The 57,671-nt window shown below is 38.8% G+C and carries 49 protein-coding genes and 2 pseudogenes (2 of these 51 cut by a window edge); 33 read left to right on the plus strand and 18 right to left on the minus strand.

The window, feature by feature from the left end:
• Window positions 1-1,238: the 3' portion of a spermidine synthase gene (locus Q4489_RS06620; RefSeq protein WP_303478305.1), read on the plus strand. Its footprint begins 835 nt before the window's first position; the window shows 1,238 of its 2,073 coding nt (coding positions 836-2,073); its start codon lies off the left edge, out of view; it ends in the stop codon at window positions 1,236-1,238.
• Window positions 1,239-1,284: 46 nt separating this feature from the next.
• Here the strand turns inward: Q4489_RS06620 and Q4489_RS06625 are convergent, their stop codons facing one another.
• Window positions 1,285-1,704: a VOC family protein gene (locus tag Q4489_RS06625; RefSeq protein ID WP_303478307.1), complete on the minus strand. Its 420-nt coding sequence runs from the start codon at window positions 1,702-1,704 to the stop codon at window positions 1,285-1,287.
• 112 nt (window positions 1,705-1,816) lie between these two features.
• Window positions 1,817-2,140: a multidrug efflux SMR transporter gene (locus tag Q4489_RS18290; RefSeq protein WP_368389588.1), complete on the minus strand. Its 324-nt coding sequence runs from the start codon at window positions 2,138-2,140 to the stop codon at window positions 1,817-1,819.
• Between the two features lie 191 nt (window positions 2,141-2,331).
• On the opposite strand from Q4489_RS18290, the gene Q4489_RS06630 reads away from it, so the two are divergent.
• The 11 genes and pseudogenes from Q4489_RS06630 (at window position 2,332) to Q4489_RS06680 (ending at window position 16,590) form a co-directional block, all read left to right on the plus strand.
• A complete protein-coding gene (locus Q4489_RS06630) occupies window positions 2,332-3,093 on the plus strand; it encodes a metalloregulator ArsR/SmtB family transcription factor (protein ID WP_303478309.1) in 762 nt (253 codons plus the stop codon).
• Between the two features lie 10 nt (window positions 3,094-3,103).
• Window positions 3,104-4,126, plus strand: a pseudogene (gene arsB, locus Q4489_RS06635) (ACR3 family arsenite efflux transporter).
• 112 nt (window positions 4,127-4,238) lie between these two features.
• Complete coding sequence (locus tag Q4489_RS06640; protein WP_303478312.1) at window positions 4,239-5,246, plus strand: ArsJ-associated glyceraldehyde-3-phosphate dehydrogenase; 1,008 nt, start codon at window positions 4,239-4,241, stop codon at window positions 5,244-5,246.
• A 14-nt stretch (window positions 5,247-5,260) separates the two neighbouring features.
• Entirely contained in the window at window positions 5,261-6,475 is a 1,215-nt protein-coding gene (gene arsJ / locus Q4489_RS06645) for an organoarsenical effux MFS transporter ArsJ (RefSeq protein WP_303478313.1), read from the plus strand.
• A 198-nt stretch (window positions 6,476-6,673) separates the two neighbouring features.
• Entirely contained in the window at window positions 6,674-8,911 is a 2,238-nt protein-coding gene (locus Q4489_RS06650; protein WP_303478315.1) for a TonB-dependent hemoglobin/transferrin/lactoferrin family receptor, read from the plus strand.
• A 59-nt stretch (window positions 8,912-8,970) separates the two neighbouring features.
• Window positions 8,971-13,677 (plus strand): cobaltochelatase subunit CobN, encoded by a 4,707-nt coding sequence (locus Q4489_RS06655; protein ID WP_303478317.1) that lies wholly within the window; start codon window positions 8,971-8,973, stop codon window positions 13,675-13,677.
• Window positions 13,670-14,266 carry a hypothetical protein gene (locus Q4489_RS06660; protein WP_303478319.1) on the plus strand — a complete coding sequence of 199 codons (597 nt, stop codon included), beginning with the start codon at window positions 13,670-13,672 and terminating at the stop codon, window positions 14,264-14,266. Before Q4489_RS06655 ends, Q4489_RS06660 begins: the two co-directional genes overlap by 8 nt.
• 2 nt (window positions 14,267-14,268) lie before the next feature.
• Window positions 14,269-14,853 (plus strand): MotA/TolQ/ExbB proton channel family protein, encoded by a 585-nt coding sequence (locus tag Q4489_RS06665; protein ID WP_303478320.1) that lies wholly within the window; start codon window positions 14,269-14,271, stop codon window positions 14,851-14,853.
• A complete protein-coding gene (locus Q4489_RS06670; protein ID WP_303478321.1) occupies window positions 14,843-15,190 on the plus strand; it encodes a DUF2149 domain-containing protein in 348 nt (115 codons plus the stop codon). Before Q4489_RS06665 ends, Q4489_RS06670 begins: the two co-directional genes overlap by 11 nt.
• A gap of 15 nt (window positions 15,191-15,205) precedes the next feature.
• Window positions 15,206-15,601 carry a MerC domain-containing protein gene (locus Q4489_RS06675; protein WP_303478323.1) on the plus strand — a complete coding sequence of 132 codons (396 nt, stop codon included), beginning with the start codon at window positions 15,206-15,208 and terminating at the stop codon, window positions 15,599-15,601.
• Window positions 15,602-15,891: 290 nt separating this feature from the next.
• Complete coding sequence (locus Q4489_RS06680) at window positions 15,892-16,590, plus strand: PEP-CTERM sorting domain-containing protein (RefSeq protein ID WP_303478324.1); 699 nt, start codon at window positions 15,892-15,894, stop codon at window positions 16,588-16,590.
• A gap of 262 nt (window positions 16,591-16,852) precedes the next feature.
• Here the strand turns inward: Q4489_RS06680 and Q4489_RS06685 are convergent, their stop codons facing one another.
• Window positions 16,853-20,086, minus strand: a complete 3,234-nt coding sequence (locus Q4489_RS06685; RefSeq protein WP_303478326.1) for a S41 family peptidase — start codon at window positions 20,084-20,086, stop codon at window positions 16,853-16,855.
• 423 nt (window positions 20,087-20,509) lie between these two features.
• Window positions 20,510-21,910, minus strand: coding sequence for a M20/M25/M40 family metallo-hydrolase (locus Q4489_RS06690; RefSeq protein ID WP_303478328.1), 1,401 nt, complete (start codon window positions 21,908-21,910; stop codon window positions 20,510-20,512).
• A gap of 580 nt (window positions 21,911-22,490) precedes the next feature.
• On the opposite strand from Q4489_RS06690, the gene Q4489_RS06695 reads away from it, so the two are divergent.
• Window positions 22,491-22,616: a hypothetical protein gene (locus tag Q4489_RS06695; protein WP_303478330.1), complete on the plus strand. Its 126-nt coding sequence runs from the start codon at window positions 22,491-22,493 to the stop codon at window positions 22,614-22,616.
• A gap of 180 nt (window positions 22,617-22,796) precedes the next feature.
• Here the strand turns inward: Q4489_RS06695 and Q4489_RS06700 are convergent, their stop codons facing one another.
• Both Q4489_RS06700 and Q4489_RS06705 read right to left on the minus strand, forming a co-directional pair.
• Window positions 22,797-23,318 carry an Ig-like domain-containing protein gene (locus Q4489_RS06700; RefSeq protein ID WP_303478331.1) on the minus strand — a complete coding sequence of 174 codons (522 nt, stop codon included), beginning with the start codon at window positions 23,316-23,318 and terminating at the stop codon, window positions 22,797-22,799.
• Between the two features lie 26 nt (window positions 23,319-23,344).
• On the minus strand, window positions 23,345-24,937 hold the full coding sequence (locus Q4489_RS06705; protein ID WP_303478332.1) for a DUF4331 domain-containing protein: 1,593 nt from the start codon (window positions 24,935-24,937) through the stop codon (window positions 23,345-23,347).
• Window positions 24,938-25,304: 367 nt separating this feature from the next.
• On the opposite strand from Q4489_RS06705, the gene Q4489_RS06710 reads away from it, so the two are divergent.
• Complete coding sequence (locus Q4489_RS06710; protein ID WP_303478334.1) at window positions 25,305-25,844, plus strand: sigma-70 family RNA polymerase sigma factor; 540 nt, start codon at window positions 25,305-25,307, stop codon at window positions 25,842-25,844.
• Window positions 25,841-26,545, plus strand: coding sequence for an anti-sigma factor (locus Q4489_RS06715; RefSeq protein WP_303478336.1), 705 nt, complete (start codon window positions 25,841-25,843; stop codon window positions 26,543-26,545). Before Q4489_RS06710 ends, Q4489_RS06715 begins: the two co-directional genes overlap by 4 nt.
• A gap of 88 nt (window positions 26,546-26,633) precedes the next feature.
• Here Q4489_RS06715 and Q4489_RS06720 read toward each other — a convergent pair whose 3' ends face one another.
• Entirely contained in the window at window positions 26,634-27,455 is an 822-nt protein-coding gene (locus tag Q4489_RS06720) for a DUF4198 domain-containing protein (RefSeq protein WP_303478339.1), read from the minus strand.
• 281 nt (window positions 27,456-27,736) lie between these two features.
• Here Q4489_RS06720 and Q4489_RS06725 point away from each other — a divergent pair, with 281 nt between their 5' ends.
• The 7 genes from Q4489_RS06725 (at window position 27,737) to Q4489_RS06755 (ending at window position 33,292) form a co-directional block, all read left to right on the plus strand.
• Window positions 27,737-28,459: a DUF4198 domain-containing protein gene (locus Q4489_RS06725; RefSeq protein WP_303478341.1), complete on the plus strand. Its 723-nt coding sequence runs from the start codon at window positions 27,737-27,739 to the stop codon at window positions 28,457-28,459.
• Window positions 28,456-28,806: a hypothetical protein gene (locus tag Q4489_RS06730; RefSeq protein ID WP_303478342.1), complete on the plus strand. Its 351-nt coding sequence runs from the start codon at window positions 28,456-28,458 to the stop codon at window positions 28,804-28,806. Before Q4489_RS06725 ends, Q4489_RS06730 begins: the two co-directional genes overlap by 4 nt.
• Window positions 28,807-28,889: 83 nt before the next feature.
• Window positions 28,890-30,956, plus strand: a complete 2,067-nt coding sequence (locus tag Q4489_RS06735; RefSeq protein WP_303478343.1) for a TonB-dependent receptor — start codon at window positions 28,890-28,892, stop codon at window positions 30,954-30,956.
• Window positions 30,957-31,351: 395 nt separating this feature from the next.
• Window positions 31,352-31,480, plus strand: coding sequence for a hypothetical protein (locus tag Q4489_RS06740; RefSeq protein WP_303478344.1), 129 nt, complete (start codon window positions 31,352-31,354; stop codon window positions 31,478-31,480).
• Window positions 31,481-31,527: 47 nt separating this feature from the next.
• Window positions 31,528-32,034, plus strand: coding sequence for an RNA polymerase sigma factor (locus Q4489_RS06745; protein WP_303478346.1), 507 nt, complete (start codon window positions 31,528-31,530; stop codon window positions 32,032-32,034).
• Between the two features lies 1 nt (window position 32,035).
• A complete protein-coding gene (locus Q4489_RS06750; RefSeq protein WP_303478348.1) occupies window positions 32,036-32,689 on the plus strand; it encodes a hypothetical protein in 654 nt (217 codons plus the stop codon).
• A gap of 117 nt (window positions 32,690-32,806) precedes the next feature.
• Entirely contained in the window at window positions 32,807-33,292 is a 486-nt protein-coding gene (locus Q4489_RS06755) for a hypothetical protein (protein WP_303478349.1), read from the plus strand.
• 127 nt (window positions 33,293-33,419) lie between these two features.
• Here the strand turns inward: Q4489_RS06755 and Q4489_RS06760 are convergent, their stop codons facing one another.
• The gene (locus tag Q4489_RS06760; RefSeq protein ID WP_303478351.1) at window positions 33,420-34,325 is read right to left on the minus strand and encodes a LysR family transcriptional regulator; all 906 of its coding nucleotides are present in this window, start codon (window positions 34,323-34,325) and stop codon (window positions 33,420-33,422) included.
• Between the two features lie 102 nt (window positions 34,326-34,427).
• On the opposite strand from Q4489_RS06760, the gene Q4489_RS06765 reads away from it, so the two are divergent.
• The 3 genes from Q4489_RS06765 (at window position 34,428) to Q4489_RS06775 (ending at window position 37,137) form a co-directional block, all read left to right on the plus strand.
• Window positions 34,428-35,414, plus strand: a complete 987-nt coding sequence (locus tag Q4489_RS06765) for a zinc-dependent alcohol dehydrogenase family protein (protein ID WP_303478353.1) — start codon at window positions 34,428-34,430, stop codon at window positions 35,412-35,414.
• Window positions 35,415-35,440: 26 nt separating this feature from the next.
• On the plus strand, window positions 35,441-36,247 hold the full coding sequence (locus Q4489_RS06770) for an SDR family NAD(P)-dependent oxidoreductase (protein WP_303478355.1): 807 nt from the start codon (window positions 35,441-35,443) through the stop codon (window positions 36,245-36,247).
• A 497-nt stretch (window positions 36,248-36,744) separates the two neighbouring features.
• Window positions 36,745-37,137: a hypothetical protein gene (locus Q4489_RS06775; protein WP_303478357.1), complete on the plus strand. Its 393-nt coding sequence runs from the start codon at window positions 36,745-36,747 to the stop codon at window positions 37,135-37,137.
• 252 nt (window positions 37,138-37,389) lie between these two features.
• Here the strand turns inward: Q4489_RS06775 and Q4489_RS06780 are convergent.
• Window positions 37,390-37,638 (minus strand): annotated as a pseudogene (locus tag Q4489_RS06780) (endonuclease III); the annotation flags it as partial.
• A 259-nt stretch (window positions 37,639-37,897) separates the two neighbouring features.
• On the opposite strand from Q4489_RS06780, the gene Q4489_RS06785 reads away from it, so the two are divergent.
• Entirely contained in the window at window positions 37,898-40,063 is a 2,166-nt protein-coding gene (locus tag Q4489_RS06785; protein ID WP_303478358.1) for a serine hydrolase, read from the plus strand.
• A 284-nt stretch (window positions 40,064-40,347) separates the two neighbouring features.
• Here Q4489_RS06785 and nth read toward each other — a convergent pair whose 3' ends face one another.
• The 8 genes from nth to Q4489_RS06825 form a co-directional block, all read right to left on the minus strand.
• Complete coding sequence (nth, locus tag Q4489_RS06790; RefSeq protein WP_303478360.1) at window positions 40,348-40,980, minus strand: endonuclease III; 633 nt, start codon at window positions 40,978-40,980, stop codon at window positions 40,348-40,350.
• Window positions 40,981-41,009: 29 nt separating this feature from the next.
• Window positions 41,010-41,714, minus strand: coding sequence for an electron transport complex subunit E (locus tag Q4489_RS06795; protein ID WP_303478362.1), 705 nt, complete (start codon window positions 41,712-41,714; stop codon window positions 41,010-41,012).
• Window positions 41,714-42,340 (minus strand): electron transport complex subunit RsxG, encoded by a 627-nt coding sequence (rsxG, locus tag Q4489_RS06800; protein WP_303478538.1) that lies wholly within the window; start codon window positions 42,338-42,340, stop codon window positions 41,714-41,716. Before rsxG ends, Q4489_RS06795 begins: the two co-directional genes overlap by 1 nt.
• Window positions 42,341-42,349: 9 nt before the next feature.
• Window positions 42,350-43,399, minus strand: coding sequence for an electron transport complex subunit RsxD (rsxD, locus tag Q4489_RS06805; protein WP_303478363.1), 1,050 nt, complete (start codon window positions 43,397-43,399; stop codon window positions 42,350-42,352).
• 2 nt (window positions 43,400-43,401) lie between these two features.
• Window positions 43,402-45,852 carry an electron transport complex subunit RsxC gene (rsxC, locus tag Q4489_RS06810; RefSeq protein ID WP_303478365.1) on the minus strand — a complete coding sequence of 817 codons (2,451 nt, stop codon included), beginning with the start codon at window positions 45,850-45,852 and terminating at the stop codon, window positions 43,402-43,404.
• A gap of 10 nt (window positions 45,853-45,862) precedes the next feature.
• A complete protein-coding gene (rsxB, locus tag Q4489_RS06815; protein ID WP_303478366.1) occupies window positions 45,863-46,417 on the minus strand; it encodes an electron transport complex subunit RsxB in 555 nt (184 codons plus the stop codon).
• Window positions 46,417-46,998 (minus strand): electron transport complex subunit RsxA, encoded by a 582-nt coding sequence (gene rsxA, locus Q4489_RS06820; protein WP_074498444.1) that lies wholly within the window; start codon window positions 46,996-46,998, stop codon window positions 46,417-46,419. Before rsxA ends, rsxB begins: the two co-directional genes overlap by 1 nt.
• A 272-nt stretch (window positions 46,999-47,270) precedes the next feature.
• Window positions 47,271-49,139: an EAL domain-containing protein gene (locus tag Q4489_RS06825; RefSeq protein ID WP_303478369.1), complete on the minus strand. Its 1,869-nt coding sequence runs from the start codon at window positions 49,137-49,139 to the stop codon at window positions 47,271-47,273.
• 544 nt (window positions 49,140-49,683) lie between these two features.
• Between Q4489_RS06825 and rimP the strand changes: the two genes are divergently transcribed.
• The 6 genes from rimP (at window position 49,684) to rpsO (ending at window position 56,272) form a co-directional block, all read left to right on the plus strand.
• Complete coding sequence (gene rimP / locus Q4489_RS06830) at window positions 49,684-50,142, plus strand: ribosome maturation factor RimP (RefSeq protein WP_303478370.1); 459 nt, start codon at window positions 49,684-49,686, stop codon at window positions 50,140-50,142.
• A gap of 42 nt (window positions 50,143-50,184) precedes the next feature.
• Complete coding sequence (gene nusA / locus Q4489_RS06835) at window positions 50,185-51,678, plus strand: transcription termination factor NusA (protein ID WP_303478372.1); 1,494 nt, start codon at window positions 50,185-50,187, stop codon at window positions 51,676-51,678.
• A gap of 20 nt (window positions 51,679-51,698) precedes the next feature.
• Window positions 51,699-54,359, plus strand: a complete 2,661-nt coding sequence (infB, locus tag Q4489_RS06840; protein WP_303478374.1) for a translation initiation factor IF-2 — start codon at window positions 51,699-51,701, stop codon at window positions 54,357-54,359.
• Between the two features lie 162 nt (window positions 54,360-54,521).
• Entirely contained in the window at window positions 54,522-54,914 is a 393-nt protein-coding gene (gene rbfA, locus Q4489_RS06845) for a 30S ribosome-binding factor RbfA (RefSeq protein ID WP_074498439.1), read from the plus strand.
• On the plus strand, window positions 54,914-55,861 hold the full coding sequence (truB, locus tag Q4489_RS06850) for a tRNA pseudouridine(55) synthase TruB (RefSeq protein ID WP_303478377.1): 948 nt from the start codon (window positions 54,914-54,916) through the stop codon (window positions 55,859-55,861). Before rbfA ends, truB begins: the two co-directional genes overlap by 1 nt.
• A gap of 141 nt (window positions 55,862-56,002) precedes the next feature.
• Window positions 56,003-56,272 (plus strand): 30S ribosomal protein S15, encoded by a 270-nt coding sequence (gene rpsO / locus Q4489_RS06855; protein WP_074498437.1) that lies wholly within the window; start codon window positions 56,003-56,005, stop codon window positions 56,270-56,272.
• Window positions 56,273-56,351: 79 nt separating this feature from the next.
• Here the strand turns inward: rpsO and Q4489_RS06860 are convergent, their stop codons facing one another.
• Window positions 56,352-56,957 carry a hypothetical protein gene (locus Q4489_RS06860; RefSeq protein ID WP_303478380.1) on the minus strand — a complete coding sequence of 202 codons (606 nt, stop codon included), beginning with the start codon at window positions 56,955-56,957 and terminating at the stop codon, window positions 56,352-56,354.
• Between the two features lie 332 nt (window positions 56,958-57,289).
• Here Q4489_RS06860 and rpsB point away from each other — a divergent pair, with 332 nt between their 5' ends.
• Window positions 57,290-57,671: the 5' portion of a 30S ribosomal protein S2 gene (gene rpsB, locus Q4489_RS06865; protein ID WP_074498435.1), read on the plus strand. The gene runs 347 nt beyond the window's last position; the window shows 382 of its 729 coding nt (coding positions 1-382); its start codon is at window positions 57,290-57,292; its stop codon lies off the right edge, out of view.

Consider the following 57,671-nt stretch of genomic DNA (forward strand, 5'->3'; position numbering starts at 1 on the left):
ATCGTTGGTACATTCGCTGGTATTGGCTGATATTGTTGATATTAGGTAGCATCATCGCGATATTCTTGTATTTCATCGGTTCTCAGTTTGATTTAATTACTCAAGTGATTCTATATAGCTTTGTATTGCTTGCTGCCTGCATGGTTTGTCACGGTGAATTAGCCAAAACTAAACCCGCGCCAAGGTATTTAACGCACTTTTATCTACTTATTGCGCTGGGCGGTTTTCTTGGTTCGTTATTTGTTGCCTTTATTGCCACGAATGTATTTCAACAATTTCTTGAATTTCCATTAGCGTTTATTAGCTTACTATTATTATTGTCAGTAGTGTATTGGCGAGAAAAACTGTCGATTAAGTATGTTTTAGCAATGTCAGTGTCTGTGGTGGTTTGTGTTTCTTTATTTACGGTTTTACTGAGTCGTTATCAACAAAATGATATTTTCCAACAACGTAATTTTTATGGCATTTTAACGGTAAAAGATGTTGATGTTGCAGGTAAAACTGAACGCCGCCTTGTTGATGGAACAACATCACACGGTACACAATATCTTGATGAATCATTACAACAAATACCGTTAAGTTATTATCGTAAAGGCACAGGAGGTGCAATTGCGATTGAGCTAATGCAACAGACAAAACAAACTGGGATCAATGTAGGGTTTGTCGGTTTAGGTGCTGGTGCGTTAGCAGCCTATGGTGAAAAGGAAGATAGTTTCAGCTTTTTTGAATTGAACCCTGCAGTGATTAACGCGGCTCAAGAATATTTTACTTTTTTATCGAATTCTAACGCTAACATTAAAGTAATAGAAGGAGATGCTCGCATTTCAATTGCCAAAGATGTTCAGCCATTAGCAAATAAACCTTTCGATGTGTTAATACTTGATGCGTTTTCAGGTGACAGTATTCCGCAACATTTACTGACCGTTGAAGCGTTTTCAATGTATCAGCAAGTTGTGAGTAAGCAGGGGATCATCGCGGTTCATATTTCTAATAGTCATTTAAATTTATTGCCATTGATGAAAGGGATAGCAGATCACACTCAAATGGCATTAGTGTATTTTCATACGGCAGGTAAACGTGCTGAAAGCCATGATACTGATTGGGTTTGGCTGACACACAATAATAATTTAATAGATAACCCTGTCGTTAAGTTACAAAGTACGCGAGTAAAATTGTCATCGTCAGAGCAAATAGTTTGGACTGATGATCACAGCCACTTAATGTCATTACTTAAATGATCAAAGCTATCGCAGGCATAAAGACGCTTATGCCTGCGAAATAAGATTACCAAGTACCTGTATTTTCCATATTATGCCAAGGTTCTTTTGGTGGCAAAGCATCGCCTTTTTGTAATAGCTCAATTGAGATCCCATCAGGTGACTTTACAAATGCCATATGGCCGCAGCGAGGTGGGCGATTAATAACTACGCCATTATCCATTAAATGCTGGCATGTAGCGTATATATCATCAACTTCATAAGCTAAATGACCAAAATTCCTGCCTGATTGGTACTCTTCCTCTGAATCCCAGTTATAGGTTAACTCTATTTCAGGCGCACCTTTTTCAGTGGCTAGGAAGATTAAAGTGAACTTACCTTCTGGTACGTCGTAACGGTTGGTTTCAATAAGTCCGAGTTTATTTATAAAAAAATCGAGTGACGCATCGACATCTGTCACGCGAACCATGGTATGAAGAAACTTCATATGAACCTCTATTAATGAATCTTACGAAATGCTCTATTGAACAACGATAGTATAATTTATCTTATCAATATCATTATAAAACGATATCGCAGGTTTCTGTAATACATTGATACTAACTATTTGTTAAATTTAATTTTAGTCCAATAATGCCGACTATGATCAGACTGATAAAAAATAACTGAATGATGGTTAAGCTATGTTGATACATAACAAAATTTATTAATACGATAGTACATACTCCCACCGCTAACCAGATCAAATAGGCAATGGTGATCGGAATTTCCCTGATAGCAAACGAAAACAATACAAGACTAATTACCATAGAAATTACAGCAAGTAGTACGTAGGGAAACTTAGAAAAGGATGCGGATTTGTCAAGAAAGAAGAGCCAACCTGCCTCAAAAATACCTGCAACAATGAGAAAAAACCAATACATAATTCTACTCCAATTAAAGGGCCGTCCCTGATGGAATAGAGCGGTGAGGTCGTCCTCACTTCGGTTAATGTTTTTAAATTATACGCTTTATTACCGGTTATTCGAAGTTACTTTTCGAAAAAAGTAAAAAAGCGGTTGAAAATGCTATATAACAAAATTATTATATAATGAATTTGTTATATAGGTGGTTTATGAAAGTTCTTTTTTTATGTTCGGAGAACTCTGCACGATCAATAATGGCTGAAGCATTGTTAAAACATCATGGTAAAGAGCAATTTGCTGTTTATAGTGCAGGTACTCACCCATCAGGTATTGAACCAAAGGCAGTAAAGGCGATTACGCACTTTGGTCTACCAATAGATGGACTATCATCTAATAGCCTTGATGACGTAAAAGAAATTCATTTTGATTACGTGATTACTTTGTGCGACAAAGCAGCGAAAGAGTGTGATACCAGCGTAATGGGAACCAATTGTTTGTTTTGGGACTTTCCTGAACCACGCAGTAGAATGGTTGCTAATCCTTATGAGAAAACACTTCAAGAGCTAAATGAGCGAATAAAAATGTTTTTGCTAATTCAAGAAAAGCAAAAGCCAACCCCAATATCGCCTACTGTTTTTTTTAAGTGTCTAGCAGATGAAGTACGACTTAAAACGTTATTGATTATTGCTGTCGAACAAGAAGCATGTGTTTGTGAAATCATGGAAGCGTTAAATGAAAAGAGTCAGCCGAAAGTATCTCGTCATTTAGCGCAGCTGAGAAACACAGGCATATTATCATCAAGAAAGCATCAACAATGGGTGTTTTACTCACTAAACCCCACATTAACAAGTTGGATGAAAGCTGTGATCACATCCACCGTGATCAATGAACCACATTGTATTGAACAAGAGCTTGCTCGTTTAAATGCGATGGGGGATCGTCCTACGCGTATTAAGCGCTGCTGTAATTAGGGGGGAACTAATGGGAATCTTCGAACGATATTTATCTTTATGGGTCGCTATTTGTATTTTTTTCGGAGTGATTTTTGGGGTGTATTTCCCTGAATTTTTTTCTTGGGTAGCTAATGCCGAAATCGCGCAAGTTAATATTTTTGTGGCAGTTTTCATTTGGTTAATGATTTATCCCATGATGGTTCAAATTGATTTTTCCACCATTAAAGATGTTGGAAAAAATCCGTCAGGATTAGTGCTTACCGTTGTGATTAACTGGTTTGTTAAACCATTTTCAATGGCTGCCTTAGGTTGGTTGTTTTTTGAGGTGCTGTTCACTGACTTCGTTAACCCTGAAACAGCTCAAGAATATATTGCAGGCATGATTTTACTTGGCGTCGCTCCTTGTACTGCAATGGTATTTTTATGGTCACAATTAACAAAAGGTGATGCAAACTATACCTTAGTTCAGGTATCGTTAAATGATATTATCATGATCTTTGCTTTTGCACCCATAGCTGCCTTCTTGCTAGGTGTAGCTGATATCAATGTTCCCTGGAATACCTTACTATATTCAGTATTGCTATATGTTGTACTGCCCTTAATTGCGGGGGTTTTAACGCGAGCAATACTGAATAAATCAGAACGCAAAAATAAATCAATTGATGAACTCATATCAAAGTTCAAACCGTTTTCAATGGTGGGTTTATTGTTGACAGTGGTTTTACTTTTCGCTTTTCAAGCTCAGCGTATTATTGAACAACCTCAAACTATCGTATTAATTGCAATACCGTTAGTAATACAAACGTACGGTATTTTTATTATTGCCTATCTCTTGGCTTTAAAATTAAAGCTGAAACAAAACATTGCTGCTCCAGCTTGTTTAATAGGCACATCAAACTTTTTTGAATGAGCAGTGGCAGTAGCTATTTCATTATTTGGTTTACATTCAGGAGCTGCGTTAGCAACGGTTGTTGGTGTGTTGGTAGAAGTGCCTGTGATGTTGTCTTTGGTTGCATTTGTGAACAAAACACGTCATTGGTTTGAACCATGAACAAAATAATAACCATTTGAATTTTATAGTTAAATTTTAGAAATATAGTAAGCGCAATGCTTAGTTCTTTTATAAATAATGTGTTTATTCAGTAAAAACAGGAGATGTTAAGATGACGATTAAAGTTGGTATCAACGGTTTTGGACGCATGGGCCGTTTAACCTTAAGGGCTGCATTTAAGTCAAACGCGATTGAGTTTGTTCAGATAAATGATCCGGCAGGCAACGCTGAAACATTAGCACATTTATTGAAGTACGATTCTGTTCACGGTATTTGGCAGCATAAAATTGAACATGATAATGCCACATTATTGATTGATGAGCAGGCTATTAAGGTTACGCAAAATAAGGAAATTCAGGACACAGATTGGTCTGGATGTGATGTGGTAATAGAAGCATCTGGCAAAATGAAAACGAAAGAGAAATTGCAGGGCTATTTTGATCAAGGAGTTAAAAAGGTTGTAGTAACTGCGCCCGTAAAAGAGGAAGGGGTGTTAAATATTGTCATGGGGGTCAACGATGATCTGTATGATGTCAAAAACCATGACATTGTTACTGCAGCTTCATGTACCACTAATTGCTTAGCGCCTATTGTTAAGGTTTTACAAGAAAATATTGGTATCAAACACGGTTCAATAACCACTATTCACGATATTACCAATACCCAAACTATTTTAGATGCACCACATAAAGACTTAAGGCGTGCTCGTGCTTGTGGTATGAGTTTAATTCCCACGACAACTGGCTCTGCAACGGCGATTAGCCATATTTTTCCTGAGTTAAAAGGCCGATTAAACGGCCATGCGATAAGAGTACCGTTAGCAAATGCGTCTATCACCGATTGCGTTTTTGAACTTGAACGAAAAACCACAGTTGATGAGCTAAATAATTGGTTTAAAGCTGCAGCTGAAACTGATTTAGCAGGTATTTTGGGCTACGAAGAAAAGCCACTAGTATCAATTGATTATAAAACTGATCCTCGCTCTAGCATTGTCGATGCATTGTCGACCATGGTGATAAATGATACCCAAGTTAAAATTTATGCTTGGTATGATAATGAATGGGGTTACGCGAATAGAACAGCCGAACTGGTTATTAAAGTGGCACTTAGTATTAAGTAGGGTATTTAAGCCAAATGTTTCAACGAATTAAATTATCAGATGATATTAAACAATATTTAATTGTAACGGGCAATTATTGGGCATTCACATTAACTGATGGTGCTTTGAGAATGCTTGTGGTGTTGTATTTTCATCAGCTTGGCTATTCGCCATTAAATATTGCATTGCTGTTTTTATTCTATGAAGTGTTTGGGGTTATTACTAACCTATTTGGTGGTTATTTAGGTGCGAAGATTGGTTTAAACCGCACCATGAATATTGGCCTGGCAATACAAATTATTGCATTACTCTTATTAACCGTACCTACTGATTGGTTGACTGTTGTCTATGTAATGATCGCCCAAGCTTTATCTGGGATCGCTAAAGACCTGAATAAAATGAGTGCTAAAAGTGCCATAAAAATGTTAGTGGCAAGTGGGCAGGAAGGCACATTGTTTAAATGGGTTGCCATATTAACGGGTTCGAAAAATGCGTTGAAAGGGTTTGGATTTTTTATTGGTGGCATATTGCTTACTTTGTTGTCTTTTAAAGGGGCAATGCTTTCAATGGCAGTGGTGCTAATTCTTGTGTGGTGCTTTAGTATTTATGCTTTAAAAAGCGATTTAGGCAAAGCGAAAACTACACCAAAATTTCGTGAGATATTTTCAAAAAGTTCGGCCATTAATTCACTGTCTGCTGCCCGTATGTTTTTATTTGGAGCTCGCGATGTATGGTTTGTTGTTGCATTGCCGGTGTTTTTATCTCAAGTTTTTAATTGGGATCATTGGACTGTTGGTGGTTTTCTTGCCGCTTGGGTTATAGGTTATGGAATTGTACAGTCATGCGCACCTGCTCTTTTTAACTTAACATCTGGGGTATCTCCAGCTAAAGAAGCGGTTAAGTGGGCGGCACCATTAGCGTTAGTTACATTTTGCATTGCCATTATGTTGTCTTTTCAGTGGGCGATTCAGATCTCTTTAATAATAGGTCTACTTCTGTTTGGCGTATTATTTGCGATTAACTCTTCATTACATAGTTACTTGATTGTCAGTATGGCCGATGCAGATGGCGTATCATTAGATGTTGGCTTTTACTATATGGCTAATGCTATGGGCAGACTAATTGGCACCATTCTGTCTGGTTGGGTTTATCAGTACTATGGGTTAACGGCTTGTTTATTTATCTCCAGTGTTTTTATCATCTTAGCGATGTTGGTATCGTGTAGATTGCCAAAAACGACGCTTATTTGAGTACAAACTTCATTGTTAAAAATCTTCGTTTTCGCAGAATTTTCCTGCATGTTCATGTGTTTTTTTGTGATTTTTTGCTCTTTTTTAAATTAATAAGTTTTTAAACCATGTTTAAAATTTAAAAAAGAGATTGCGAAACTTTTACTTGTATTGTTATGATATAACATATCAAGAGTTAACCTGTTTTAAACAATCATAATGAAGAAAAGTATTTTTAAACGTACTGCTATTGCAAGTGCGGTTTGTAGTAGTGCTATTTTAAGTCCTGTCTATGCGGATGACATCGAACATGTAGAAGTTACCGCCACACGTATTCAAAGTAAAATTAGTGATGTTCCTGCCAGTATTGCTGTGATCGATGAAAAAGCGCTTAAGCAATTAAGTGCAAATAAATTAAGCGATTTATTACGGTATCAACCCGGTGTTACGGTAGAAAAATCAGGTCATCGTCATGGTGATGCTAATATCAATATTCGTGGTATTAACGGTAATCGTATTTTGGTGATCAAAGATGGCACTATCATGCCTGACGGATTTGGCTCAGCAGGGGTATCACAAGGGCGTGGTAACTTTGATCCGTTTAGTTTACAGCAAGTTGAAATTTTAAAGGGACCTGCTTCAGCATTATATGGTTCTAATGCACTGGGTGGTGTGGTGCTATTAAAAACGGTAGATCCAAAACAGTTACTGCAACGAGAAAATGAATCTTTTTATACAAGCATAAACACAGGGTATTTTTCTGAAGATAAGCGAAAACGTATAGGTGCGACCGTCGCTAGTGAAGTTTCTGGGGGTTATATGCTTGCACAAATGCAGCATCAATCTTTCTCAGAAACAGATGTGAACAGCGATTATAAGGTTAATCCAAAAGACGGGAGTGCTGATAACGTTTTTGTAAAATGGGTGTTTGACAGTATAGAAAATCAAAAGCTTCAGTTAACTGCTGATTACTTTAACCAAGAAACAGAGAATAAGTTAAATACAAATTTGGGCCCTACAGCCGGTGCTCCGGGTACTGAAATTACATTAGCTACTGCAGATGATAAATCGAAAGTTTGGCGTGTGGGAGTTCAACATGAATTATATGATACTTTATGGACAGATACACTTAAGTGGCAGCTAGATTATCAATATTCAAATTACCAACAATTTGAGCAAGAGCAAGTAGATAATTCAGGTAGTGCTTTTCCACCAATTCCACCTTCAAGCTATTTTACAGACGAACACGAAGATTTTGAACAAAAACAAGTGAATGTGAGTGTTTTAGGTGAAAAAATAGTTGGAGATCATCATTTCTTACTTGGGTTTGATTATTTAGATAAATCTGTTACTCGTCCTATCCACCGTACTGAAGTTGACTTGTTGACTAATGAATCAACGTCAATAATAGATGGTTATCAACATCCAGGTAAAACATTTCCTGATGCTGACGTAACGCAACTTGGCATCTTTGCACAAGATTATTTTACCGTGTCTGATCATTTATCATTTGTGATGGGAGTTAGATACGATAAATTCAAAAACACCCCTAATGTTGATCAAGCATACCAAAATTTCAATGTTGCTGGGGCTGTACCCAAAAGCTACTCAGACGATGCTATTTCTCCGCATGTTGGCATGGTTTATAACTTTAATGAACAAACATCAGTTTTTGCTAATTTCACCACGGGATTTAGAGCCCCACCGATTGCCGAGCAATATATCAGCCGTGCTATTTTAGTGCCTGTTCCCGGAGTACCCCACGAAGTTATTCCCAATAATGAGCTTGAATCTGAAACCTCGCAAGGTGTGGAGTTAGGTATTCGTTGGCATAACGAAGTCAGTAAAATAGAGTTTTCTGTTTACCGAAATGATTTTGAAGACTTTATTGATAGTAAAACAATTGGTTACCGAGAAATGTTCCCAATGTTTGTAGATCAATTAGCGATTCGCCAAATTCAATATCAAAATGTTGACGAAGTACGTATTAAAGGGGCTGAACTTAGCGGACATTTAATGTTAGATACAATATTGCCAAAGGGCTGGCGAGGTGATCTACATGCTGCATTAAGTGTTATTGATGGCGAAAATACATTAAATGGTTCTGGCTTAAATTCTGTACCAGGTAATACTGGCGTTATTGGTTTTAGTATTTCTCCTAATGAAGCGCTAACGTTTAACTGGCATTTACGCGCTTCAACTAAAGCTGATGATGCTGAATCGTTAAGTCAGCATGGTCAACCACTACCTGTATTTGAACCGCCTGGTTATGGAATTCAAGATCTAAGCATTCAATATCTTGTCAATAACGATTTTGCGATATCTTTATCAGCTTATAATATCACCGATAAGCAATATTGGGGAGCTAGTGCTAAAGGTAGCGATGCAACGGGGAATTTAAGTTCGTCAGTGCAACCAGGACGCAACTTTGCCGTTACTGCAAGTTATCAATTCTAACGTTTTCTATCCGAAGCTACATAGGGTTAATCCCCTATGTAAACCTACTAAAGTGAATTATGAATACTGTCAAATTGTTTCAAAAATTTAAATATTTGCTATTGCTACTAATTACAATTGTTGTTGTAGCAGGGCTTTATCGCACTTATATGTCGCCAACACGAATTGCTTTGATTAATTATCAAGACTTTCAAGCAGCTAGAATGTTTAAAGCAAAAGATAGCGATTGGATTTCAATTGATCGTGTTAATAAAGCGGATGTTACAGCATTTACTGATTATGACGTTATTTATATTTTTGGTAGAGGGCTTTCTCTAACGCCTGAACAAGTCACAGCATTTAAATATGCAGGAAACCAAGGAGTTAGCATTGTTGTTGAGTCGGCGACTAATCCCAGAATAGATGTTACGAATGTTCCAGCTTCGTTGTTATCGAAAATTACGGCTTATTTTAAATATGGTGGAGAGTTTAATTATCAACAACTTCTAAGGTTTAGTCGAACAGATTTAGACCAAAAAACGTTTGGTGTTGATGCGCCAAAACTAGTGAAAGAGAACACTACAGATGTACTTTTTCATAAAGATGAGACCCAATTATTTTCTGACGTTGAGGGGTATCAAAACTATTATGAAACGCTTGAGAGCTATCAAAGCCAAGGAAAAAAAATAGCTTTACTGACCAGTGTTCCAGGTCCTTTCAATGCTAATCGCGATCATTTAGATGCCTTAATAGATAAGTTTGAAGCAGATGGTTTTCGCGTTTATCCCATTGCGAGTAGTAAACGTCGATTACCTTTAATAAAAGAAATTAATCCTGATGCTGTAGTGATGATGCCTCATGGGCGCATGCAACTTGGCAATGGTCAGCAAACCATAGACTTTTTGAAAAGTAAAAATATTCCATTGTTCGCGCCAGTTTCAGTATTTGAGCACTATGATAAATGGTTGAAAAATCGTCAAGGTTTTAGTGATTCTTTATTAACAATGAATGTTGTGATGCCTGAGTTAGATGGAGCTATTGTGCCCTATGCGATTAATGCGCAATTTTTTGATGATAACAATTTTCAAATTTTTAAAGCGATGCCAAAGCGTCTAAATAATTTTAGCGATATGGTTTCACGCTGGTTGAAGCTAAAAAGTGTTGAAAATAACAATAAAAAATTAGCAATTGTGTATTTTAGAGGGCCAGGAAAAAACGCGTTAGTTGCAGGGAATATGGAAGTGGCACCTTCCTTATTCAATACATTACAACACCTGAAAAAGCAGGGATATAATCTAGGCAACTTACCTGACGATTACACACAGTTTAAACATGATTTAAACCGTCAAGGAGCAGTTATGGCGCCCTATGCACAAGGCGCGATAGAGAAATTCATGCTTGAAGGAAAGCCTGCACTCGTGCCTGCTACAACTTACCAATCATGGTGTAATGAATTACTTGCTGATGGCTTGTGTGATGAAATAAATACGCATTATGGGCAAGCACCAGGTAACTTTATGGTAACTCGTAAGCAGGATGAGAAACAAAGCCAATCATATATCGCAGTTGCTCGACTGAAATATGGAAATATTGTTTTGGTTCCCCAGCCATTACCAGGCTTAGGTGAAGACACCTTTAAGTTAGTTCACGGTACAAGAAAAGCACCACCACATAGTTATATCGCACCTTATTTATGGATACGTGAGCAATTCAATGCAGACGCAATCTTGCATTATGGAACTCATGGTAGTTTAGAGTTTACTCAAGGGAAGCAAGTTGCACTATCTGAATACGATTGGGCAGATGCACTTATTGGAAACACACCACACTTTTATATTTATACCATGAGTAATGTTGGTGAAGCTATTATTGCTAAGCGTCGAAGTTATGCCACTATTTTATCTCATCTAACCGCACCATTTAAAGAATCTGGGATATACAGCGAGTTAAAAACGCTATCTGAATTAGCGATGGATTATAACCAAGTAACTGGTAGCGTTAGAAAAAGTAAGAAGCAACAGATTAACCAGCTTTTAGAGCAACATGACCTATTAGTCGATCTTGAAATAGCTCATGAGAGTCTACAATTAGCAGATAAAGACTGGCAACAGCGTGTGCTTTTACCGTTATCTAAATGGTTAGAAACGATTGCCCAAGCAAAAATATCCAGTGGTTTATATACGTTAGGTACTGCTTACAGCGCAGAACAAGCGAAACAAACTGCTCATTTGATGGCATTAGATACGCTAACCGATAGCTACGAAAAAATTGTAAAGCTTTCGAATTTAGCATCAGATCAAAACAGTCGAATATTAGCAAAAGAGTGGATCTCGCGAGTATTTCAGGGAGAGAAAGGTGAGGAAGTCTTTAATGCCTTGATCCCAGTCTCATTACAGCAGCGCGCTGAAGTATGGTTCGATCAGAATAAACAAATATCGCAATCTGAAATCATTAAGTCTTTTATTGCGATGTCTGAAAATGGGAAAAAGCAAAAGGTACTTAATCTAAGTCATGATGCCTTAATGCAACTCACAGCAGAAGTGATAAGCGATACCGATAGTAAAGCATTTATTCTCAGCCTTAAAAACGAACAATCTTTTGGTCATGTGTCTAAAGCATTAGATCCACAAGCAAGAGAAAAAGCAAAATTATTGGCTAAGGTTATTCCTGCTATTGCAACTGCAATTGAACAATTAGAAAAACCGAAAGTTGCTAAGCTGGTTAACGTAATGCAGCAAGATGAAAACCGCCAGCAGGTATTGTCTTGGCTATCTTCAGATGATTTAGCTGAAAAAATTGCCAACCAAAAAGCAAAAAATCTTAAAACTTTACATAGTCAATTAGCCAAACAGTTACCTAATTTATTTCAAATAACTTCTCACGAAGCGACTTGGTTAGAGGTTGATCAGAAACGTAAGCAGCTACTTGCCTTTAAACAACAACTTGATAGCGAACCTTCCCTGTTAACAGAGCTTAGTGGTGCTATTGAAAAGCATACCGGGCTTTCAGAAAAGGTGTTTCAAGCAACGCTCGACAAGAAATATTACCAACTTAATGATGTGCTTGCAGAGATGAAAATAAAAGAACAGACGCTTGCTATGGCTATTAAACACTTTAAAACGGGTTTATTGAATTTACAGCAATCTAGACAGTATTTATTAAATGGTGCTGCAATGGAGTTCTCAGCCATTAGTAATGCGTTGAAGGGAGGCTATACGGCTCCTAGCTCTGGTGGAGATCCAGTGCTTAATCCTTCGGCGTTACCCACTGGTCGAAATATGTATGCAATTGATGCTGAGAAAACACCAAGTGAGGCTGCTTGGCAGGTAGGTAAATCTCTGGCTGAAGACTTATTGGCATCGCATTTAGATAAAACAGGAAACTACCCTAAAAAAGTTAGTTTCACGTTATGGCCTAGTGAATTTATTCACACGCAAGGAGCAACGATTGCTGAAATTCTATTTTTGCTGGGAGTTGAACCTGTACGAGATCCTTTTGGTCGTGTAAAGAATCTTGCGTTGATCCCCGCTGAAAAGTTAATGCGTCCTCGCATTGATGTTGTGGTGCAATCAGCCGGGCAACTGCGTGATATTGCAGCTTCTAGGTTAGCACTAATTGAAAGAGCTGTTCGAATGGTTGCAGATGCAAAAGAAGATAGCCAAGAAAACTATGTGGCTAAAGGGGTAAGAGATGCTGAAAAGTATATGTTAGCTCAGGGAGTCTCACCACTGGAAGCTAAAATGAGTGCTTATCGGCGTAGCTTTGGCGGTGTAAATGGCGCTTATGGTACGGCCATTATGTCAAAAGTAGAAGGTGGTGAGTATTGGCAAACTGATAGTGATATCGCTAAACAATATCTCGAAAATATGGGGGCAGTATACGGAGATAGTGAAACATGGGGAGATTATAATCCTCACTTATTTGCTGCAGCATTGCAAAATACAGAGGTTGTTATTCAGCCCAGAAGTAGTAATACCTGGGGGGCATTAAGTCTTGATCACGTATATGAGTTTATGGGGGGGTTAAACTTGGCGGTACGTGAAGTAACAGGAAAAGACCCACAAGCTTATTTCAATGACTACCGTAACCCTAATAAAGCGAAATTATCTACGCTACACGAAACAATATGGACAGAAATGCGTACTACGTTACTTAATCCTACTTATATACGTGACTTAATGAAAGGGGAGGCAAGTAGTGCTGAGACGTTTGCTGAAACATTTCGAAATACCTACGGTTGGAATGTGATGAAACCTGATGCAATCGATAATAGTGTATGGAATAACTTGTATGATGTTTATGTGCAAGATAGTAAGCAGCTTAACGTGCAAGAATTTTTTGAACGTGAGAACCCTTTTGCGTTACAAGAAATGACAGGTGTTATGTTAGAAACTGCTCGTAAAGGTTTATGGCAAGCTTCAGATGCTCAACTAAAAGCAGTTTCTCAATTACATGCAAAATTAGTTAGTGAGTTTGAGGCGGGTTGTGGAGGTTTTACTTGTGGGAATGCTTCATTACAAGCATTTATCAAGAAAAACATTTCGGATCAACAATTAAAAAATGAATATCAACAGCAACTCGAAGCCGCACAAGTTGCTTCAAGTGCTCAAAATGGTGTTGTACTCACTAAACAGGGCTCTAAGGCAGAACAAACAGCAGAGCAAACCAAGACGAGTAAAAAAACGAAGTTAGAGAGTGCAAGTAATGTTTCTAGTACGAATTGGTTTTGGTTATTGCTAGCGTTACCTTTATTACTGCTGCTCGTTAAAAGAAAGCGACATGCTTAATATTAATGAGTGGTTGCTGATTAGCAGTGTGCTTGTCTTTTCAATACAAGGTACTGCTATAGAGCCAAGAAGAATTAAATTTTTATTGCCTATTGTTATGTGCATTTTATTGTTTATCACTATTGCCATGACAGACTTTATTACCGCACAACGGTTACCCCATTGGTTAAGCATTGCTAAACAACAGTCTCAGGCATTACAGATAATAGTATTACTTGAGGCTGCGTTAGTGTGTTTTAGTCAATTAAAAGTACTACCGATCAGTTTTCTTTTAGCATTTTCTTTGGGGCATTTAACTTTTTTACAACAAGGGTTTGTAGAAGGTACGTTTATTATGCAGGGTATTATGTATGCGGTAATAGTGACTGTTTTGATTTTCATCAATTGTGTATTTGCTGCAATTGATCGTATTTGGCGGAATATTTTATTTACTGCGTTGTTATTGAGTGTTTTCTTTACTTCTTTTGAAATGGCAGAAAATGTCGATGTGGCTTTTAGTTGGTTTGAATTATTCATCAGTGTGTTGAGTGTGATAGCGCTACTTTTATTAGGCGTTATTCAACACAAGTTTAACAATATTAGGAATTAGCAGTGAATTTATTACAAGAATCTCTTTATTACTTAACATCAGGGTTGCTGGTACCTTGTATTGTATTTTTATTATTTATGTTGGTGCAAAGCATGGTTGCAGTAGGGCAGTATCTTGCCAGTCGTAAACAGCTTGATGCATCGATAAACCAGTTACTTTCTTGGAGTCAAACGCAAGCAGAAGTAAATTCAGCATTGCCTGAAAATATCGCTAATTTAGCCAGTAAAGAAACGCTTTATCAAATTGTTGATTGTCATGATGTGGCTAAAAATAGATTACTAGTGAGTCATTTTGAAATAGATATTGAGAAACAATTAAGCCGCTATAGTCAATTAGCTAAACTAGGCCCTATTACAGGGTTGGTTGGAACTTTAATCCCTATGGGGCCAGCCTTACAAGGCTTAGCTGATGGTAATATTCAACAGCTTTCTCAGCATATGCAAATAGCATTTACAACGACCGTAATCGGTTTAATTATTGGCGCAATTGGTTTTAGTTTATACCACATACACAAACGGTTGGTAGTTAAGCAGTTAGCCGTTTTAGATTTTGTGTTAGAAAAACAGGAAATGGCTAATGGCTCATAAACGAATTAAACGCAGAAGCATTTTAACGAATGATACAGATCTTGATCCTATGAATGCAGTAAGTAACCTATTTGATGTTGCGATGGTGTTTTCTGTGGCATTAATGGTTGCTTTGGTTAGTTACTTAGATGTCGCAGAAATGCTATTTAGTGATAGTTTTACTATGGTTAAAAACCCAGGAAAGGAAAATATGGAAATTGTCACCAAAGAAGCGGGAGAAATTGTGCGTTATCAAGCGCATAACGCTCAAAGTACGACACAAAATAAAGGTAAACGTGTAGGTACAGCTTATCAGTTGGAAAATGGTGAAATCATTTACATTCCTGATCAAAACTAATAAGGAAGACATTATATGAAGATTTTTGAACAACCCATCTTAGATAAGCTATCTATTGCAACATCAGTGATATGTGCTGTTCACTGCGCTATTGTTCCTATTTTTATTGCGCTATTTCCGACAATATCGGTGTTAAGTAGTAATGAACACGAATTTCATCAAGCGATAGTGTGGTTTATTATACCTTTGAGCATAATGGCTGGCTTTTTGGGATGCTATAAGCATAAGAGTAAAAGGATATTATTAACGATACTTTCAGGACTTTGCTTACTTGTTTTTGCTGCATTATTTGCTCATGACTTGTGGGGTGAAAGTGTAGAAAAAACGCTAACGGTAATTGCAACAATGATTCTAGCTGTTGCGCACTGGCAAAACTTTAAACGTTGTCGTGATAATAGCTGCGACCATTAGTGTGCTTTTCTTTTTGATAATCAAACGAGGAAATGTTTGTTAATTAATAATTAAATAGCTTTTATACAGATAATTCTTAAATACCCTAATAAATCAAGTGATTGATGGGTTTATATGTCAAGATATTTTACACAATCATGGCTGGTAAATTACATTGATTTTTCACCATATTGAAAATGTTCAGTATTTTCAATATGGTACGTTTTTTGTATTAATGTACAAATTAATAATTAGTATGTTAATAAACTCCCTACTAAATTTTATGGTAAGGGAAAAGCAAGGGGTGTTAAATGAAACTTAAGTACTTTAAAACGACTATTGCAGGTTTGGCAATGGCTATCAGTGGTGTTGCAAATGCAGGATTACTATACGATCAAAATCTAGTTAATGGCGTACATTTTGGTTCAGGAAATCAAAATGGTGCTTTTACTACGGAAACTAACAACGGTATAGAAATAGGTATACGTGGGAAGTTGCGCTTTGATGAAAATAATTCCCCGCAACCTATATACAACAGCAATGGTGACGGTACTTATTCATTTGATAATGTAGCTCCACCATCTGGTTTTGGTTGGGCGCCAGGTGCAACAACCACTTCAATTTGGAGTTGGGATTGGAGTATAGATGTTTCTGGATCACAATATAGTTTCGGCGATTTAACATATCTTATGGAGATAGATTTCGACCCATCTTCAGCAACAAACTTTTTATCATTTGATCCGATTAACAGCCCGAATGATAATTCAATTTCAGGTGCTTCACAGCAAAATTCTTGGAATATGGAGTTCTTCAGAGGTGCTCTACCTTACAACAATACTGATGTTGGTATTTATACTATACAGCTTTCAGCGTTCGATGGCTCTACCTTACTAGCAAGCTCTAGTATTGATATTATTCAAGGTGTTGATATTCCTGAACCATCTACTATCGCTATTTTTGCACTAGGCGTGATTGGTTTAGCTTCACGTCGATTTAAGAAACTTTCGTAATCAGTGTAGTTAGTTAATAATATAAAACATTCTGCTTTAGTTATCGTCTAGTTTACATAGTCATCTATGTTAACAGTCAGTGGCAAAGAGCAGAGTGTTTTTTTATATCGTTTGTAGCATTAAATATGCGATAACTGTGAGTTTTAGTTTTTAGTTTTCTGATTTAATTTAATCAAGTCTGTTAATCTTCATGATATTAGAAGTATAAAAAAATCCGCGATATACGCGGATTTTTTATGAAACATGAACAAATAGAAGAAGGTTACTTCAGCTTTTTAAGTAATACTTCTACGGCTTTCTCTATTTGCTTATCTTGGCCTTTTGATGAAGATTCAGGATCATTCTTAACCATATGATCCGGCATAGTTTGATTGTTTTCTAGGTATTTTCCTTTTGTATCTTTCATACCAACTTGAGGTACCCCAGCACGAAAATCACCTGAAATACCCGTTTCCCACCATACAGCGGTCATCGTTCCTGGTACAGGCATACCAACCATTTCACCTAAGTCTAATTCATCATAGGTGTAAGCAAAAGCATGTGCGTCACTATAGTTTCCTTCGTTAATTAATAGCACTGATGGCTTGTTCCATTGATCAAAAGGGTCGCCAGCATATTGGCGGCCACGTACATGCATAGTGAAATATTCATTACCGCTAAGTAGCTTCGCTAAGTCGTTGTGTAACCAGCCACCACCATTAAATCGAGTATCAACAACCACAGCTTCTTTATCAAAATGTTTGCCTAATAAACTCGAGTACACGGCTCTAAAACTAGGGTCATTCATGCCTCGAACATGCACATAAGCTAATCGTCCATTTGACAGTTTCTCAACTAATGCTTCACGTGATGTTACCCAACGATCATATAATAAATTACTAACTTTTCTTGCTGAAACAGGCTTTATAACTTCATCAAAGTTATTACCTTTATCGTCTTCAAAGGTGAACCTTACACGTTTACCGGTTGTGTGATTAAGTAGTTGATATAGGTTTTGGTTTTTGCTTAATTCAACGCCATTTACTGCGGTTAATTTGACCCCCGGTTTGACTTTACTTTCGGCATTGTCAAAAGGACCATTAGCAAGTACTTCTTCAACCAGTAAGCCATTATCATCATTAAAAAATAATCCTAAACGACCAGTTTTATCATTGGTGCTCGTAGATTTAGGTCGGTAAGATGAGCCAATGTGCGAGGCATTCAATTCGCCAGTCATTTCAGCAAACATGTTGGCAAAATCTCGACCATGACCAATCGAAGTTAACTTCTTACGATAAGATTTACCAATTTCATCCCAATCGATGCCATGATAATCGCTTCGATAAAACTTATCTTTAATGACACGCCAACTGTGATCAAACATGAATTCACGTTCTGCAACGGTTTTAAGTTGCATCACAGGATTAACTTTAATTGATTTTAATGTGATTTTTTTACCGACTTTACCTTGCTTTAATTGACCATCGGCAAGGATAAAAAGGTTCTTTTCATCTTCACTAAACGACATATTCACCGAGCGGGCATTGAGCTTGGCGACTAATTCCGTCTTCTTATCTTTAATAGATTGACGCCATAAATCAAATCCTTTCTCAAAACGCGCTAAGTAATATAATTCTTTAGCATCTTTAGTCAGGTAGGCTTGGCCTAACTGTGATGAGTGGACAGTAAGACGAACAGTGCGACGTTCGATATTTTCCCAGTCGATTTCTACTGGCGAAATCGATTTAGTTTTATCTACAGCCTCTTCATCATCTTTTTTATCTTCGTCTTTTTTACCTTTTTCTTTTTTATCTTCTAGTTCTTTTTGTAATTCGTATTCTTCCTTAGACATACGGAATTTGTCATAGCTATCTTGCGTTAAAAATGCAGCTAGCACATCACCTTCGCGCCCCCAACTGCCATGGTCTCGCTGGCCAAAGCGGGCACTCCACCATAAAACGGCATTACCATCTGTATGCCAAGTAGGTGAACCATCATTGTAACCAGATAAACTGATGTCTTTCGGTTTTGCTGAACCATCTGATGGGAAAATGCCGACATTTTTAATAAACAATCGGCCACGCGGTGCAAAGTTTGCCGTCATCCAATAACTATCTGGTGCCCAAGCAAATGAAATATCTCCATCGGCATATGAATAATTGTTTTCTTTACTTAACGCTACATTTACTTCTTTGGTTTCACGGTCAATAACTTGGATTTCGTCACGATTCGACAAAAAGGCTATTTTCTTACCGTCTGGTGAATATACCGGCTGAAAGCTATCGGTATCGGCTAAATGCACTGTTTTTTCAGTTAACGTTGTTGCCGCAAAAAAGTAAGGCTCTGACTCATTTTCAATGGTTGTTTCATATAAACCCCAGTTGTCATCACGCTCAGCTGCATATAAAAGTGTTTTACCATCTTTATGGAAAGATACAGAACGCTCTTGTTGAGGAGTATTGGTTATTGCACGAGTTGTTTTAAATTCTGTACTAGCAACAAAAACTTCACCACGGGCAATAAATGCAACTTCTTTGCCGTCAGGTGAAACTGCGTATTCTGTAATTTTTCCGCCTAGCGACACAGGCAATAATTCATCTTCTTGTACATCGTTGGCAATGGTTACGTTTACACGGTTTAAAGAACCGTTTTTGTTGGTGTAAATGCTACCGTGATGTACAAAAGCTAGTGTACCGTTTTCACTGGTTGATAAGCTACGTACAGGGTGCTGTTTAAATTTGGTGATTTGTTTTTTGTTACTCCCATTTAAGCTTGTTTGCCAAACATTAAACACGTCTGATTTTTCTTCTGAGGTGTAATAAAAGGTATTATTATTTTTCCAGACAGGGTTATGGTCACCACCTTTAAAAGTTGTTAACTGTTGATGTTTCCCAGAGTTTAGATCATGTAACCAAATATCTCGGGCAAATGCTGAAACATCGTGCTTTCTAAATGGGTTTTCATAAGATTTTTCATCACGATAAAGTACTTGATCGCCGTTAGGTGAAAATTGAAGCTCAGATGCTGGCACTGTAGCAAGCATTTTTGGGGTTGCACCACCTACGGAAACGGTATAGCTTTCCGTTAATCGAGCAGTTGGGAATATCGTTGAGTCTTTTGAATCTATACGGCTAGAGGTAAATAGAACTTCTTTATTATTTTTCGTGAAATCTTGTGGAATATCATTAGCTGAATGGTAGGTTAGTCGTTTGGCCTTGCCGCCATTTGCAGGCATGATATAAACATCTAAGTTGCCACTTCGATCACTGGCAAAGGCAATGTTTTTGCCATCACTTGACCAAATAGGGTGCCCATCCCAATCACTATGGATAGTTAATGGCCTAGCCGTGCCACCACTTGTGGGGACGGTGTAGATATCTCCTTTGTATGAAAAGGCGATAGTTTTACTGTCAGGTGAGATACTACTGTGCAGAAACCATTCCTGGTCTTTTTCAACGGCAGTGGCGGCTGTGGCAAAAATCGCCAAAGCCGACAATGCATATTTTTTATAGCGCATTATTTAAATTCCTTGAGCAACTTAAAAAGTTGTTATCATTTTTTATGTTAGGGTCTGTTTAACTTTCGTGTTTATTTTTGCAGCAGTTTATGGGTATTTAGACAAGGCATTGCGATTAAAGTGTGGTTATTCCACATGAAAAAACAATAACGACGTATAAATGACAAAAAAAGCGTTTAGTTCGAACAAAATTTAATCTCGAAAGTTAAACAGAACCTAGGTATTTTGATGTGATGTTATAACAAAAAAACTGACTATGCCAATAAGCATTCGATAAGATGTAGGAAAGTCGCGACGGTTATTTTGTAAGAAGATAGAAGTGTTTTACGTTTTGCAGATTAGGTTGTTAATGTTCGTGAACAATACACTGATTATAATTTGTATTTTTAGCGGGCGGCTAAGGTGTCGCCCGCTAGCTAGATGTTATGGTTTCAGTTCTACGTCTGAATCGGCAATCAAATAAATGCTAGCTGCATATGCTGCAATATTTTGGGCTAATTCATCTGGGTTAATTTTATCAAGAGTATCGTCTGGCGTATGATGTAAATCAAAGTAGTCTCGGCCGTTTTGACTTAAACGAATAGTAGGCACACCTTTAGCGGCAAGTGGAATGATATCTGGGCCACCACCTGGCACATCTGAACCGCCTCTAATGATACCCAAAGGTGATAAAATTTTAGCAATATCGTCCATTAACACAGTAGCTTTTGGATTGACGTTTGACACCAATTGCCAAATAGTTTGTGCACCAAAATCTGATTCTGTTGCCACTACATGATTTTTCAAATTAGCTTCATGCTGCTTAGCATAGGCAAATGCGCCGAGCAGGCCGACTTCTTCTGCGCCAAACATAACCACTCGTATGGTACGTTTAGGACGTTTGGGAAGTTTAGCAATAAGCGCTGCCGCAGCTGTGGTAATGGCAATACCTGCACCGTCATCTACGGCACCAGTGCCGAGATCCCAACTATCTAAATGGCCACCAATGAGAACTATCTCTTCTGGCTTTTCACTGCCAACTAGATCTAAAATGACATTACCACTGCTCACATCACCTTTCCATTTTGATTCTGAATGAAGCGATATCGTTAATGGCTTGTCTAAGTTGTGCAAACGACGAAGGTGGTCAGCATCAGGATTTGAAATTGCAATCACTGGAATATTCGCCCATTTATCACCTTCTGAACTCATCATTCCTGAATGAGGGAAACGGTGTGAATCTGAACCTACTGAGCGAACAACTAAAGCACTTGCACCGCCACGTTCAGCATGTTGCCAGCCTATTCTTCGGCGTTGATTAGCTTGCCCATAACCAGCACCAGTTTGGCTTTTTACCATCATATCGCCATCAACAAAAGCAATTTTACCGTTCAAACTGTTATCTTTCACAGCTTTCAATGCGTGAATATCTCTAAAATATACAACATCAGCATTAATACTTTCTTTAGTCGGTGCAGCACCACCTAAAGCGGTACCGTATAAATCTTGTTGGTAAGGGGAAGTAAGCGATATATGTAAGTGGCCTCTATCCCAGAATGGCATAGTGAATTCTTCAATCCAAGCCTTGTCAAAACCTAAATCTTGTCCTAATTTTAGTCCCCAATCTCTCGCACGTTTTTCCGCTTCTGAGCCACCTAAGCGAGGGCCAATTTCGGTGGTCAAAGACGTGACGATTTCCATACCTAAATCGCTTTTGATAGCGGTTTGCATGAGTTGTGTTGCGGTGTGTTTTTGATCATCAGTTATTGGGGATTGTGCCGCCAATAACTGAACACTAAAAATACTTAACATCGCGCCAAAAGTAAGACGTTTCAAATGTTGCATGAATTCTCCAGTGATATTGTTATACGTTATGAGTTTGTGAGCGTAAAAAATTAATACTACTCTATTTTATCGTTATATTCACAAAAGTCTTCAATAATACAAAATCGCATTTAGGTTTGCGGCAACATAAGCATAGCGACCATTAAGTATCAGCCAGTGATGAAGATCAACGTTAAATTCAGCGGTATCACTTTAAATAGTTTTTTGCACTTTAACCACGATTTACCCTTGGCTAGTTTAGCGAGATTATTTATGCGGAATATATTGTGTCAACGGCTATCATGGGTTGTTAAAGTAACTTATTGCTAGATTTAGGCGATCAAAATAACCATTGTTTAAGGGAAAGGTTTAAACCCATATGTCGTCATTGCTAATACTATATGGGCTTATGCTTTTTTGCGGAGGCCAAAATGTGGATCTGGTTTCTTTTGAAATGAAATTGTTATTCATAAATCCTTCTCCTATCGTTACTAAGTCTTTAGACGTAGATACCTACCTCCAGCAAATGGTGATTTAGGGCAACGTCATTTCAATCTGTTAATCGCTTAGGTTGGTTTTTGTCTTGCCAGTATAAGGTGGTATGGTTGTTAATAGTATTATGTGGCGTTTTATGTCTGCCTACGGAAAAAATAAGGTCATTGTAATTGATAAAATATCGGGCAACACGTTATTAGAACTCCCTACAGGTAATGGCCTGATGGAATAGGCTATTCATCTTTGGCTTTACCTTAAATAAACGCTATTGGTGGTAGGTTACAAAAGCCCACTTTTAGAATGTTGGTACTATTAAATAAAAACCCCTAGCCTAAAGTATTAGGTAAAACCTAATCCAATAAAGCTAGGGTAAAATCAAGTTCCATTATTAAGCCATCCTTGGCTTGCAGGTTTAATTAGCGTCAATCAGATCTTGATAATCGCTTTGGTTCGCAACATCTTGGATAAACTCTCTGCCATTGATCGACAACGGAATATCTGTTGAAGCCTGGTTGAAAGCATCGCGACTGAACTGAGTAAACGAAACTTGTAAGGCTTCGATTGTGATATTAATCGTTCCACTGACAGGGCTTGCGATACCATCACTCACCGTGTAAGTAAAACTATCAGAGCCTGTTTGCTCGGCAAATGGGATGTAGGTAAACGTCCCATCTGAGCTCACACCAACGGTACCAAGTTGAGGTTCACTGCTGATTTCAAAAGTGAGTGTATCGCCATTAGCATCGCTTACAGGTAAGTTATCGACAATATTGGTTTCAGTCTGCGTCGCTAAATTAGCGTCACCTGCCACTGGAGGCACATTTGGCTCAATAACAACTTTGTCGTCATTATCGCTATTAAAACAAGCGCTTAAATTCATTACCACCAACGACAAAGCAAATAGTTTTAGGCGATATACATTTATTTTATTCATGTTTGATTCCTTGATTAGTTGCATGCTTATTTAGAGCCCGATATAGGTGTTGCTAAGTATGGGAATGTTGCATCCATCATGCTTGCATCTAAGGGTGCACCATCGGTAAACGGAACGGTACCTACGACTGCATCTTCAGGTTCACATAAACCTAAATTGGTTGGCTCACCATTTACTGGAATAGGGTGGCATAAAGCGCCCATCATTACGCGAAGAGCAATATCTACCACATCATCACCAGGACGACGACCGTTTGGAAAGCCTGCTAGGTCATTACCAGCAACACCAAAAGCTGATTGTTCTGATTGAGGTGTGGCAGGAATACCGGTATTGAGTCTTAACATTTCAGATGGTGTTACTGTTGAAAGCTGGTTTACGCCCTCGACCCCTGTCAAGAATGCCGTAGCTAAATCATTTCTAGGGAAGTTCGTTGGCACAAGCGTTTCAAATTCTGTTCCTAATGTTGCATTCACTGGTTCTTTAAACAGAATATTAAGTAGCTCAGGTAAAGCAGGGTGCGTGACATAATCCGCAAATTGACCATCATCCATCGGATGTGCGCTTGAGAATTTATCTTTATCTCCTATACCGATAACTAATTCGTTCACCAAGGGTGCACCTAAGCGTGATACCTGCGTCATGGCACCGCCTGTAACTTCGGATTTATTGAACGTTGCATTTGGGTTTAATATGCGAGCTTGCGGAAGGCTTGCGGTGGTCCAGCTTCCGATAGTACCGTTGCCGTCACCTGTGACGCATGACTTAGGTACTTCAATGGCGATACTGGTTACGTTTTTTTGTGCCAAATCATCATTACTTGCATCTTGTGTAATGCCGCCAGGAAAGCCGCCACTATCATTAGCACCTGGCGCGCTATCACCTTCTACTGGAACATAGTTCACCAGATCGAATGTTTCACCTAAGTTAACCACAAATGGGTCTTTACGCTGACCGACAAATACACGGCCCATAGTGCTACAGCCAGGTATAGAAATATCATACACGAAGCTACTAGCGTAATCTTGATACCCTGCCATATTTGAAAATGTTTTATTTCCGATGTAGTCCAATGGCTTGCTAAAATTTTCACCGCCGCTAGTTGCATTGCTGACAGGTGTATGTGTGCCGCTGCGAGAATCGCCTTCAATCATTGTTATTGTATAGGATTCAGCAAAGTTTGCGCTGCTTTGATCTGTAGCCGACACTGGCCCAATGTTAACCAGTGGCACACCTACTGAACGCTGATTTTCTGCAGGGCCAACTGTTAACTTCACCCCTTGATTATTGTTTGCGAGGCTGCGTTCAAAGTCGAAGGCGAAGGTAATATCTTCAACGGCATCGCCGTCAGTATCAATATGAATACTATAGATAGCTTCTGGATCCATTGGGAAATAATTGGGGCCGCCGTAAGCATCTTGCAAGGGAATATAGTTTGCAATCATGGTTACGTAATCTCCACGACCTTCCTCATAGCTATTAAAAGCGTAATAGTCCGTGGAATCTACAGTAGGGAAGCGAGTAATATTAGGTGCTTCGCGATGACTAGATGCTTGTATGCTACTGCTAATTGCTACACAGCATAAGGCCGGTATAATTAGTGAAAAATGTGTTTTTTTCATAGTTTGCTTTCCTTATCAGTTATAGTTACAACAAGCCAAACGAGTGAAGAAAGCAACTGGATGCAAAAAGTTAGAATTTTTTTAAAGACTTTTTCAATTTGAAAATTACTCGCTCCCCCCTAAGGTATCAACAAGCTTTTTGCCAAGGGGGTTTCGAGTAATTGAATAGCTTTTATTGTTGTCTTCAGGCGTTGCTGCGAATAGGCACGAGACAAATCAAAAAAAGTCCCTATACTAAAGTCTAAAATAAGTAATATAAATTTCAAAAACGTTACACCTCTTACCCTTCACTTTTGATTGCATCCAATTTCAAGATTGAGCCGTTTGGATAATTGACTATTAAAATAAGTAAATAATGGGAAAAAAAATGGAACATGAAGAGTTATTACCACTTTTGCTTAAAGTCGCTCGTAACGACCGAGAGGCATTTGAAGCGATTTATAACAAAACCAGTGGGCAGATGTATGCCGTTGCTTTAAGAATGTTAGCAAAGCCTGAGTTGGCAGAAGAAGCTACACAAGAAGCGTTTGTAAGAATTTGGTACAACGCAAGTCAATATACTGAGGGCAAGGGCACAGTACTTACTTGGATAATTAGTATAGTACGCTATCGAGCATTGGATATTTTACGGTATCGCAAAGTACGTAAGGAAGAAGATATCGAAGATCTAGAAAGTATGGCTTCATATCATTCTGATGAGTCAATGGCCGCGCCAGATATTGAGACAGGTAAGCTCAATCGCTGTATGGATGAGTTAGACAGTTTGCAACGCCAAGCGATTCATTTGGCTTATTTTAATGGTTGTTCTCATGGCGAAGTGGTGTCACACATGGAGAAGCCGTTAGGCACAATTAAAAGTTGGATTAGACGAGGGCTTCAGGCCTTAGAGAGGTGTTTAAGCTTATGAATTATACTCAATCGGAATTACTCTCTTCACTTGCCTCTGAATATGTTTTAGGTACTTTGAGAGGCTCTGCTCGTAATCGTTTTGAATCGTTGAAGGTGAAGGATGCTAGGATACAAGAAGCTGTGCAGTATTGGGAGTCACAATTAAATGTGATGGCGACTTCTATTAAGCCCATTGAACCACCAGCAAGTGTTTGGAAGAAAATTGAGCTTAGCTTGGGGTTTACAAATGAGCTATCTACTTCACCTGTACCAAGTGAGGTAAGAAAGCAACCTAGTGCTAATAGCGGTTGGAAAGCGATAAGTGGGCTTGCTATTGCAGCAAGTTTTATCTTGTCTATTATGTTCTATCAGTATACTAACGATTTTAAATCACCGAAATCGGTTGCAGTGTTTGCTAACGCTGATCAACAAACGTTATGGTCGGTAGATGTGCGTGAAAACAACTTGTTCATCCGTAGTACGCAAAATTTGCCAAAACGTCCAACAAATGATTATGAACTTTGGATTGTACCGGCTTCAGGAAGTGCGCCTATTTCACTTGGCTTATTAAAGCAGGAAGGCACATTTACTTTGCCTAAACCTGAGGTATTCGACGATGTTGAAATTGCAGCGTTGGCGGTTAGTATTGAGCCGAAGGGAGGCAGTCCTACTGGGGCACCTACAGAAGTATTATTTACTACTGAGTTAGCTTTACTATAGGGAAGTAGAAAGCGCTTAATTGACATGGTGATATGTAAAAGCGAGCCCTTGTAAGGCTCGCTTTTTTTATCAAAACTGAAAGACTAAGTTATTTATCATAGCCAAATGTTAAGCTAGAAAAATAGGTTTCGAACTCAGCTGTACCGCGTTCGGTGTTAGGTACACTCCAAATTACATTAACAATCCAGTTACCTTGCGCCTCAATTTTAAAGGTAGCTTCACCTTTAGCATTAGTGCGCATGGCTTGCTTTTCTGAGCTAGTGTTGTCAAGTCGAGCAATATCAACTAGCGCATTACTAAGCGGCTTACCTCTAAACATAACGCTAATGGGGAATGTTGCATTGTCTTGCAATTGATAAGGATTGCGTAGCGGAACAATTTCAAGCATATGACCAATAGCGACAGTGACATTGTCGGTGTGTTTATTGCCGACTTGCAATATAGTTTTTGCTTTTCGAGAGTAAATTTCGCGACCACGGGTTTGTGTTTGATTCAAGCGTTCTCGCTCTTCTACTATTAGCGCTAAACCTTCTTCTTTCGCGTAATCGTTAAATTTACTGGCCTCTAAGCTGCTAAAACTATGAAAACTTTCAAAGCCTAAAACATGTGTTCCTTCCTCGGCTAATGCCACATTAGCAAAGCCCTTAACCATGCTGTTGTTCACTATGATATTTTCTAGCTGGTCTTGATAGGCACCATCGCTATAAGTTCTAAGTGCGACGATTTTATTCCAGCCTAATGCCCAAGCGCCAACATCGTTGGCATGACCAACTAAAAATTTAACAGGAATTTTGGCGGGTGCTTTGTCTTCATGAAAAGCGTTTGGACTTAACCAAAAATCGTGGGCAAACGTTAATTTCATATTAATGAACAGTAATCCAACCAGGGTAAATATTGTGATAAATCGCATTGGCTCTCCTTAGAACTCGATTGTTTGTTTCTTTGAATTTAACGCACCGCTACACTTTAGGGTGATCAACCTCTTGATAGATGCGTAAATATTTCTATCTGACAACCATACTCTTCGCCTCTCATATTGGATGCAATGTTTATGAATAAACAAGAAAATACATTTTAATGCATCTACTTGGCTGAGCTGGACGTTTAGTTTAGTGCATGGAGAAAAAAGTACTGAGAATAGACTTCTACGTGCTAACAACAATGTCATGAAAACTTGCAAACGGAGTAATTATGTTGGAATGGAAAATAAATTTACTAAAAAGTGTATTGATCTCACTACTGGTGTTAAATAGTTCATTAGCTATGGCTCATACTGTATGGCTTGAACCTGCGGAAGAAGAGAACATTTATAATATTCTGTTTGGGGGGCACGGTGGAAAACTGGTTTTCTATGACCCACAAAAGATAAGAAAAATAGCGGCGTTTGACACTCAAGGAAAACATTCGCAAGTAAAACGCTTAGATAACATTAATACTAGCCAATTGCACATCCAGCCAAATACAGCGCTAATCGCAATCTATTTTGATAATGGAATTTGGAGTAAAGACAAACAAGGTAAAAGTATAAACAAACCTATGAATCAAGTGCCATATGCAACTCGTGCTACCCATGCGGTTAAATATCATAAAACTGTTCTCAAGTGGTCTTCGGTCGTACTTAAGCCACTAGGCCAAGAATTTGAAGTGATCCCCTTAGATGACCATCAACCAGAAGCCGGGAAAGCTATGCGAGTAAAGGTTTTACTTAAAGGAGAGCCTTTAGCAGGGGTTAAGCTTGGTCATGGGGAAATTGGCGAAAAGATAACAACCAACGCTGAGGGCATCGCTGAATTTGTGCCGAAACCAGGTTTTAATAAGCTATGGGCTGGTAAACGATTTCAGGTTCAGCAAGAGAATTTTACTGAATTAAGCTATGAATACTTGTTTGGTTTCTACACAGGAGAAAAGAAATGAAGATCAACATTGGATATTTTATCACCTTAATAACACTTATGTTTTTTCACTGTAAGCAGCTATATGCCCATGAATTGGACTTAGAATTAAAAGTGCTGAGCTCTTCAGTGATAGAAGGGCAGATCAGCACTTCTCATGATGACGGTTCATTTAGTCAATATATTAGTATAGAGAACTTGTCAGATTCCAGTTTCAGTAAGCTTACTTTACAAAGCAATCAATATGGTCAGTTTAAGCTTATTGGTGTTCCTGGTCACCGATATCGCATCATGTTAGAAGGGGAAGAAAACCATATAGTGTCTGAAGAAGTGGTGCTGCCAAAGTCGTTGCCATCAGACAATATTTAACAATATTTTACAGTTTAGCCGCATCTAATTCATTTCGTTACGCGTTTTGTTTGAAAACGTTGATAGTGGGCCAGCAATAAAAGTTGGCCCACAACAATAATGACAATGGAGCAGTTATGAATAAAAACAAAATTATGATGGCAATGGTATCGATATCGGCAAGTATGAGCACGGTGGTACTGGCAAACAGTGAAATTGAGCAAATCGAAAAAGAGTCGGGAAAAGCAATCGAAGTTATTACGGTCAAGGGGCAAGCGTTAAGCCGGCGCAACTTTTCCTACTCAGCAACTGAGATAACATCAGAAGATATTCGTTCTAAGCAAGTGAAGGACATCAATGAATTGTTAGAGGATGTGCCTGGTGTCAGCATAAGGGATTATGGACTTGGTGGTGTTGCGAGCTCAACTATCATAAGAGGTTTTGGCGACGGTGCTCATGGCGGAGACCTGGGTGTGGTTATTGACGGTGTTCCGCTTAATGAAGCCAACTCGCATGCAGATGGGTATGTTGATTTAAATGTTATTGTGCCGCTTGAGGTAGAGCAAGTGACCGTTTATAGAGGACCAGTGTCAGCACTTTATGGCAATTTTAATCGAGGTGGCTTGTTAGCACTTGAAACTCGAAGCTCTGGTAATTATGCCGACATTGACATAAGCGGGGGAGCATTTGATACCTTTGATGCACAGATGGCCGTAGGCAATGAACGGAATGAAAAACACACTTATAATGTTGCTGCGCAGCACTTCACCACGGATGGATTTCGCCCTCAGTCAGATGTACAAAGAAGTACTGTATCGGGTCAAACTCGCTATAAATTAAGCAAAAAGCTGGAATTTGGTTTGTCTGGCCGTTATCACGATGCAAGCGCGAACTCGGCAGGATATGTCACCCTTGCGCAGTTTGAAGTAGACCCTTACGGTATTGACCACAGAGTAAAAAATGACGGTACTGAAAAAGAGTTTGGCACGATGAGAGCGGATGTTGGCTATGTAATTAATCAAGACACCAAACTTCTTACCTATGCATATACTACTCAACAAACGTTTACTCGATGGTTTAGCCGCGGCGGCGCGCAGGCTGCAAGTTGGCGTCAACGAGAAGAAACCTACGACAGAGATGTATATGGTGTAGGTACAAATCTAAACGGTGTCGTTAGTTTTGGCACGTACGACCTCTCTTATGTGGCCGGAATAGAGCACTTTAATGAGGACACGGATTTTCAATTTTATGAAAACTTAGATAACCGAAAAAGAGTTTCTACAGCGGAATTTAATCGCAGATCTACCCTAATTAGTAATGCTATGTTTGCTGAGGCGGACTTGAATGTTACCAAACACTTTAATCTCTCACTGGGGTTACGAGCTGACCAGTTTGATGGCGAATGCGAGCGCCTAGGGGCAGAAAGTGCAGACGCCCCATGTGAGGAATTAGAAAGTGTAAGCAATGTGAGCCCTAAAGCGAGCATTCATTATAGTGTTATTGATAGCCTTCAGTTTAGAGCAAGTTACTCAGAGGGTTTTGCCTTGGCCAGCGGCTTTGCAAAATTCGCCTCAGGTGCTCAAAACCTTGAAGTCAATGAGATCAAACAATATGAGGCTGGTTTATTCTTTCTTCCTACTGCAAATGTTGAGCTTGATGTATCTGTTTATGATATTCAGTCTTCCAATGAAATTAATGAGGTAACACAAGGAGAATTTATCAACTTTGGGCAAACGACCCGAAAAGGGTTGGAGGCTAGTGTAAAATGGCAAATATCTGAGCAATTCGAAGTAAGAGGTGTTTTCGGGAAAAATGACTCAGAGGTCGAAAGTAACCTTGATCTCGATTTGCTAGGTAAAGAAGTCAACGGTGTACCAGATCATACTGCAACTCTGATGCTAGACTGGTTTCCAAGCGATAGGCTAAGATTAAATACAACGCTCAGATACATGGGCGATTACTTTATTAATGCGGCCAATAGCAGCTCGGCAGACGACTACACGGTGCTAGATCTCCTACTGAGCTATAACATTAATGTAGGAGAATCTAGCAAATTGTTCGTTAGGGTCGATAACGTGACTGACGAAGTATATGCTTCTACAGTGAATGGTTTAGGAGCATCACCTGGTTCACCTCGCGCGTTATACGCAGGCGTTCAAATAAGCTTCTGATTGGGCCGCTAAGTATATTTGATAGATAATTGCCAACTAAAAACGATGGTGTTTTGGTTGGTGGTTAATTAAAGCGAATAACTATAATAGGCTCTAGACTTGCGGAATGTTCTTTGGTTATCGCTGTAAACCCATATAAGTCTTCAATGATTTAAGCACTGCACATAGGTTTATGGGCAACACTGATATAATGTCCTTGAAGTTTAACCTGTGGTGTACGTCAGCTTTGAACTCGGCATAAATGATTTAAATCGATTTGTTCTATTTAACTTTTTCTCTTCAATAAATCTTTTTTATAAATATTTGTGATTATTTCAGCGATGCTGCGAATAATTAGATAAGACAATTATGCGAGTGTTATCTCGGAGCCCGAGTGTCAAATATGTATATTGAAGATGTCTATATTCACAACGTATTCAAAAGTAGTAATGAAAGAAGTCATGTATTCATACAGTACGGGTGACGTTGATGGTAAACAGCAAACGCTGGCGAGTATTAAACATAGTCATATGGCGATAAGCTAGGTATGTGAGTTTTTTAATAAAAATAATCGATCGGTAAGTGAGTACCAATGAAAAAAAACAAGAAAACTTTATTTGCACAGTCGATGGAACAACACAAGGGCATTATTTATAAAGTCGTGAATTCATATTGTCAAAACCATGATGACAGGCAAGATCTTGCACAAGAGATTTTAACCACTATGTGGCTAGCTTATGACAAGTACGATAAACAGTTTAAGTTCTCTACTTGGATGTATCGAATCGCACTGAATGTCGCGATTTCTTATTACCGTAAAGACAGTAAGCGAGAAGATAAAGCCAATGCTAAAGAAGAATGCATTGTACATATTGCCGACTTATCTCAAGAAGCTGATAAAAGTGAAGAAATTAGGCAGCTGTATGCCTTTATTGCTCAACTCGATAAGTTAAATAAAGCGATTATGCTGCTCTATTTAGAAAGTGAGTCATACGAGAACATAGCGAACAGCTTAGGTATTAGTAAAACCAATGTCGCTACGCGAATAGGTCGAATTAAAGAAATTCTTAAAAATAAATTTGTTACACAGGGGGCTTAAAATGAATTTAGATAACGTTAAAACTGCTTGGCAGCAGCAAAACAATGACACTGGCGTTGCTATTACAATAAACCAAACAAAGTTGTCTGACATTAAATTAAATAAACAAATGCAACAGCTTAACAATATGAAGTGGATGCGTATTGTTGAGAGCTTAGCATTCTTCTTAATCATTGTTTTATTGTGGCAATATATTGTCACAGACTTTAGTCTATCAGCACCGACGATATCGGCTTTTGTTCTAAATGTTTTTGCTATTGTTGGGCTTGCGGGAAATATTGGTCAAATAGTTTTGATTTCACAAGTTGATTATTCAAAACCAGTGAGTGACTTACAGAAAGATATCTACAGTGTTTGTACACATAAATTACAATTAACTAAGTTATTGCTGATGTCTGTGCCTTTTTATATGGCTTATGTTTTTATCGGGTTTGATCTGTTATTGGGAGTTGATTTGTTTCAGCATCTAGAACAGCACATGATTTGGTTTTATTCCTTATCATCAACGCTACTTTTTTTCGTGACAGCATATTTGTTAGCTAAATTAGATTATAAGAATATTTCACTTACTTGGGTTAAAAACACTATTCAATTTATTGTTGGCGAACGTTTAGTCAATATGGCTCAGTTTATTAATAGCATAGAGTCAACATAGTGTTTAGCTATTAGGCGTCATGCTCCCAATGTTATTTTTTACTAAAATTTAGAAAGGTTCTGAGCCGTAATATTGGGATTTCATCAATCAAGCTAACATGATAAAAGAGATAAAATTGTGAAAGAAGTATTTAACGTCAGGAAAGCCATGGTTATCGGTATGAGTATTTCGATAGTAGGGCTAGTTCTGACCGTTTATTTTGCGACACAGATAAGTTTCAGTATTAGGCTGGAAAGTTGGTTCAGTCAAAAATACTGGGTACAATTTATGCCCTTGGTATCGAGCATCTTGTTAACTATCGCAGGTATTCTAGCAATTTTAAAACGACCTAATGCAAACTTCACCTTTGCGTTGTTTGGTCATACAGTATCAGAACAAATAATGTTTGATTGGCTTGGTTTAACCGATATTGGCTCCTACTTATTGAACTTGATTGGACTTAAAAGCTTTAATTATCCGGATCATGCAATATTATGGCTCTTTGCTTTATCCCTTATATCTCTGTATATCGCGTATAGCAATGTGCTAAAACTGAGACGCGTATCTCTTGGCGAAGCAATAATTGGAATAACAACTGGTGTTGTACTTAGCTTTATTGCCTAAGCATTTAATCCTAGTAAGCTAGGAGCGGTTAGATACATGGTTTTGTGCGCCTACCGTTATTTCCCAGCCAATGAATAACTAAAGTAGATCGTTAACTATATAATTTATTCCTTTGTGTAATCTAAAGTTAAAGGTTTGGCTTTTTTTCCCAATACGGTTTGTCACCAAATTTAGCAGAAAAAAAGTCGATAAAAGCTCTCACTTTGGGGGCTAATTGCCTAGAGCTTGGGTAAACAGCCCAAATTGCGGTATTGGATACTAACGGATAATCTTTTAATATTTGGACAAGCTTACCGTTATTGAGGTGTTGATAAGCACTCCACATAGAATTTATAGTGATCCCTAACCCGTTTATACAGGCATCACGAACAGCCTCACCATTATCTGCTCGAAGCTTTCCTTTTACTTTTATATTCTTATGCTCACTTTCTGTTTGAAACACCCAATTATCTAAGCCCATTAGTGTTATGCAGTGATGATTGATTAATTCTTTAGGTGAATTTGGTTCACCATATTTAGCTAAATAATCAGGTGAAGCACATATAACACGGTTATCATTAGCTAATTTTCGTGCAATTAAACTGGAATCCTTGAGTGCTGAGTTTCGAATAGCAATATCAAAGCCTCCTTCAACTAAATCGATGATGGTATCTGAAAGCTTCAAATCAACGGTTAAGTCGGGATAACGAACGAAGAAGTCATTTAATGCGGGTAGTAAGTGCATCCGTCCAAAAGAAGCGGGAGCAGCAACTCGAAGTGTTCCTTGAGGCGATGAACTACCTGCACCTACAGATGCGCGAGCGGCGTCAACGCTTGCTAGTATATCTTCAGCATATGGAAGAAAGCCTGCTCCTTCTTCGGTTAATGATACTTTGCGAGTTGTTCGGTGCATTAACCTAACGCCAAGTCCTTCCTCTAGTTTATTGATATGGGCACTTGCAACTGCTGGCGATAAGCCTAGCTCATGTCCTGCCAAACTAATGTTGTGTGTTGCTGCGACTCTAACAAAAAGCTTTAGGTGTTCAATATTCATGATTATCAATAAAAACTAAAAAATGATTCCTTGTAAGGCGATATTATCAAATTAAATGAATATTAATATACTTTGTTTCATTAACTACAGGAGAGCATGATAATGAAAGCAATGATAATAAACGATTTTGGTGGGGATGAGGTTTTCGAAGCTGCGGATATAGCAAAACCCCAAGTAAAAAATGGGCATGTATTAATTAAAATATCAGCCACAAGTGTTAATACGGTTGATACCATGATCAGAGCAATGGGAGACAGCTTACCTATTGCACCGGCGTTGCCAGCGGTTTTAGGAATGGATTTTGCTGGCGTGATAGAAGAAGTAGGTGAGGGCGTTACACATTTCACAGTAGGTGATGAAGTCTACGGCTGCGCGGGTGGTTTAGCTGATTTACCTGGCACACTCGCTGAATATATTATCGCAGATGCTGATTTAATTGCGCTAAAACCAAAAAATATCTCTATGGAACAAGCTGCCGCGATTCCACTGGTTGGTATAACGGCTTATGAGGGCTTGCAAAGAGCAGGAGTAACTAGCGGACAAAAGGTATTGGTTCATGGTGGATCTGGTGGTGTTGGACACATCGCACTACAATTGGCAAAACACCTAGGAGCAGAAGTTTACTCTACCGGTGGCGGTGAGAAACAGCTTACACTGATTGAGTCCTTAGGCGCTACGGCGATTAACTACAAAAAAGAAACCGTTGCAGATTACGTGGCAAAGCATACTGATGGTAAAGGTTTTGATGTTGTTTTTGACTCAGTAGGCGGTGAAAACATGGTTAACTCATTTGAGGCCGCGGCGTTAAATGGTCATGTCGCATCTACAGTAGCATTAGTTGATTTAGACTTATCTCTCGCTCACTTTAAAGGACTATCATTACACGTAGTGTTTATGCTTATTCCAATGTTGCATCGTATTAAACGCCATGAACACGGTGAAATATTAGAACAAATAACATCGATTGTTGAATCAGGACACCTTACACCAATACTAGACCCATCAAACTTTATGCTTGAACAAGTAGGCCAAGCACACTCACATTTAGAAAGTGGTAAAGCGATAGGTAAAGTTGTCATTAGTATTTAATTACAAAATTGAATATGGAGTAGTATATGAAAACGATATTAATAACAGATGCTACAGACGGTATAGGCTTTGAAACAGCCAAAGCTTTAGTCGCACAAGGTCATAGATTACTCATCCATGGTCGTAACGAAGAAAAGCTAGCCAATACATTACAACGGCTTAACAAGGCGAACCCAACTACTCCAATTCAAGGTTTTTTGGCTGATTTAACTCAATTTTATGAGGTAAATCAGCTAATAAACGATATTAAACAAAAAGCTAACCATCTTGACATTATTATAAATAACGCTGGCGTATTAAAAACCAAAACGGTTAAAACAAATGAAAGTTTGGATGTAAGGTTTTTGGTAAATACGCTTAGCCCTTACGTGCTTACATTGGGGCTTATCGATTTGTTAGCGGACAATGGACGTATTGTTAACTTGTCTTCGGCCGCTCAAGCTTCTGTTAATATAGACGCATTGATGGGAAACATTGCACTCAATGATGCCTTTCAAGCATATGCGCAAAGTAAACTAGCTATTACTATTTGGTCGCAAGAATTAACAAAAGAACTTAATAAGAAACAAGTAAGTGTAGCGGTTAACCCAGGTTCATTATTAGCGAGTAAAATGGTGAAAGAAGGGTTTGGAATGACAGGCAATGATCTCACGATAGGTTCTGATATTTTAGTTCGAGCAGCTTTATCTGATGAATTTGATGATGCTTCAGGTAAGTATTATGACAATGATGCAAAGCAATTTTCATTACCTCATATTGATGCACAAAAACCCGAAATATGTGCACAAGTTATGGCTGCAATTAACGTGGTCATTAAAGAAAAAGTTAACTAGTGTTAACTACTTCGCTTTACCTTTAAGCTCTCACGAGCTTTCAATAATATACTCGCCTTATTGGGGTTTGCGTGCGTTACACACATACCGCCTATGTAAAATAAACCAATGGTTACAGCAACTTTAAACTCAGCGGGCATAAACTATAAAAGCTTTTGAACAACTTGGTTAACGTACTTGCCCTTAGCTAATTTGCTACGAATTAAAAATACCCTTCCTTTTTTCCAAAGAAATAAGAAATAAAATATCAATAAATTTACATGTCTTTACCTTAAATTTACGTTTCATTACATAACATTTGAGATAATAGCAACACAGCTATTTGGTAGATATGAATGACAAGTCTACTTTTCTCAGCTTTTATTGGTGTCTTTTATGGTTAATACCCTGCAAACAAAGCAGCAGATTAAACCTATTGATGTATTAATATACGAATAAAACACATGAGAAACATTTATAACCGTTTTCTGACACCCACTATAAAGAGATGTGCTCAAATGAACAAAAATCACTTAATATTACTGTTTTTATTTTCGTTGCTAGGATGTTCATCAGCAAAAAAAGTAGATGATAATAATTACTACTTCAATACCAATGTTACACAAAACAACGTTAAAGAATTTGCAATTTCTAAAGAATTTAAAGCACGAAACAATAAAAAATCTTCTAATCGTGAAGGTAAAAGAGGTGGTGGACGTGGAGAAAGAAGTCAAAAGCGTGGCCGTACAGACACAGAAAAAAACAGTAAATATTATACTCAATTAGAAATTGCATTAGAAAAAGAATTAGCAATCAGCAATTATTGTATTAATGGTTATACAGAAATTGAACGATACAGTAGTCAAGGTTTTTATACAATTCGCGGTGAATGCAACGAATTGAACGAATGAATTAGCAACATAGTTCATATTTATTTAAGCGCTTAGAGTGAATAAAGCTTGCCTTCATGCAAATGCATTAACTGGTTTAAAAAACTGTCAACAATATGCAGTATTTGATTTTTAATAAGGGTTGGTGAGGCTATAGTTCATTCTAGGCAGTGAAAAAAACGTTAATTGGTGTTAATGACTGAAACTGTCGGACCAGTTGCCGTTAGCTAAGCAAAGGTAAACATCATCATTACGAACTTAGCCGTCGAGGTATCAATCTGTTTTATCTTTAAACTCACACAAGTCTTCAATAATACATGCGCCACATCTTGGCTTTCTTGCAACGCAGGTATAGCGGCCGTGAAGGATTAACCAGTGGTGCACATCGACTTTAAATTCCTTTGGCACTACTTTTAAAAGCTTTTGCTCAACTTCAACTACGTTTTTACCCATGGCGAACTTAGTACGGTTTGATACACGGTCTATGTGGGTGTCTACAGCTATTGTTGGCCAGCCGAAAGATAATTAAGGTAGATGTAAATATGTTTAGGCTGCTTTGAACGATAAGCGGTCGTTAGTATTAATTTTACTAACGTCAATTGTTCCAACAAGCTAGTCTTTAGCTGCCTAAGCTTATTGCCAATTATGTTGTCTATTACATCCCAAAAAATTTAACTTTTCTCTAAGCCCGATAGTTTGTTAAAGGCCAACATCTTGCTTTAAATTATGAGCCCCGAAGCAGGTATCCTCAAATAAATTTAAATATCTACATTGCCCTCGAATGATTGACTATCCAATTTTAGTGCGCGAGAACCCTGGTTTTAAATTCGATTTCAGGTTATTCATTGATAAACTGAAAAGAAAGGGATATGCTCAAAAAACAATCACTGAAAGCAGTAGTGTTGCGAAAGTTACTTGGTCAAACCTAAAGATAAGGAAATCAACAATGAATTCAACACGTATCCGACTGCTACTAACCTTAGTTTTATGCTGTGTGGTAAATGCATGCACTAAACCTCAGCAAACTCCCAATACTGAAAACATCGCAGCTGCAGTCGTTAGTGTGGCAGTCCAATATCAAGAACCTGAAGGCTGGACCAAGTCTGTACAAGGCAGTCAAACCATTTTTATTGCACCAGAGAAGGATTTATCGCTTGTGGTAATAGCAGTAACGAAGGCAAACGATGCACAAGAGGCGGCCTTAAAAGCTTGGAAAATGCATGATTCTGATTTTTCCCGTAAGGTTAGAGTTAATTCACCACATATAAAGAAAGGCGGTTGGGACGCAATAAGAAGCATTGAATACCAAACATCAGTAAGCGAAAATATGCTCGCTTATGCTAACGTTTATCAACTTGGCGAACAATGGCAGGTACTGTTGTTTGATGGTAACTATGCGACTTATGCTAAACGCAGTGCAGCAGTTAGAGGCATGTCACAGAGTTTTGAATTAGCCGGCTATAAGCCTGAGGATTTATCACAACGAACAGCCCAGAAACTCAGTCCTGACAAAATCAACACGCTGTTATCATTTGTCGAAGAATCAGCCAAAGCCCTTAATATTCCAGGAGTAGGCGTGGCAGTTATAGAAGATGGTAAAGTGTTATTTGAAGGTGGAGTGGGCATCAAAAGTATTGCGACTCAAGAACCTGTGACCAAAGACACTGCGTTTATGGTTGCCTCTAATACCAAAGGCATGACCACCTTGTTATTGGCTAAACTCGTCGAGATGGGCAAACTAAACTGGGATGATCAGGTCATCAGCCATTATCCCGATTTTAAATTAGGTGACAAGAAAACCACCCAAAGTGTGTTAATCAAACATTTGGTGTGTGCTTGCACCGGTCTGCCCCGCAAAGATTTAGATTGGATATTTAATAGCGGCCCAAACGTGTCGGCTACGGTGACATTTACTGATTTAGCTAGTACGATTCCCACCAGCAGTTTTGGGGAACTATTCCAATACAATAACCAAATGGCGGCGGCTGCGGGTTATGTGGCTGGGCACATTTTATACCCTGAGATGGAAATCGGCGCTGCTTATGATAAAGCGATGCAGCGATACATATTCGGCCCATTGCAAATGCAACACACTAGCTTTTCTTTTACGCAGGCGTTAGCGGGTGATGCAGCCTCGCCCCATGGCTTAGACCTCGCAGGCAATACTCAATTGATTCCTCAATCGGCGACCGATGGTTTTAATCATACGGTTACCCCTTACCGCCCTGCAGGGGCAGCATGGTCGACCCCTAGCGACATGATAAAATATGTGCAAAACGAACTGTCCGAAGGTGTTGCGCCTGATGGAACGCGACTATTTACTGCAGAATCGGTATTAAAACGTCGTGAATCCACAGTAGCTACTGGTGCGGACGCAAGTTACGGTATGGGTTTATCATCTGAAAAAATGGGCGGGATTGATATAATTGAACATGGCGGCAGCTTGGCAGGTTATCTGTCTAATTTCATCGCCATACCATCGGCTAAGGTTGGTGCCGTTATTTTAACTAACTCCGACGAAGGTTATGCCTTACTTAAACCTTTTACACGCCGCATGATTGAACTCTTGTATGACGCAGAACCACAAGCTCAAAGCCAAGTGGCGGTCACTGTAGAAACTAACACTTTAAATGCAGGTAAATTGCGTGAAGAAATCACTTATCCACCCGCACCTGAGGTAGTGGCTAAACTAGCTAGCTTGTATAATAGTCCAGAACTCGGCAGCATGACAGTTACGCAAATTGATGGGGAAGTCGTGCTGGATCCCGGTGTATGGAAAACGGCTATTGCCAGCAAAACCAGTCCCGATGGCAGCGTGTCGTTAGTGACAATCGCACCGTTTTTCCTCGGACTTGAATTGATTGTAGGTGAATCTGCTGGTTTAAGTACACTCAGCATTATTGACGCCCAACACACCTATACATTTACCGAAGTAAAGAAACACTAAACAGGGTTGCAAAATTACTTATTAAGCTGTGTTAAAGCGGTTAATTAGGATATAAGCCGATGTTTCTGAGCCCTGATAGAACGCCTTATAGGCAGTGGATAGATAAAATGCAATAAATAACCAGTATTGATGTGCGAGAATACAAGCTAAAAAACTTAAGGGGTAATCCTCCCAAAAAATAACGAATCAATTGAATAGTACGATAATGACCGCTCTGCGCTTATATGAGCTCTTTCAGTAAACTGAGCGGCTACATCTGCAAACGGCACATAGCCGTAGTTAGTTTACTCAGTTTTATCTTTAAACTCACACAAATCTTCAATGATACAAGCGCCACATCTTGGCTTTCTTGCAACGCAGGTATAGCGGCCGTGCAGGATTAACCAATGATGCACATCTACCTTAAACTCAGCAGGAACGACTTTTAGAAGCTTTTGCTCAACTTGATCGACGTTTTTACCCATGGCAAATTTTGTGCGATTTGATACGCGATAGATATGGGTATCTACCGCTATTGTTGGCCAGCCAAAGGCTGTGTTTAATACAACATTAGCCGTTTTTCTGCCAACACCAGGAAGAGCCTCTAAGGCCGCTCTGTCTTCTGGTACTTCACCACCATGTAGTTCAACTAGCATACGACAGGTTTTCATGGTGTTTTCTGCTTTGGTATTAAATAACCCGATGGTTTTTATATAGGATTTTAACCCATCTATCCCTAAATCTAGTATCGCTTGTGGGGTGTTAGCAACGGGGTACAGCTTTGCCGTGGCTTTATTTACGCCAACATCAGTTGCTTGTGCAGAAAGAAGTACCGCAATCAATAACTCAAACGGCGTGGTAAAGTTGAGTTCCGTTGTTGGCTGTGGGTTATCATCGCGAAGTCGAGTAAGTATTTCTAATCGTTTTTCTTTATTCATTGTTATAGTTATGTGGCTATGTTGTTTAATTAGCTATCGAAATTAACGCGAACACGTTCGATATGCTCATCTTGTACTTTAGGTTGTTTTTCTGCAATTTTCGTATCAATTACATTTTTTGCAGCGATTAAAAAACCCATCGCGATAAACGCTCCAGGCGGTAATATAGCGAGTAAAAATTGATTGTCTAGCGCGAAAATTTCTATGCGTAAATTACTAGCCCATTGGCCTAGTAATAAATCCGCACCGTCAAACAATGTACCTTGACCAAGCACTTCCCTGACAGCGCCAAGTGCTAATAACACAAACAAAAATCCCATGCCCATCATAAAACCATCAAATGAGGCTTGTTTAACTGGATTTTTTGACGCATATGCCTCTGCACGACCGATAATGGCGCAATTGGTAACAATTAACGGTAGGAAGATGCCTAACGACTCATAAAGCGAGAAAGCAAAGGCATTCATCAATAATTGTACGCAGGTAACAAATGCTGCAATGATCAAGACAAAAATAGGAATACGAATTTCTTTAGGCACCCATTTTTGAATTAATGATACGGTGGCATTCGAGCACATCAAAACAAATAGTGTTGCTAAGCCTAAACCGAGTGCATTAACAACGGTTGATGTAACGGCTAACAGTGGACAAAGTCCTAGAAGTTGCACTAAACCTGGGTTGTTTTTCCACAGGCCTTGCCATGTTAACTCTTTGTATTCTTGTGGAATATTCATTAGCTTTCCTGACATTTGTTTTGGCTGGTGAAAATGTCGTTTTTATGACTTTTAAAATAAATGATCGCACGTTTACTGGCATTAACAATTGCTCTTGGCGTAATGGTAGCACCGGTAAACTGATCAAATGAACCACCGTCTTTTTTTACCGCCCATTGAGGGTCATTTTCACCTTCTAGAGACTTGCCGTCAAAGCTTAAAACCCAGTCACTTTTACGTTGTTCAATTTTATCACCCAGCCCAGGTGTTTCTTGATGAGATAACGTACGAATGCCTGTTACCATACCATCAATGTTCATTCCTATTAATAGGGTGATATTTCCATTATAACCGTCAGGAGCTGTGATGGTCATCGCTATCGCTGAAGGTTGTTCGTTATAAAAACCTAAGTAGGCTTTTTGGGCTGTTTCGCCTATAGACTCATCATTTAATAATACACATGCTTCGCTCATATTGTTGCTGTGTGCGTTTGAGTTAACAACCTGCGCTAAGCTTTTGATTAAGTTTTGTTGTTGTTGCTGGGCGATAGTATCTCTTGTTAAAAAATCGACAAAGGCCACAAGCGCTGTGCAAGCGATAGCAAATATGGCAAGTAATTTAGCATTTTTTTCAATTGCTTTTCTCATCATTCTTTCCTATTTATGGCCATATGTTCTTGGTCGAGTATATTGGTCTATCAAAGGAGCTGCCATATTGCAAAGTAATACTGAAAATGCGACCGCATCAGGATAACCGCCAAATTTTCGTATAACGAAGACGAGAAAACCTGCAAGCGCGGCAAAGATTATTCTTCCTTTTGTGCTGGTGGCACCTGATACTGGATCGGTTAAAATGAAGAAAGCGCCTAACATGGTTGCACCATTTAACCAGTGAAACATAGTGGAAGCGTTAGTATCAGGGCTTAATAAAAATGCGATAAAAGTACAAACAAATAAGGTGAATAAAAAGGTAACGGGTGTGATCCAAGAAATGGCACGTTTAGCGATAAGTAGTAAACCACCAGCAAGAAAAGCTGCGTTTATCCACTGCCAACCAACACCAAAGTGTTCACCAATAACAGGTGTTTGCAAACTTTCTTCAACTGTTTTACCTAAGGTAATACTGGTTTTCAATGTGTCGAGTGGCGTTGCCATGGTAAAGCCATCTACATGCATTTGTAATTGTTCAACCGAATAGCCTTGTTGGGTGTAATGCGTAAAAATAACTGACACGGTATTATAAAAGTCGAGTTCTAAAGCCATTAAAGACAAAGGTGGTTGCCATGATGTCATTTGTACGGGAAAAGAGATAAGCAACATAACATACGCCGCCATGGCGGGGTTAAATACGTTATGACCTAAGCCTCCATAGAGTTGTTTTACTATGGCGATAGCAAACAAACTACCTAAAACTGAAATCCACCACGGTGCTAATGCCGGTAGGCTTATTCCTAGTAAAATTGCAGTGAGAATCGCGCTACCATCAAAAAGTTGGCTGCGAATATTTTTTTCTCTTAACGATAAAATAAAAAACTCACTGACCAATGCAGTGGTAATGGCAATTGAAATATGAATTAAATTTCCCCAGCCAAAGAAGTACCACTGGGCAAATATACCCGGTATGGTTGCATAGATAACTAAGCGCATTAGCGCAGAGGTTTTGCTTTGCTGATGATCATGGGGTGAACTTGCGATCCAATAAGCCATTCTTAATTAGCCTTGCTGTTCTTTTGTTGTTTTTTTGCTTTAGCTTTTGCAACGGCAGCCGCTATACGCGCTTTTTTATCGTTATCTGTTTCAACTGAAACAGAAGTTTGTTCCGTTGTATCTACTGATTCTGTTTCTTGCGTGTTATCTTTACTGGTACTATCAGGTTCGTCATCTTGAGTAGGGGCACTGGCTTGCGCTTTCTTTGCTTTAGCTTTAGCTTTAGCTTTAGCAACAGCAGCGGCTATCCGTGCTTTTTTATCATTCTCAGCTTGAGATGATGTTGATGATTGTTCCGCTGTATCTACTGACTCTGATTTTTGAGTATTGTCTTTACTATTACTATCAGGCTCGTCATCTTGAGTAGGGGCACTGGCTTGCGCTTTCTTTGCTTTCGCTTTAGCAACAGCTGCGGCTATACGTGCTTTTTTATCATTCTCAGCTTGAGATGATGTTGATGATTGTTCCGTTGTATCTACTGACGCTGTTTCTTGCGTGTTATCTTTACTGTTACTATCAGGTTCGTCATCTTGAGTAGGAGTACTGGCTTGTGCTTTCTTTGCTTTCGCTTTCGCAACCGCAGCGGCTACCCGTGCTTTTTTATCATTCTCAGCTTGAGTTGACTTAGGTGATTGTTCCGTTGTATCTACTGAGTCTGCTTTTTGCGTGTTGTCTGTATAACTATCAGGCGTATCATCTTTAGTATGAGCACTGGCTTGTGCTTTTTTTGCTTTTGCTTTAGCTACGGCAGCCGCAACACGTGTGCTTTTATCATCATCGGCTATAGGTTTTTGCTTAGACGTAGTATTTTGTTTTGCTGCTTTTTTAGCTTTAGCGCGTGCAATAGCTGCTGCTACAGGTGATTTATCATTGTCATTCGGTTGATTATCGTCATCTGGTGCTTTTTGTTGCTTCTTCGCTTGAACACGCGCTAGGGCAGCCGCAACGGCTGACTTTTCTTTGTTTGCTTCTTTGGTGCCGGAGTTCATTCTAGCTTTACGAGCTTCAGCTGCTTTTTTGTGTTTTTCTTCGCGAATTCTTTTATCTCTTTCAAGCCTAGCCTTTCGGGCTTCAAACCTTTGTTTAGCTTTTTCGGCTTTAATATCAAGTAACTTTTGCTCTCTAATTTCAGCTTTTGCGACACGATAATAATGCACTAATGGTATATGGCTTGGGCATACATAGGCGCATGCGCCACATTCAATACAATCAAACAAATTTAATTTATTGAGTTGCTCGTAATCTTGTGCTTTGGCGCTCCATTGTAATTCTTGCGGTAGTAATTGTGCAGGACATGCATCAGCACATTGTCCGCAGCGAATACATTCGACTTCAATATTATCGTCAGGAATTTCTTTCTCGCTTGGAGCTAACAGACAGTTTGTGGTTTTTACAACGGGGATCTCATCGCTAGCTAAGCTAAAGCCCATCATTGGTCCACCCATAATGATGTGTTTTTTAGTTTGTTCAGGGTAGCCACATTGTTTAAGTAAAAACGATACGGGAGTGCCTAATAGTGCCCACACGTTTTGTGGCTTTGAAAGTGCTTGACCACTAACGGTAATAACACGTTTTATGAGTGGGGTATCTGAAATAACGGCTTCAGCAATAGCAAAGCATGTTGCGATATTTTGCATGACAATACCTAATGCACTGGGTAACACGCCTGAAGCAACTTCTTGACCTGTAAGTGCTTGAATAAGCTGTTTTTCGCCGCCCATCGGGTATTTGGTCGGTAAGACGCATACTTTTATTTTATCGATGTCTTGTGTTTGACGACGTAAAGCTTCTATCGCTAAAGGCTTATTGTCTTCAATACCAATTAAAATAAAAGCAGGCTCAAGTACTTTATCAAGAATGTTAATGCCATCTAAAATAGTCCCAGCGTTTTCTCTTACTAATAGATCATCTGCTGTAATGTACGGCTCACATTCGGCTGCATTAATAATAAGGTAATTTATTTGTGCTTGAGTATTTACCTTCACATGTGTTGGAAAACCAGCTCCACCCATTCCAGAAATACCAGCATCAGCGATTTTTTCAATTAATGTATCTTTTGATAATTCATGAAAATTTTCAGTGATGTGGCGCTTACGCCATCTATCCTCACCGTCAGGAACTAGCGTAACACATAGTTCACTTAGCCCCGAAGGATGAGCGATAACGTGAAGATTGATGTTGGTTATTTTTCCACTGGTAGGCGCATGAACAGGCACCATAAGTGGAGCGGAAGCTTTCGTTAATGCTTGGCCTTTAAGTACAGTATCACCCACCGCGACTAATAAGTCGCCTGGTTCACCAATATGTTGCTGAACAGGAATAACTAGCTTTTCAGGCAAAGGCAGGCTTCTGATTGGTTTCTCATTGGTTAAGAACTTCATTTCTGGTGGGTTTATACCACCATGAAACGGCCAAAATTGGCCGCGTTCTATACGTTCAATTACAGATTCCAAATCAACCTCTTTACTTAACTTCTGTTACGGGAATACTTTCTAAGTCCCACTGCCAGTTACGTGTCGTTTTTTCGATCGGGCGCATTTCAATACAATCAACTGGGCAAGGCGCAACACATAAATCACAACCGGTGCATTCATCTGTGATGATGGTATGCATTTGTTTTGTTGCGCCAATAATGGCATCTACTGGACACGCTTGAATACACTTTGTACAACCTATGCAATCTTCTTCAATAATAAAGGCGACCTTAGGAGTATTGTCAGCTTCATGACTTTCATCCATAGCAATAGGTTCTACGCCCATTAAATCAGCAATTTTTTTAATGGTTTCATCACCACCGGGCGCACATTTATTGATAGCTTCGCCATTGGCAACTGCTTCAGCATAAGGTTTACAGCCAGGATAACCACATTGCCCACATTGTGTTTGTGGTAATAATTCGTCTATTTGCTGAGCAAGAGGATCCCCCTCAACTTTAAACTTGATTGAGGCATAACCAAGCAACGCACCGAATGCTAATCCGATCAACCCTAGAATTAAAATAGCGATAAGAGCGGTCATTAAAATTTCACCAAGCCACTGAACCCCATAAAGGCAAGCGACATTAATCCAGCAGTGATCATCGCAATAGCGGAGCCTTTAAAAGGCTTTGGTATATCTGCATTTGCAAGTTTTTCACGCATGGCTGAAAACATCACTAACACAAGAGAAAACCCTAAAGCGGCACTAAAACCATAGACAATTGATTCAATAAAGTTATGGCTTTCATACATGTTTAACAAGGCAACACCAAGTACGGCACAATTAGTAGTGATCAAAGGAAGAAATATGCCGAGTGAACGATAAAGGTTTGCACTTGTTTTCTGAACCACCATTTCAGTAAATTGCACGACAACAGCGATAACCAAGATAAAAGTCATCGTTGTTAAATATTGCAATGATAACGGTTCTAAAACATAGGTTTGCACTAAATAACTAATTAACGATGCTAACGTCATTACGAATGTAGTGGCATAACACATGCCGATAGCGGTTTCAGTTTTTGAGGACACTCCCATAAAAGGGCAGAGGCCAAGAAACTTCACGAGCACGAAGTTATTGACTAAAACCGTGCCCACTAATAATAAAAAGTAGTCAGTCATTTTTTATGCGGAGTTCTTAAAAATTGAGGGTATTATCCGATTTTCTATCAAAGATAACAACAGCTCGATGTAAAAAGTTATATTGCAAATGCAACAATATTGATGATTTGCTAGCTTTATCATCAAGTGGTCGGTTTATCATAAGGTTTTTGCCTTTAGCGAAGCAAAAATAAAAGGCACAAAAGAACACCATCAGTAAGGTGTTCTCTTTGTGATATGACATTTATTGATATTCAGATAATGCTGTTAAACAAACGGCTAAATTAACCTAGCTAAATCTTTTCTGGTTTGCCTATGTAGTAACCTTGACAGCCATCAATAAATAATTTTTCTAAGGTAAATTTTTCTTCTTGGCTTTCGACACTTTCTGCTAACACGGTGATGCTTAATCGATGCGCCAGATCAATCATTAAACGAAGAAAGTATTGGTTGTTTTTGTCTTCATCAATATCGCGAGTATAAGTGCTGTCCATTTTTATAAAATCTGGCTTTAAGTCACGGAAAAATTTAAACGAGGTTAAGCCAACACCAAAGCGCTCTACAGTCACTCTAGCACCCGTGCGATGCAACAAGTCGATAAAACGCTTACTTGTTTTAATATTTTGTTGTAAGCCAAATTCACTAATTTCAAAAACTAAACTTGCACTAATTTTTGGATCACGCAACAAACGTCTTTCTAACCAAATTAAAAAATGTTCATCGCTAATGCTTCGTGGGCTAATGTTTATGCCAAAATTTTGATCGACAAGGTTTTTTTGCCCGATCAACGTGATTGCTTGCTCAATGATCATGCGATCTACTTCTACTATCTTATCTAGCTTTTCAGCCATTGCGATAAATGAAGCCGTTGGTAACATTTCATTAGAAGAGTTGAGAAAACGTGCTAGAAACTCACCATACATCTTAGTGGTTCTGGTGTTAGGTTTAATGGGTTGAACCAGTAAAGTTACCCGTTGATTTTCAAGTACACTTTCTATTTCTTGACGCCAATTTTGATTGCCATAGCTAGCACTATCACTGTTTAAAATATCGGTATCTGTTTGTGCATACCAAGCATTAATTTGCTGTGTTTGAGCTACACTAATCGCCGTATCTGCTAACGCTAAAAGTTCGCCCAACGGGTTATCTTGCGTAAAAGTGACTAAGCCAGTATAAGCCACAGAATCTAAGTCTGAAGACAGTTGAAAATCATTAAATTTACTGGAAATATTGTCAGCAAAATTTTCCGCTTCTCTCATGGTGGTATTTGGCAAGACACAAGCAAAATCAGAACTGTTAAGCCTAAAGATTTTTGCCCCTTTATAACTTGAAAGGCTATTTTTAATAATGTCAGCAACTTTCGCGATGTAATTATCACCCTCATGATAACCATGAATTTGGTTTATGGTTTGTAGCTCACTGCATCGGGTAATGGTGAGTACACCAAATTCTATGTGCTGGTGTTCTAATTCAAAGTACTGAACAAAGCGGTTGCGGTTTTCGAGCTGAGTAATACGGTCAATATAGGCATCACTTTCTAATGCCTTAGTGTCATCCATGTGGGTAGATATTTGCTTTTTAATTTCATCAATACCTGCATCTAGTTCAGGTAAGTCAAACTTTATGGTTTGTTCTTGTACTTCTGTATTGCCTATCGCGTGGTTTAAGTCTTGATTGATTTGTTTATTAATACGTTGAATGATTTCACCAAAACGTTTGATGCTTAATTTCGCCGCGATAAGCGCTAGCAAAAATGAACTAATTAATAAAATCAACGCAAAGCTGAAAAACACCTTGGTTTCAGATTGAGGGTTTACAGCATATTCGATGCGATATTGATTGCTTTGAACTGCTATCGTCTCATGTTGGCTTGCCAAAAGATTATCAAGCCAAGATAATGACGCTGAATGCTGAAAAATAACGCCTTCATTATTGGTTATTTTTAAATATGAAAGTTGTTGATTACGAAGTAAAGATTGTGCAACTTGCTCAAAGGTTGTTTCCGACGACTGTTTAAATAAAACAGAAAGTGTAATGCCGTGTTGATGCTGCTTTTCTGCTACTTGTTGTTTCGCGATAAAAAAAGTCACTGCTAATACGATAATATTAAACAGTAATGCATAAGCAATATTGCGAGAAATAATCTGAGAAAACGTAAACATTTTAACCCTTAAATATAACAGCTATATGCTCGCCAGTTTTGCATTCATGAGTTAACCGCTAAAACACCACCGTAGTGTTAAAATAACTTTGTAAAAGACAACTGGTTAGCTTAAAAATTATTATTATGTTCATCGTTATAACACGAAAAACTTAACAATACTAACGCATTGTAATTCCATTAATTTATTCCACTAATTCTTATTGTGTACCCTAGATTGTATAAAATCAATTTCTCTTCTTTAGGATAATAGAGTTTTATCGCAGTTTAGCTGATAAGTCACTTGCGAAACCATCGCTATATCTATATAATCTGCCCATCTTTTTTGACATATCAATCACTGAAGGCGATTAATGGCGTTATCCATTGTCGTTATTGATGTGTTAGTTAACAGCTTTTGTAGTGTTAACAATAGCGGGCTTCGGTGAATATGGCCCCTATATGGGGTTTTTTTATATCTGTTGTAAGGTATAATACAGCATGATTTATCGCTGGGCTTTAAGCCCTTTTTTTATATCTGGATGAAAAGAAATTGGAGAAGTTGATTGGCTAAATTTGAAGACAACTTAACAGAAATGTTACGCCCAGCAGTAGAAGCTGTAGGTAAAGAGCTACTGGGAGTTGAGTTTGTAAGTGCAGGGAAACACTCTGTACTTCGTGTGTTCATTGATCACGAAAATGGCATTGTTGTTGATGATTGTGCGGAAGTCAGTCATTCAGTTGGCGCAATATTGGATGTTGAAGATCCAATCAGCACTGAATATAGCCTCGAAGTATCTTCTCCAGGGCTTGATCGTCCATTATTTTCACTGGCTCATTATCAAGCGATAATCGGTGAAACCGTAAATATTAAGTTAACTATGCCACTAAACGGACGTAGAAAATTCAAAGGCATATTGGAAAAAATTGAAAATGACACTTTGGTTGTTGTGGTAGACGGTGAGAGTTATGACATTATCTATAGTAATATTGATAAAGGTAACTTAGTTCCGCGATTTGATTAACAACAATTTAAACGATAACGATTAACATATAGGCTAAAAAGCATGAGTAAGGAAGTATTACTAGTTGTAGATGCCGTTTCTAATGAAAAAGCATTACCTCGTGAGAGCATTTTTGAGGCAATGGAAACTGCGCTAGAAACTGCAACGAAAAAGAAATATGAAGGTGATATTGTTGTTCGAGTTGCTATCGATCGTAAATCGGGTGAATTTGATACGTTTAGACGCTGGTTAGTGATTGAAGACACTCAAGAAGCGGAAAACCCATACGCTGAAATGAGTCTATCTGCAGCACAGTATGACGAACCTGAAACTCAACTAGGCGACTACGTTGAAGAGCAGATCGAGTCAATTAAATTCGACCGTATTACTACACAAACAGCAAAGCAAGTTATTGTTCAAAAAGTACGTGAAGCTGAACGTGCTTTGATTGTAGATTCATATCAAGATCAAGTTGGTGAGTTAATCACAGGGGTTGTTAAAAAAGCGAACCGTGACAGTGTGATTCTTGATCTAGGTAATAATGCTGAAGCGGTAATTTACCGTGATGACTTATTACCGCGTGAAGTATTTCGTCCGGGAGACCGTGTTCGAGGCTTATTATACGCTATTAAGCCAGAAGCACGCGGCGCACAATTATTTGTTTCACGTACGAAGCCAGAAATGCTAATTGAATTATTCCGTGTTGAAGTGCCTGAAATAGGTGAAGAAATGCTGGAAATTCGTGGTGCAGCGCGTGACCCAGGTTCACGTGCGAAAATCGCTGTTAAGTCAAATGATAAGCGAATTGATCCTGTTGGTGCTTGTGTTGGTATGCGAGGATCACGAGTACAAGCTGTTTCTGGAGAATTAGGTGGGGAGCGTGTAGATATCGTTTTATTTGACGATAACCCTGCTCAGTTTGTTATCAACGCAATGGCACCTGCTGAAGTAGCGTCAATCATTGTAGATGAAGACAAACGCACAATGGATATTGCTGTTGAAGAAGGTAATTTAGCAATGGCAATTGGTCGTAATGGTCAAAATGTACGTTTAGCGAGCAACCTAACTGGTTGGGAACTCAACGTGATGACTGTTGACGATATGAACGAGAAGCACCAAGCTGAAAACGATAAAGTGTTAAATCTATTCACTGAGAAATTAGACATTGATGAAGATTTTGCCACGTTATTAGCTGAAGAAGGTTTTACATCTCTTGAAGAAATTGCGTATGTTCCAACGTCTGAATTGTTAGAAATAGACGGCATGAACGAAGATATTGTTGAAGAGTTAAGAGACCGCGCTAAAGCCGCATTAACCACACAAGCTTTAGCAAGTGAAGAATCATTAGAAAATGCAGAACCAGCAGAAGATCTTCTTAACCTTGAAGGGTTAGATCGTCACCTAGCATTTGTTTTCGCAAGTCGAGGCGTTATTACGCTAGAAGATTTAGCAGAGCAAGGGGTAGATGATATTTCTGATATAGAAGAGCTTGATGAAAAGACAGCAGGCGAGCTAATTATGGCAGCTCGTAATATTTGTTGGTTTAACGAAGAATAATCGCCGGGAGAACTATATAGATGGCATCTGTAACAGTAGAAGAACTTGCCAAAGAAATAGGTGCACCTGTCGAAAGATTGGTAAGCCAGTTATCTGATATTGGTATTGAGAAATCGTCGGTTGACGAAATTTCACAACAAGAGAAAGAATCATTACTTGATCACTTGCGTAAACAGCATGGTGACGACACAGGCGCTGCGCCAAGCAAAATGACACTAAACCGTAAGAAAAAATCTACGTTAGTGTTAGGCTCAGGAAGCAAAGCTAAGTCTGTACAAGTAGAAGTGCGTAAAAAGCGTACCTACGTTAAGCGCAGTGATGTTGAAGAACAACAAGCTCAAGCTGAAAAAGAAGCTGAAGAAAAAGCTTTAGCAGAAGCAAGAGCAAAAGAAGAAGCGGAAGCGAAAGCAAGAGCCGAAGCTGAATTAAAAGCGAAAGCAGAAGCAAGAGCGAAAGTCGAAGCAGAAGCGAAAGCAAAGGCTAAAGCTGAAGCTGAACGTAAAGCCAAGGAAGCGACTAAAGCGAAAGCTGAGCAAATTGAAAAAGTCAAACCAGCAGCACCTGTTGAAAGTGAAGAAGCGCGTAAACTACGTGAAGCCGCTGAAAAAGAAGCTGCTGATAAAGCCGAAGCTGAAGCAAAAGCAGCAGCCGAAGCAGCACGTAAACTGGCTGAAGAAAACGAAGCTCGCTGGAAAGCGGAAGAAGAAGAACGTAAAAAACATGAAAATGATGTTGTTCACGTTACTTCATCTGTTTATGCGCAAGAAGCAGAAGATGCCGTAGATGCACAGGAAGAAACAGGTCGTCGTCGCAAGAAGAAAAAAGCGAAAAAAGATGATAAGCCTGTAGCACATGGCAAAGGTAAGAAGAAAACCTTATCTGCTCCGCAAAGTTTAAAGCATGGTTTCCAGAAACCTGTAGAAGCTAAAACAAAAGAAGTTCGTATTGGTGAAACGCTTTCAGTAGCAGAGCTTGCTAATAAAATGGCCGTTAAAGGCGCAGAAGTTGTTAAAGTAATGTTCAAAATGGGCGCTATGGCAACAATTAACCAAGTGATCGACCAGGAAACTGCAGCATTAGTTGCTGAAGAAATGGGTCATGATGTGGTACTCGTGAAAGAGAATGCGCTAGAAGAAGCGGTACTTTCTGATCGTGGTGACATAGGTGAAGCACAAACTCGCGCACCAGTCGTTACCATTATGGGTCACGTTGACCATGGTAAAACATCGTTACTTGACCACATTCGTGAAGCAAAAGTTGCAGCAGGCGAAGCGGGTGGTATTACACAGCACATTGGTGCATACCACGTTGAAACTGATGGTGGCATGATCACCTTTTTAGATACCCCAGGTCACGCAGCGTTTACGGCTATGCGTTCTCGTGGTGCTAAAGCAACTGATATTGTTATTATTGTTGTTGCTGCTGATGATGGTGTTATGCCACAAACTATTGAAGCTATTCAGCATGCGAAAGCAGCAGAAGCTCCGATTGTTATCGCAGTGAATAAAATGGATAAAGAATCAGCTGATCCAGACCGTGTGAAAACTGAGCTTTCTCAACATGATGTTATCCCAGAAGACTGGGGTGGTGATGTACAGTTTGTTCATGTATCAGCTAAAACGGGCTTAGGTATTGATGAGCTTTTAGACTCAATTTTGCTTCAATCAGAAGTATTAGAGTTAACGGCTGTTGTTGATAAAATGGCAAGCGGTGTAGTTGTTGAATCTAAACTTGATAAAGGTCGTGGTCCAGTTGCAACCGTTCTTGTACAAGAAGGTACGCTAAAACAAGGTGATATTGTGCTTTGTGGTTTAGAGTATGGTCGAGTTCGTGCAATGCGTGATGAGCTAGGTCGTCAAATTACTGAAGCTGGTCCTTCTATCCCGGTTGAGATTTTAGGTCTTTCGGGTGTACCGCAATCAGGTGATGAAGCAACTGTTGTTAAAGATGAGAAAAAAGCACGTGAAGTTGCGTTGTATCGTCAAGGTAAATTCCGTGATGTTAAGTTAGCGCGTCAGCAAAAAGCGAAACTTGAAAACATGTTTACTGACATGGCCGAAGGTGAAGTTTCTGAAGTTAACGTAGTACTTAAATCTGACGTTCAAGGTTCACTTGAAGCGATTTCTGATGCGTTAGTTAAGCTTTCAACAACAGAAGTGAAAGTGAAAATCATTGGTTCTGGTGTTGGTGGTATTACGGAAACTGATGCTTCATTAGCAGCAGCGTCTAATGCGATTGTTGTTGGTTTTAACGTACGTGCTGACGCATCGGCACGCAAAGTCATCGAAACGGAAGGGGTTGATTTACGCTATTACAGTGTAATTTACCACTTAATCGATGAAGTTAAACAAGCAATGAGTGGTTTACTTGCGCCAGAATTTAAACAAGAAATTATTGGTCTTGCTGAAGTACGTGACGTATTTAAATCACCAAAAATTGGTGCTATCGCTGGTTGTATGGTGACAGAAGGTCTTATCAAGCGTAATAATCCAATTCGTGTACTTCGTGAAAACGTTGTAATTTACGAAGGTGAGCTAGAATCATTAAGACGCTTTAAAGATGACGTACAAGAAGTGAGAAAAGGTACTGAGTGTGGTATCGGCGTTAAGAACTATAATGACGTTAAAGTAGGCGATCAAATCGAAGTATTTGAAATCGTTGAAGTACAACGTAGCTTGTAGTGTTTAATAATATTGTTCTCTCTTATCTTTAAGTTGATTTAACATTTAGGGTAGAACAATAACGCACAACTAGATTTTGACAGAGTTAAAAAATAGTTTAATGAAATGGGGGCTTTGCCCCCGTTTTGATTTCATAAGAGTTTATATTGAATCGGGGTTTCTATGAGTAGAGATTTCTCACGCACTGATCGCGTAGGTCAGGAAATTCAAAAAGAAGTGGCAATGATCATTCAACGTGAAGTAAAAGATCCACGTTTAGGCATGGTAACGGTCAATGCAGTTGAAGTTACCCGTGATCTTGCCTATGCCAAGATTTACGTGACCTTTTTTACACTGGAAGGGCAAGATGCTGAGCAGTCTATTGCACTTCTAAATGAAGCATCGGGTTTTATTCGGAGCTTATTAGCAAAACGCATTAAAGCGAGAATTATGCCTGAATTACGATTTGTATATGACAAATCAATGGTTGAAGGTGTACGTATGTCCTCGCTTGTTGATCAGGCTGTTGCTGACGATGAGCAGCGAAAGTCAAAGCATAAAGGTGATGATGAGTAATGGCAAAAAGAAGAAAAGGAAGGCCGGTCAACGGTATTGTATTACTTGATAAGCCTTATGATATTTCATCGAATAAAGCATTACAAAACGTCAAACACATTTATTTTGCACAGAAAGCTGGGCATACAGGTGCGCTTGATCCGTTAGCAACAGGCATGTTGCCGATTTGTTTAGGAGAGGCGACTAAGTTTTCTCAGTTTCTCTTAGATACAGACAAAACCTATCAAGTTACCGCAAAACTTGGTGTTAGAACTACAACCAGTGATATTGATGGTGACATTGTTTCAGAAAAGCCGGTTAATGTTAGTGAAGCACAGATTTTAACAGCGCTTGATAGCTTTCGTGGCAAAACGCAGCAAATACCGTCAATGTATTCAGCATTGAAATATCAAGGTCAGCCCCTTTATAAATATGCACGCGAAGGCATAGAAGTACCGCGAGAGTCGCGTGAAATAGAAGTGTTTAACCTAGAAGTATTACGTATTGAAGGTGATGAAGTAGATCTAGAAATACATGTATCAAAAGGTACGTATATTCGTACTATTGTTGATGACTTTGGCGAACTGTTAGGTTGTGGTGCACATGTAAGTGCGCTTAGGCGTGTAAGTGTTGGCAGTTATCCTCGTGATAAAATGGTTACATTGGCGCAGCTTGAAACACTATTAGCAGAAGCTAAAGAGCAAGAGATTTCGCCATCATCATTACTTGACCCATTATTATTACCGATGAATACAGCAGTGGTTAATTTACCCTCAGTATCTGTTGATGATATGAGTGCGGCTTTTTTGAGAAGGGGAAACCCTGTGCAAGCAGCAAATGCACCGAGTGATGGCGTAGTGCAAGTTTATATTGATAATAACAATGAACCTGAATTTATTGGTGTAGGTGTTATCGATGATAATGGCTTAGTTGCGCCAAAGCGAATTACCGTTGTAGAGCCAACTTAACTGCGAATAGCAATGTGGTTTAGCGCGAATAAATATTGCAAAGTTAATGGTTATTGGTAGAATACGCGCTCTTTTAGAACGTCTTGCTGGTTTAGTGTTCGGCTTGACGCGATTTTTAAACACTAATTTAAGGTATAAACTATGTCTTTATCAGTAGAGCAAAAAGCAGCTATCGTTGCTGAATACGCAACAAAAGAAGGTGATACAGGTTCACCGGAAGTTCAAGTTGCTTTGTTAACAACTCAAATCAACCACTTACAAGGTCACTTCAAAGAGCACATCCATGATCACCACTCTCGTCGTGGTTTATTACGCATGGTTAGCCAACGTCGTAAGTTACTTGATTACTTAAAAGGCAAAAATGTTGAGCGTTATTCAGCATTAATCGCTAAATTAGGTCTACGTCGTTAATCGATGCTGACTTAACAAAAAAGGAGCCAATGGCTCCTTTTTTACTTTTTGACGAACACAAAAATTACATCAATAGGTTTTATTCGCCTAATTCTAATGCAATGGCATCAACAATTTTCTTGGGCTGACCTATATACAAGTTATGGTTCAAAAGTATTAACTCATCATCTACTGCTAATAACAAAGCAGGAATTGCTTGAGTACCAATAATTTGTTGAATTTCTTCGATATCACCAATGGCATATTCAGCTTCTTTACACAGTTTGCTCGCTTTAAGGCTTTTTGCTGGGGGCGATAACTTTAATTGTTCAATGGTTTTTTCAACATCTTTTTCAGTGATAAGCAAATTACCATGTTTAAAATGCTGTTCTTGAAGGTTAGCTAATAAATTTAACGCCTTTCCTTGTGCTTTTTGTTCTACCCAGCTCATTAAGTTCGCCACTAGTGTTGAGTCTTGTTTTTGTTCACATTGTTGCTTATACGCATCACTAAAGGTTACTGTTGATAGTGACTCTATATCTTTCAAAATTGATGCATCTATAGTGTGGTCACCATGATAATAAGCACAGTGTAAAGTATGAATAGTAATGTCATTGCGGGCTTTTGCGATTTCGGCAAGTAAAGGGCTGGCAGCATAGCTCCATGGGCAATGGCTGTCATAAATAAAGAAAATTTCTGCGGACATAGTTAAACTAAAAACCTGAGTGTAAGAATACACTAATTTTATCGCGAATAGCGTAAATTTGCATCCGTTATCTCTTTATAAAAGGGAAAAACATAACGATGAAAATAAAAAGTTCTGTTCAAATATTCTGCTTTGTGGTATAAAGTGCGCCGCTAAAACTGACACAATCTACAAGTAAATTGTTGCTGTGTTGGTTTTACAATAACGAGGTATTCAATAATGAATGCCTACTATTTAAACTCACATACATCTAGCAAAGATATATCGGGGTGCGCGATTTTCGCGTCGAATATATTGGGTGTATGAACGCTTAACCCCAAAAGGAAAATATTATGCCAAACGTATCAATGCGTGACATGCTTAAAGCAGGTGTTCACTTCGGTCACAAAACTCGCTACTGGAACCCAAAAATGAAATCTTACATTTTTGGTGCTCGTGATAAAGTTCATATTATCAACTTAGAGCAAACAGTTCCTATGTTCAACGAAGCTTTATCTTTCTTATCTGGTGTTTCATCGAAAAAAGGTAAGGTATTATTTGTTGGTACTAAGCGTGCTGCAAGTGAAGCAATTAAAGATGCTGCAATTAAGTGTGACCAATTCTACGTTAACCACCGTTGGTTAGGTGGTATGTTGACTAACTGGAAAACAGTTCGTCAATCAATCAAGCGCTTAAAAGATCTTGAGTCACAAAGCACTGATGGTACTTTCGAAG

The sequence above is a fragment of the Thalassotalea sp. 1_MG-2023 genome (assembly GCF_030546745.1).
Lineage (GTDB): Bacteria > Pseudomonadota > Gammaproteobacteria > Enterobacterales > Alteromonadaceae > Thalassotalea_C.

What these genes read in the sequence shown, in the direction of transcription:
- Q4489_RS06625 (WP_303478307.1), bottom strand. Translation starts at nt 1,704, where the DNA reads ATGAAGTTTCTTCATACCATGGTTCGCGTGACAGATGTCGATGCGTCA.
- Q4489_RS18290 (WP_368389588.1), bottom strand. Translation starts at nt 2,140, where the DNA reads ATGTATTGGTTTTTTCTCATTGTTGCAGGTATTTTTGAGGCAGGTTGG.
- Q4489_RS06630 (WP_303478309.1), top strand. Translation starts at nt 2,332, where the DNA reads ATGAAAGTTCTTTTTTTATGTTCGGAGAACTCTGCACGATCAATAATG.
- Q4489_RS06640 (WP_303478312.1), top strand. Translation starts at nt 4,239, where the DNA reads ATGACGATTAAAGTTGGTATCAACGGTTTTGGACGCATGGGCCGTTTA.
- arsJ (WP_303478313.1), top strand. Translation starts at nt 5,261, where the DNA reads ATGTTTCAACGAATTAAATTATCAGATGATATTAAACAATATTTAATT.
- Q4489_RS06650 (WP_303478315.1), top strand. Translation starts at nt 6,674, where the DNA reads ATGAAGAAAAGTATTTTTAAACGTACTGCTATTGCAAGTGCGGTTTGT.
- Q4489_RS06655 (WP_303478317.1), top strand. Translation starts at nt 8,971, where the DNA reads ATGAATACTGTCAAATTGTTTCAAAAATTTAAATATTTGCTATTGCTA.
- Q4489_RS06660 (WP_303478319.1), top strand. Translation starts at nt 13,670, where the DNA reads ATGCTTAATATTAATGAGTGGTTGCTGATTAGCAGTGTGCTTGTCTTT.
- Q4489_RS06670 (WP_303478321.1), top strand. Translation starts at nt 14,843, where the DNA reads ATGGCTCATAAACGAATTAAACGCAGAAGCATTTTAACGAATGATACA.
- Q4489_RS06675 (WP_303478323.1), top strand. Translation starts at nt 15,206, where the DNA reads ATGAAGATTTTTGAACAACCCATCTTAGATAAGCTATCTATTGCAACA.
- Q4489_RS06680 (WP_303478324.1), top strand. Translation starts at nt 15,892, where the DNA reads ATGAAACTTAAGTACTTTAAAACGACTATTGCAGGTTTGGCAATGGCT.
- Q4489_RS06685 (WP_303478326.1), bottom strand. Translation starts at nt 20,086, where the DNA reads ATGCGCTATAAAAAATATGCATTGTCGGCTTTGGCGATTTTTGCCACA.
- Q4489_RS06690 (WP_303478328.1), bottom strand. Translation starts at nt 21,910, where the DNA reads ATGCAACATTTGAAACGTCTTACTTTTGGCGCGATGTTAAGTATTTTT.
- Q4489_RS06695 (WP_303478330.1), top strand. Translation starts at nt 22,491, where the DNA reads ATGGTTGTTAATAGTATTATGTGGCGTTTTATGTCTGCCTACGGAAAA.
- Q4489_RS06700 (WP_303478331.1), bottom strand. Translation starts at nt 23,318, where the DNA reads ATGAATAAAATAAATGTATATCGCCTAAAACTATTTGCTTTGTCGTTG.
- Q4489_RS06705 (WP_303478332.1), bottom strand. Translation starts at nt 24,937, where the DNA reads ATGAAAAAAACACATTTTTCACTAATTATACCGGCCTTATGCTGTGTA.
- Q4489_RS06710 (WP_303478334.1), top strand. Translation starts at nt 25,305, where the DNA reads ATGGAACATGAAGAGTTATTACCACTTTTGCTTAAAGTCGCTCGTAAC.
- Q4489_RS06715 (WP_303478336.1), top strand. Translation starts at nt 25,841, where the DNA reads ATGAATTATACTCAATCGGAATTACTCTCTTCACTTGCCTCTGAATAT.
- Q4489_RS06720 (WP_303478339.1), bottom strand. Translation starts at nt 27,455, where the DNA reads ATGCGATTTATCACAATATTTACCCTGGTTGGATTACTGTTCATTAAT.
- Q4489_RS06725 (WP_303478341.1), top strand. Translation starts at nt 27,737, where the DNA reads ATGTTGGAATGGAAAATAAATTTACTAAAAAGTGTATTGATCTCACTA.
- Q4489_RS06730 (WP_303478342.1), top strand. Translation starts at nt 28,456, where the DNA reads ATGAAGATCAACATTGGATATTTTATCACCTTAATAACACTTATGTTT.
- Q4489_RS06740 (WP_303478344.1), top strand. Translation starts at nt 31,352, where the DNA reads ATGTCTATATTCACAACGTATTCAAAAGTAGTAATGAAAGAAGTCATG.
- Q4489_RS06745 (WP_303478346.1), top strand. Translation starts at nt 31,528, where the DNA reads ATGAAAAAAAACAAGAAAACTTTATTTGCACAGTCGATGGAACAACAC.
- Q4489_RS06750 (WP_303478348.1), top strand. Translation starts at nt 32,036, where the DNA reads ATGAATTTAGATAACGTTAAAACTGCTTGGCAGCAGCAAAACAATGAC.
- Q4489_RS06760 (WP_303478351.1), bottom strand. Translation starts at nt 34,325, where the DNA reads ATGAATATTGAACACCTAAAGCTTTTTGTTAGAGTCGCAGCAACACAC.
- Q4489_RS06765 (WP_303478353.1), top strand. Translation starts at nt 34,428, where the DNA reads ATGAAAGCAATGATAATAAACGATTTTGGTGGGGATGAGGTTTTCGAA.
- Q4489_RS06770 (WP_303478355.1), top strand. Translation starts at nt 35,441, where the DNA reads ATGAAAACGATATTAATAACAGATGCTACAGACGGTATAGGCTTTGAA.
- Q4489_RS06775 (WP_303478357.1), top strand. Translation starts at nt 36,745, where the DNA reads ATGAACAAAAATCACTTAATATTACTGTTTTTATTTTCGTTGCTAGGA.
- Q4489_RS06785 (WP_303478358.1), top strand. Translation starts at nt 37,898, where the DNA reads ATGATTGACTATCCAATTTTAGTGCGCGAGAACCCTGGTTTTAAATTC.
- nth (WP_303478360.1), bottom strand. Translation starts at nt 40,980, where the DNA reads ATGAATAAAGAAAAACGATTAGAAATACTTACTCGACTTCGCGATGAT.
- Q4489_RS06795 (WP_303478362.1), bottom strand. Translation starts at nt 41,714, where the DNA reads ATGAATATTCCACAAGAATACAAAGAGTTAACATGGCAAGGCCTGTGG.
- rsxG (WP_303478538.1), bottom strand. Translation starts at nt 42,340, where the DNA reads ATGAGAAAAGCAATTGAAAAAAATGCTAAATTACTTGCCATATTTGCT.
- rsxD (WP_303478363.1), bottom strand. Translation starts at nt 43,399, where the DNA reads ATGGCTTATTGGATCGCAAGTTCACCCCATGATCATCAGCAAAGCAAA.
- rsxB (WP_303478366.1), bottom strand. Translation starts at nt 46,417, where the DNA reads ATGACCGCTCTTATCGCTATTTTAATTCTAGGGTTGATCGGATTAGCA.
- rsxA (WP_074498444.1), bottom strand. Translation starts at nt 46,998, where the DNA reads ATGACTGACTACTTTTTATTATTAGTGGGCACGGTTTTAGTCAATAAC.
- Q4489_RS06825 (WP_303478369.1), bottom strand. Translation starts at nt 49,139, where the DNA reads ATGTTTACGTTTTCTCAGATTATTTCTCGCAATATTGCTTATGCATTA.
- nusA (WP_303478372.1), top strand. Translation starts at nt 50,185, where the DNA reads ATGAGTAAGGAAGTATTACTAGTTGTAGATGCCGTTTCTAATGAAAAA.
- infB (WP_303478374.1), top strand. Translation starts at nt 51,699, where the DNA reads ATGGCATCTGTAACAGTAGAAGAACTTGCCAAAGAAATAGGTGCACCT.
- rbfA (WP_074498439.1), top strand. Translation starts at nt 54,522, where the DNA reads ATGAGTAGAGATTTCTCACGCACTGATCGCGTAGGTCAGGAAATTCAA.
- truB (WP_303478377.1), top strand. Translation starts at nt 54,914, where the DNA reads ATGGCAAAAAGAAGAAAAGGAAGGCCGGTCAACGGTATTGTATTACTT.
- rpsO (WP_074498437.1), top strand. Translation starts at nt 56,003, where the DNA reads ATGTCTTTATCAGTAGAGCAAAAAGCAGCTATCGTTGCTGAATACGCA.
- Q4489_RS06860 (WP_303478380.1), bottom strand. Translation starts at nt 56,957, where the DNA reads ATGTCCGCAGAAATTTTCTTTATTTATGACAGCCATTGCCCATGGAGC.